Annotated in this window: 38 protein-coding genes and 1 riboswitch; of the genes, 24 read left to right on the forward strand and 14 right to left on the reverse strand. The window is 68.8% G+C overall.

The features are described from left to right. The coding region (locus CXY81_RS02120) for a hypothetical protein (RefSeq protein WP_146067587.1) at window positions 1–224 on the reverse strand (224 nt) is incomplete at its 3' end. A gap of 224 nt (window positions 225–448) precedes the next feature. Continuing rightward, on the reverse strand, window positions 449–4345 hold the full coding sequence (gene hrpA, locus CXY81_RS02125) for an ATP-dependent RNA helicase HrpA (RefSeq protein WP_104193822.1): 3897 nt from the start codon (window positions 4343–4345) through the stop codon (window positions 449–451). A 121-nt stretch (window positions 4346–4466) separates the two neighbouring features. Between hrpA and CXY81_RS02130 the strand changes: the two genes are divergently transcribed. From CXY81_RS02130 to CXY81_RS02155, 6 genes are all read left to right on the forward strand, one after another. Further along, the gene (locus CXY81_RS02130) at window positions 4467–5222 is read left to right on the forward strand and encodes a metalloregulator ArsR/SmtB family transcription factor (RefSeq protein WP_104193823.1); all 756 of its coding nucleotides are present in this window, start codon (window positions 4467–4469) and stop codon (window positions 5220–5222) included. Between the two features lie 136 nt (window positions 5223–5358). Further along, window positions 5359–6042: a nicotinamide riboside transporter PnuC gene (pnuC, locus tag CXY81_RS02135; RefSeq protein ID WP_104171524.1), complete on the forward strand. Its 684-nt coding sequence runs from the start codon at window positions 5359–5361 to the stop codon at window positions 6040–6042. 81 nt (window positions 6043–6123) lie between these two features. Next, window positions 6124–8127, forward strand: a complete 2004-nt coding sequence (locus tag CXY81_RS02140; protein ID WP_104171523.1) for a thioredoxin domain-containing protein — start codon at window positions 6124–6126, stop codon at window positions 8125–8127. Window positions 8128–8179: 52 nt separating this feature from the next. After that, the gene (locus tag CXY81_RS02145; protein WP_104193824.1) at window positions 8180–8554 is read left to right on the forward strand and encodes a DUF488 domain-containing protein; all 375 of its coding nucleotides are present in this window, start codon (window positions 8180–8182) and stop codon (window positions 8552–8554) included. 143 nt (window positions 8555–8697) lie between these two features. Then, entirely contained in the window at window positions 8698–8904 is a 207-nt protein-coding gene (locus tag CXY81_RS17350) for a DUF1761 domain-containing protein (protein WP_369828328.1), read from the forward strand. A 144-nt stretch (window positions 8905–9048) separates the two neighbouring features. Next, complete coding sequence (locus CXY81_RS02155; protein ID WP_104193825.1) at window positions 9049–10779, forward strand: stealth family protein; 1731 nt, start codon at window positions 9049–9051, stop codon at window positions 10777–10779. Here the strand turns inward: CXY81_RS02155 and CXY81_RS02160 are convergent. Then, window positions 10709–11647: a phosphodiesterase gene (locus tag CXY81_RS02160; protein WP_199182916.1), complete on the reverse strand. Its 939-nt coding sequence runs from the start codon at window positions 11645–11647 to the stop codon at window positions 10709–10711. The two genes, CXY81_RS02155 and CXY81_RS02160, sit on opposite strands and share 71 nt — an antisense overlap. Before the next feature lie 283 nt (window positions 11648–11930). On the opposite strand from CXY81_RS02160, the gene CXY81_RS02165 reads away from it, so the two are divergent. Genes CXY81_RS02165 through CXY81_RS16800 form a run of 3 tightly spaced genes read left to right on the forward strand, consistent with a single transcriptional unit; the run spans window position 11931 to window position 16355 of the window. Further along, window positions 11931–12782, forward strand: a complete 852-nt coding sequence (locus tag CXY81_RS02165; RefSeq protein ID WP_104171520.1) for a phosphatase PAP2 family protein — start codon at window positions 11931–11933, stop codon at window positions 12780–12782. Window positions 12783–12837: 55 nt separating this feature from the next. Continuing rightward, the gene (locus tag CXY81_RS02170) at window positions 12838–14091 is read left to right on the forward strand and encodes a type III polyketide synthase (RefSeq protein ID WP_233193928.1); all 1254 of its coding nucleotides are present in this window, start codon (window positions 12838–12840) and stop codon (window positions 14089–14091) included. 20 nt (window positions 14092–14111) lie between these two features. Then, window positions 14112–16355, forward strand: coding sequence for an FAD-dependent monooxygenase (locus CXY81_RS16800; RefSeq protein ID WP_233193929.1), 2244 nt, complete (start codon window positions 14112–14114; stop codon window positions 16353–16355). A gap of 559 nt (window positions 16356–16914) precedes the next feature. Here the strand turns inward: CXY81_RS16800 and CXY81_RS02190 are convergent. The 4 genes from CXY81_RS02190 to CXY81_RS02205 all read right to left on the reverse strand — a co-directional run bounded on the left by CXY81_RS02190 (window position 16915) and on the right by CXY81_RS02205 (window position 22343). After that, window positions 16915–18966, reverse strand: coding sequence for a glycogen debranching N-terminal domain-containing protein (locus CXY81_RS02190; protein ID WP_104193826.1), 2052 nt, complete (start codon window positions 18964–18966; stop codon window positions 16915–16917). A 111-nt stretch (window positions 18967–19077) separates the two neighbouring features. Next, window positions 19078–19986: a carbohydrate ABC transporter permease gene (locus tag CXY81_RS02195; protein WP_104193827.1), complete on the reverse strand. Its 909-nt coding sequence runs from the start codon at window positions 19984–19986 to the stop codon at window positions 19078–19080. Continuing rightward, complete coding sequence (locus CXY81_RS02200; protein WP_104193828.1) at window positions 19983–21077, reverse strand: carbohydrate ABC transporter permease; 1095 nt, start codon at window positions 21075–21077, stop codon at window positions 19983–19985. Before CXY81_RS02200 ends, CXY81_RS02195 begins: the two co-directional genes overlap by 4 nt. Before the next feature lie 6 nt (window positions 21078–21083). Beyond that, window positions 21084–22343, reverse strand: a complete 1260-nt coding sequence (locus CXY81_RS02205; RefSeq protein WP_104193829.1) for an extracellular solute-binding protein — start codon at window positions 22341–22343, stop codon at window positions 21084–21086. A 212-nt stretch (window positions 22344–22555) separates the two neighbouring features. Between CXY81_RS02205 and CXY81_RS02210 the strand changes: the two genes are divergently transcribed. The 4 genes from CXY81_RS02210 to CXY81_RS02230 all read left to right on the forward strand — a co-directional run bounded on the left by CXY81_RS02210 (window position 22556) and on the right by CXY81_RS02230 (window position 28269). Next, window positions 22556–23605: a LacI family DNA-binding transcriptional regulator gene (locus CXY81_RS02210; RefSeq protein WP_104171515.1), complete on the forward strand. Its 1050-nt coding sequence runs from the start codon at window positions 22556–22558 to the stop codon at window positions 23603–23605. Window positions 23606–23621: 16 nt separating this feature from the next. Beyond that, entirely contained in the window at window positions 23622–24470 is an 849-nt protein-coding gene (locus CXY81_RS02215; protein WP_104171514.1) for an SDR family NAD(P)-dependent oxidoreductase, read from the forward strand. A 140-nt stretch (window positions 24471–24610) separates the two neighbouring features. Next, complete coding sequence (locus tag CXY81_RS16805; protein ID WP_233193930.1) at window positions 24611–26500, forward strand: methyltransferase; 1890 nt, start codon at window positions 24611–24613, stop codon at window positions 26498–26500. Between the two features lie 317 nt (window positions 26501–26817). Continuing rightward, window positions 26818–28269, forward strand: coding sequence for an NAD(P)/FAD-dependent oxidoreductase (locus CXY81_RS02230; RefSeq protein ID WP_158251978.1), 1452 nt, complete (start codon window positions 26818–26820; stop codon window positions 28267–28269). A gap of 600 nt (window positions 28270–28869) precedes the next feature. Here the strand turns inward: CXY81_RS02230 and CXY81_RS02235 are convergent. From CXY81_RS02235 to CXY81_RS02245, 3 genes are all read right to left on the reverse strand, one after another. After that, window positions 28870–29586, reverse strand: a complete 717-nt coding sequence (locus tag CXY81_RS02235) for a Pr6Pr family membrane protein (RefSeq protein ID WP_134542476.1) — start codon at window positions 29584–29586, stop codon at window positions 28870–28872. 155 nt (window positions 29587–29741) lie between these two features. Beyond that, the gene (locus CXY81_RS02240) at window positions 29742–30011 is read right to left on the reverse strand and encodes an acylphosphatase (protein WP_104171511.1); all 270 of its coding nucleotides are present in this window, start codon (window positions 30009–30011) and stop codon (window positions 29742–29744) included. A 284-nt stretch (window positions 30012–30295) separates the two neighbouring features. Then, window positions 30296–31318 carry a LacI family DNA-binding transcriptional regulator gene (locus tag CXY81_RS02245; protein WP_104193831.1) on the reverse strand — a complete coding sequence of 341 codons (1023 nt, stop codon included), beginning with the start codon at window positions 31316–31318 and terminating at the stop codon, window positions 30296–30298. Window positions 31319–31510: 192 nt separating this feature from the next. Between CXY81_RS02245 and CXY81_RS02250 the strand changes: the two genes are divergently transcribed. The 7 genes from CXY81_RS02250 to rraA all read left to right on the forward strand — a co-directional run bounded on the left by CXY81_RS02250 (window position 31511) and on the right by rraA (window position 41042). After that, window positions 31511–33547: a beta-galactosidase gene (locus CXY81_RS02250; protein ID WP_104193832.1), complete on the forward strand. Its 2037-nt coding sequence runs from the start codon at window positions 31511–31513 to the stop codon at window positions 33545–33547. Further along, window positions 33544–34506, forward strand: coding sequence for a carbohydrate ABC transporter permease (locus CXY81_RS02255; RefSeq protein ID WP_104171508.1), 963 nt, complete (start codon window positions 33544–33546; stop codon window positions 34504–34506). The genes CXY81_RS02250 and CXY81_RS02255 overlap by 4 nt, the downstream gene beginning before the upstream one ends. Beyond that, on the forward strand, window positions 34503–35420 hold the full coding sequence (locus CXY81_RS02260) for a carbohydrate ABC transporter permease (protein WP_369827914.1): 918 nt from the start codon (window positions 34503–34505) through the stop codon (window positions 35418–35420). Before CXY81_RS02255 ends, CXY81_RS02260 begins: the two co-directional genes overlap by 4 nt. A 56-nt stretch (window positions 35421–35476) precedes the next feature. Beyond that, on the forward strand, window positions 35477–36808 hold the full coding sequence (locus tag CXY81_RS02265) for an extracellular solute-binding protein (protein WP_104099344.1): 1332 nt from the start codon (window positions 35477–35479) through the stop codon (window positions 36806–36808). Between the two features lie 13 nt (window positions 36809–36821). Continuing rightward, a complete protein-coding gene (locus CXY81_RS02270) occupies window positions 36822–39092 on the forward strand; it encodes an alpha-galactosidase (RefSeq protein ID WP_104193833.1) in 2271 nt (756 codons plus the stop codon). A gap of 264 nt (window positions 39093–39356) precedes the next feature. Then, window positions 39357–40472 carry an o-succinylbenzoate synthase gene (gene menC, locus CXY81_RS02275; protein WP_104193834.1) on the forward strand — a complete coding sequence of 372 codons (1116 nt, stop codon included), beginning with the start codon at window positions 39357–39359 and terminating at the stop codon, window positions 40470–40472. Between the two features lie 105 nt (window positions 40473–40577). Further along, the gene (gene rraA / locus CXY81_RS02280; protein ID WP_104171505.1) at window positions 40578–41042 is read left to right on the forward strand and encodes a ribonuclease E activity regulator RraA; all 465 of its coding nucleotides are present in this window, start codon (window positions 40578–40580) and stop codon (window positions 41040–41042) included. A gap of 246 nt (window positions 41043–41288) precedes the next feature. On the opposite strand, the gene CXY81_RS02285 is transcribed toward rraA, so the two are convergent. Beyond that, on the reverse strand, window positions 41289–41888 hold the full coding sequence (locus CXY81_RS02285; protein WP_134542471.1) for a hypothetical protein: 600 nt from the start codon (window positions 41886–41888) through the stop codon (window positions 41289–41291). A 168-nt stretch (window positions 41889–42056) separates the two neighbouring features. On the opposite strand from CXY81_RS02285, the gene CXY81_RS02290 reads away from it, so the two are divergent. Then, complete coding sequence (locus CXY81_RS02290; RefSeq protein WP_104193836.1) at window positions 42057–42914, forward strand: SDR family oxidoreductase; 858 nt, start codon at window positions 42057–42059, stop codon at window positions 42912–42914. Between the two features lie 138 nt (window positions 42915–43052). Beyond that, entirely contained in the window at window positions 43053–43853 is an 801-nt protein-coding gene (locus CXY81_RS02295; protein ID WP_104193837.1) for a nuclease-related domain-containing protein, read from the forward strand. Between the two features lie 28 nt (window positions 43854–43881). On the opposite strand, the gene CXY81_RS16260 is transcribed toward CXY81_RS02295, so the two are convergent. Further along, window positions 43882–44052 (reverse strand): hypothetical protein, encoded by a 171-nt coding sequence (locus CXY81_RS16260; RefSeq protein ID WP_158251979.1) that lies wholly within the window; start codon window positions 44050–44052, stop codon window positions 43882–43884. 116 nt (window positions 44053–44168) lie between these two features. Here CXY81_RS16260 and CXY81_RS02300 point away from each other — a divergent pair, with 116 nt between their 5' ends. Together CXY81_RS02300 and CXY81_RS02305 are read left to right on the forward strand one after the other, a co-directional pair. Continuing rightward, the gene (locus tag CXY81_RS02300; protein WP_158251980.1) at window positions 44169–44960 is read left to right on the forward strand and encodes a nuclease-related domain-containing protein; all 792 of its coding nucleotides are present in this window, start codon (window positions 44169–44171) and stop codon (window positions 44958–44960) included. Between the two features lie 182 nt (window positions 44961–45142). Next, window positions 45143–47104, forward strand: a complete 1962-nt coding sequence (locus CXY81_RS02305; RefSeq protein WP_146067588.1) for a hypothetical protein — start codon at window positions 45143–45145, stop codon at window positions 47102–47104. Between the two features lie 207 nt (window positions 47105–47311). Here the strand turns inward: CXY81_RS02305 and CXY81_RS02310 are convergent, their stop codons facing one another. Together CXY81_RS02310 and CXY81_RS02315 are read right to left on the reverse strand one after the other, a co-directional pair. Beyond that, entirely contained in the window at window positions 47312–47749 is a 438-nt protein-coding gene (locus CXY81_RS02310; protein WP_104171498.1) for a phosphohydrolase, read from the reverse strand. A gap of 272 nt (window positions 47750–48021) precedes the next feature. After that, window positions 48022–48095, forward strand: a riboswitch (cyclic di-GMP riboswitch). Between the two features lie 906 nt (window positions 48096–49001). Further along, window positions 49002–49712 (reverse strand): ice-binding family protein, encoded by a 711-nt coding sequence (locus tag CXY81_RS02315; RefSeq protein ID WP_199182918.1) that lies wholly within the window; start codon window positions 49710–49712, stop codon window positions 49002–49004. Window positions 49713–49851: the final 139 nt, after the last annotated feature.

Genomic DNA, 49851 nt, shown 5'->3' on the forward strand with positions numbered 1-49851 from the left:
ACCTCCGCCGCGGCCGCCACCCGCAGCGCGTCGACCCGCCGGCCGAGGACCTCGACCGCCGTGGTCACCTGCAGGAGGCCGTCGTCGTCGAGACCGCGCACCGCCGAGCACCGCAGGGATTCCCCGAGCCCCGCCGCGAGAGCATGCAGCTCCGCGACCGCCCGAGCCGCCGCGGACAGGCCGTGCGCGGCATCCGCTTCGGGGTGTTCCAGGAGGTTGGTCACAAATCCGAGTTTACCTCATTGTGAACAAATAAACCATGCTAGCCTAGAAAAAGCTAAAGATTTATCGTAGTTATATACGCCTTCTAATGGAGCCCCGCCCGGAGCCCAGCCCGGACCCGTATCGATGAGGGATCGTTTGGAGGACCACCCCAACGCTGACTTCGGGCAGGTGGGCTACCGATGATCCAGCGCAGCGGTGCCGGATACCGAGAACGACGGAGACCTCAGCCGGTCAGGGCCTTGTGGATCCGCTGGAGGGACACGGGCTCCGCGGCCTTCAGTTCCTGGGCGAAGAGGCTGATCCGAAGTTCCTCGATCAGCCAGCGCGCACGCACCAGGTTGGCGGCCGCGTTTGCCTGCAGGGGGATCGTGCCGCCGGCATCCTCGAACCGGCCCGTGGCTGCCTGGCTCTCGTTCATCCAGACCCGGTCGCGGCTCGGATTGTCGCTGAGCTTCACGATGCGCGCGGTGATGCCGCCGAGGTATCGCGGCAAGTGCCGCAGCTGCACGAGTCCCGTGGCGCTCACGAAACCGGGGTAGACGAGCCCGGCCAGCTGCGCGCGGGCATCCGTCAGGGCCGGGAGCAGGGCCATGCTGGTGGACGCCTTGAGCGCCTTGTCGGCGGCGCGCGCGGCGGCGAGGATGCGGGCGACGAGGCCCACCGTATCGAACATGGAATCCATCACGACGCCGGACACCCGGTCGCGGATGGTGTCGAACTCGGCGTGCATGAACACCTGGCCGCCGGGCTTCACCCGGAACAGCACGTCGTCGACGCTCGCCGCGAGGCAGTCGTCGAACAGCGCCTGGGTGGTGCGATACGGGCTGGTGGCCAGGCTGAGCTTCTCTGCCCCGGTGAGGTGCTGCTGCACGTAGGCCACCGGGGAGGGCGTGGCGAGCAGCAGCAGGCGACGCACGCCATCGGGCAGGGTGCGGGCCTGCTCGGCCTCCGTGCTCATCATGCGGATCGCCACCGACGCACCCTCGTCGACGAGGGTCGGGTAGCCGCGGATGGTGTTGTCACCCTGCCTGGTGTCGAGGAACCGGGGCAGCTCCGGGAAATCCCAGGTGGTGAGTCCGGTGCGCTCGATCGCATTGGTGGGGGTGGCAGCGGATGCCGCGGCCACGCTCTCGCGGGCCTGGGTGCCGAGCCGGCGCTGCAGTTCCAGCAGGTCCTTGCCGGAGGCGCTCGGGCGACCGCGTTCGTCCACGACACGGAACGTCATGTGAAGGTGGGCCGGAACCCGGACCAGCTCGAAGTCGTTCGCCTTCACGGACACGTAGGTGAGCTTCTGGATCAGGGCGGCGAGCGTCTCGGTGAAGGGGACATCGTCGCGGTCGAACAAGGACCCGCGGGTGGCTTCGCCCAGGCCCGACACCCCGACCGAGACGTCGCCCGGCGCCGGCGGCAACTCGTTCAGCAGTCGCTTGGCCCAGTCTCCCGCCGGCACCACGTTGCGACGGATGCTCTTGGGCAGCGACTTGATCAGTGCGGTCACCAGGTCGGCGCGGAGGCCCGGTACCTGCCAGTCGAAGCCGGTGGGAGAGAGCCTCGCGAGCAGGGCCAGCGGGATCTGCACGGTCACGCCGTCGTCGTCCGCGCCGGGCTCGAACCGGTAGCTGAGCGCGAACTTCTGGTCGCCCTGGCGCCAGATCGGCGGGAACACGGCCTCGTCGATCTCCGGCGCGTCCTCGGGCACCAGTGCCTCGGCGGTCATCGTGAGCAGATCGGGCGTCTGGGTGCGCGCCTGGCGCCACCAGGTTTCGAACGTGCGCGATGAGCATACGTCGGCGGGAATGCGTTTCTGGTAGAACTCGAACACGACCTCGTCGTCGAACAGGATGTCACGGCGCCGCGTGCGCTCCTCGAGTTCGGCGAGTTCCTTGCGCAGACTCGTGTTCGCCCGGTCGAAGGCCGTGACGCGCTGGTCGATTCGGTCAAGGTCCCATTCACCCTCGACGAGCGCGTGCCGGATGAATAGGTCGCGAGCGTACGCCGGGTCGACCCGGGAAAACTGGATCCGGCGGCGCGGCACGATCGGCACCCCGTACAGGGTGACCCGCTCGTAGGCGACGACCGCGCCCTGCTTCTTCTCCCAGTGCGGCTCGGAGTAGCTGCGCTTGCAGAGGTCGCCGGCGAGCGGCTCGGCCCACGCGGGGTCGACGACCGCGTTCATCCGGGCGAACAGGCGGCTGGTCTCGACCAGTTCCGCGCTCATCACGGCGTTCGGCTGCTTCTTCGCGAGCGCCGAGCCCGGGAAGATCACGAAACGCTGCTGGCGCGCGCCGATGTAGTCCTTCTTGGCGGTGTCCTTGAGACCGATGTGGGAAAGCAGACCGGCGAGGAGCGAGCGGTGGATCCCATCGGGATTCACGCTGGGATCCCCGATGTGGAGACCGAGCGGCTTGGCCATCTGGCGCAACTGCTTGTACACGTCCTGCCATTCGCGCACGCGCAGATAGTTGAGGAACTCGTTCTTGCAGAGGCGTCGGAAGGCGCTGGAACCGAGCTCCTTCTGCTGCGTCTCGAGGTAGTTCCAGAGGTTCAGCAGGCTCAGGAAGTCGCTCGTCGGGTCGGTGAACCGGGCGTGCTGCTGGTCGGCCTGCGCGCGGCGCTCGAGGGGCCGTTCGCGCGGGTCCTGGATGGTGAGCCCGGAGACGATCACCATCACCTCGCGGCTCACCGCCTGCGTCTTCGACTCGATCACCATTCGCCCGAACCGAGGATCGATGGGCAGCTGCGCCAGCTGCCGGCCGATGCGGGTCAGTGTGGAGATGCCGGGCTTGGAGATGCCGGATTTGTGGCCGGCGGTGAGCGCAGCCACCGCGCCGAGCTCGGCGAGCAGGTCGAGGCCGTCCTTGATGCCGCGCGAGTCGGGCGGGGTGAGGAACGGGAATGCGGCGATGTCGCCGAGGCCCAGCGAGATCATCTGCAGGATGACCGCGGCGAGGTTCGTGCGCAGCACCTCCGGCTCGGTGTACTCGGGCCGGCGCGCGAAGTCCTCCTCCGAATAGAGGCGGATGGCGATACCGTCGCTGGTGCGGCCGCTTCGGCCCGAGCGCTGGTTCGCGGAGGCCTGCGAGATGGCCTCGATCGGCAGCCGCTGCACCTTCGAGCGCACGCTGTACCGGCTGATCCGGGCGGTCCCGGCGTCGATGACGTAGCGGATGCCCGGCACGGTCAGGCTGGTCTCCGCCACGTTCGTCGCCAGCACGATGCGGCGTCGCACGCCGGCGACCTTCGACGGCTGGAACACCTTGTGCTGGTCGGCGGAGGAGAGCCGCCCGTACAGCGGCAGGATCTCGGTGGGGCTGGTGCGCCCCGAGGAGGCGTACTTGCCCTGCAGGGCGTCCGCGGCGTCCCGAATCTCGGTCTCACCGCTGAGGAAGACCAGAACGTCGCCGCTGGACTCCCGTTCGAGCTCATCGAGCGCGGCGGAGATTCCCTCGATGTAGTCCCTGTCCACCGTGGGCGCGGCATCCGTCGTGTCGTCGTCGTCGCCGTCCATCACCTCGACGACCAGCGGCCGGTAGCGGATCTCCACCGGGTAGGTGCGCCCGGAGACCTCGATGATCGGGGCCGGCGTGCCGTCGGGCGTGGCGAAATGCTCGGCGAAGCTCTGCGGGTCGATCGTCGCGGAGGTGATGATGAGCTTGAGGTCGGGGCGCTGCGGCAGCAGCTGACGCAGGTAGCCGAGCAGGAAGTCGATGTTGAGGCTGCGCTCGTGCGCCTCGTCGATGATGATCGTGTCGTACTTCCGCAGCAGACGATCGCGGTGCATCTCGTTGAGCAGGATGCCGTCGGTCATCAGCTTGATGCGGGTGTCCGGGCCGACCTGGTCGGTGAACCGCACCTGGTAGCCGACCGTCTGGCCGACTTCCTGACCGAGTTCCTCGGCGATGCGTTCAGCGATCGTGCGCGCGGCGAGACGGCGGGGTTGCGTGTGGCCGATGTTCTCCCGGCCCAGCTCGAGGCAGATCTTCGGCAGCTGCGTGGTCTTGCCGGAACCCGTCGCGCCGGCGACGATGACCACCTGGTTGTCACGGATGGCGCGCGCGATGTCCTCCCGGCGCTGGCTGACCGGAAGCTCGGGCGGGAAGGTGACTTCGACGGGGATCATGAGCTTTCCATCGTATGACCTCGCGGTGAACGACGGATGCTGCCCGGGTTCGCCTGGTGATCGGCCCGACGGCTGTGGTTGTATCGGCGCGTTTTTAACCGCACGATGTTAGCATCAAAGAATGATCAACGACGAAGGGTCGGGGGACCGGCACGCCGCCCTGGCCTCCGACGCGCGCCGCCAGGTGCTCGACCTCCTGATGGGATCGGCTACCCCGCTCGACGCCGCCGCGGTCGCGGCGCGCATCGGGCTGCACGTGACGACCGCCCGGTTCCATCTCGATCAGCTCGAGAACGCCGACCTGATCCGGCGCGCCGTCGGGCGCGCGGGAACGCGTGGCCGCCCGCGAATTCTCTTCACCGCTGGACCCGCCGCCCGGGAAGGCGGCGCCCAGCACGATCTGAGCCGGGTGCTGGCCACCGCGCTCGCCGAGGACGCCGACAGCGGGCGGGCCCGGGCGATCCGCGCCGGTGAGACCTGGGCCGAGAGCTACGCCGACGAGCTGCGGGGGAGCGCCGCGGAGGGCATCGCGCCGCTGCTGAGTATCCTCGACCGGCTCGGCTTCGATCCGGAGCTGGTTTCGGCGGTGGAGCCGGCTTCGGCTGCGGAAGCCGAGTCCGCGGCGGGCGACGGGGCCTCCGACGGCGTCGCCGTCGTTGCCGCCCCGCTGATCACCCTGCTGGCCTGCCCGTTCCGCGCCGATGCGCGGGACGCCCCCGACGTCATCTGCTCGGTGCACCTGGGCCTCGTGCGCGGGATCGCCCGCGAGCTGGGCCACGACCCGGACCAGGTCGGGCTGCGCCCGTTCGTGGGCCCCGAGCTGTGCCATTTGCACCTCGGAAGCGAGTGGGTCGAGCCGAGCCCGACGGCCGGGTGAGCGCGCAGCCCGACGACGTGAACTGACGCGCTCCGCCTCGCGCGGTCTCGCTCCGCCCTGCCGCCACCGGGAATAACGGCCCGGGAGGAGGGTTAGGTTGGGGAGGGCGGGAACCGCCCGGCGAGGAAGATGACGGATGAACCCGATCGAGTGGCTTTTCGACGCACAGCTGCAGATCGGAACCCAGACCATTCTCTGGCGCGAGATCATCGGCAACGCCTTCGGCATCCTGAGCGCCGTCGGCGGGATGCGCCGTAAGGTGTGGGCCTGGCCGATCGGAATCGCGGGCAACGTGCTGCTGTTCACGGTTTTCCTCGGCGCCGTGTTCGGCACGCCCAACCCGGTCAATCTGCTCGGCCAGGCCGGGCGGCAGATCATGTTCATCGTCGTCTCGATCTTCGGCTGGGTCCAGTGGTCCACTTATCGCCGGGGGAGCGCGCAGGCTGCCGTGGCCCCGCACTGGGCCGGTGCTCGCGCGCGCATCCTGCTCGGATTCGGGCTCGTCGCGGGCACTCTGGTGCTCACGCCGGTCTTCCGTGCGCTCGGCTCGTTCGAGCCCGTCTGGGCCGATGCCTGGATCTTCACCGGCTCGTTGCTGGCCACGTACGGCATGGCGAAGGGCTGGACCGAGTTCTGGCTGATCTGGGTGGCGGTCGACATCGTCGGGGTGCCGTTGCTGCTCAGCGCCGGCTACTACGCCTCGGCCATCCTCTACATCTTCTACGGCGCGTTCACCCTCGCCGGCTTCTTCGTCTGGATGCGCGTGCAGCGCCGCGCCCGCAGGGCCCTCGCGGTCGACCTGGTGGCCGCCCGGCTCTGACCGGCCCTGACCTGCTCCGCTCAGGTTCGTTGAAGAAATACGCAGGGAGCGTCGGGCCGGGGACAGCGGCACAATGGAGGCATGTCCAACCACCTCGCCGACGCAATCAGCCCCTATCTGCGCTCGCACGCCGACAATCCCGTTGCCTGGTACGGCTGGGGTTCGGAGGCCTTCGTGGAGGCTCGGCTGCGCGATCTGCCCGTGCTCGTCTCGATCGGCTACTCGACCTGCCACTGGTGCCACGTCATGGCCCGGGAGAGCTTTAGCGACCCGGAGCTCGCCGATTACCTGAACCGGCACTTCGTGAGCATCAAGGTCGACCGGGAGGAGCATCCCGAGGTCGACGCCAGCTACCTCGCCGCGGCCAGCGCCTTCGTGGGCGGGCTCGGCTGGCCGCTCAACGTGTTCGTCACCCCCGACGGGCAGGCCTTCTACGCCGGCACCTACTTTCCGCCGTTGCCGTTGCCGGGGCATCCGTCGTTCCGGCAGGTGCTTGAAGCGGTGACGGATGCCTGGACGAACCGCCGCGCCGAGGTCACCGCAAGCGCGTCCCTCGTCGCCGAAGCGCTCGCGGCCGCCGCCGTGCAGCGGGGTGCCGGCGGAGCGCTGCCCGGCCCCGCCGCGCTCGACCGGGTCCAGGCCGAACTCGTGGGCCTGGAAGACCCCCGCTTCGGCGGATTCGGCGGCGCGCCCAAGTTTCCCGTAGCGCCGGTTCTGGGGTTTCTGCTCGGCCGGCCGGGTGCCGTGGGACAGGTTCCGGAAGCGCAGGCCCTCGCCCTGCGCACCCTGAAGCACATGGGTGCCTCGCCCCTGCGAGACCCGGTGGAGGGCGGTTTCTTCCGCTACGCCGTGAACCGGGACTGGAGCGACCCGCACTACGAGCGGATGCTCTACGACAACGCGCAGCTGCTCGACCTCTACACCCAGGCCTGGCAGCTCACCGGCGAGAAATGGGCGCAGACGGTCGCGGAGGGTGTCGCCGGGTTCCTCACGACCGTGCTGCGCCTGCCCGGCGGCGGGTTCGCCAGCGCCCAGGACTCCGAGAGCACCGTTGCCGGTCGCCGCGTCGAGGGCGTCTACTACACCCTGGACGAGGACGCCCGGCGGCAGGAGGAGCCGCCCGCGCTCGATGAAAAGGTGCTCACCGGCTGGAACGGCCTTGCCATCAGAGCCCTGGCCCGCGCCGGGTTCGCCCTCGCCGATCCCGACCTCACGACGGCGGCCGCGAGGGCCGCCGACCACCTGCTCACGCGTCACCTGCGCCGGGACGGCAGCCTCGTGCGGGCCTCCATCGCGGGGCGCACGTCTGCCGCTCAGGCCACCCTGGAGGACTTCGGGATGTGTGCACAGGGTCTCCTCGAGCTTGCTCTGGCCACGGGCGAGGTGCGCTATGCCACGGCCGCGCGCCGGCTCATCGACGGCACGCTGGGGGGAACGGATGCCAAAACGGTACCGTCCGCCGCCGACATCCCTGGCTCCGGCACTCCCGGTACCAGTGCCCCCACCGACGCCGCCGGCACTGCCGGCACTGTCGCCGGCGGGATGCCGTTTCGCGCTCCCGACGGGCCCGACCCGGTGCTTGCCGCGCAGGGACTCGCCCTGGACGTCGACCCGTCGGAGGGGGCCTACCCGTCCGGGATCACGGCGACCGCAGAGGCGGCGAACCTGCTCTACCTGCTGACCGCCGACGACCGCTACCGCGCGGCCGCCGTTGCCGCGATGGCGGCCCTCGCCGAGCGCGCACTCGAACGCCCGCTCGCCTTCGGGGCGGCCCTGCGACTGTCCGGCATTCTGACCGGCCCCGTGGAACAACTCGTGGTGGTCGGTGCGGACGTGGTCGGGCCGGGGGCAGGGCCGGACGCGGCCGCCCCCGAGCAACCCGCCGCACTGCTCGACGCGGTGCGCCGACGCGGGAGCGGGCTCGTCGCATCCGTCACCGAGGTTCAGGCGCAGGCCTTCGCCGACGCCGGCTTCGAACTGTTCCGCGGCCGGGTCGCACACCAGGGTCTGCCGACGGCCTACCTCTGCCGTGACTTCGTCTGCCGCCTGCCCGTCACCGATCCCGCCGACCTGCCGATGGCCTGACCCGGACGGAGGCTGGTCGGCCCAGTGGCCGCACCGGGAACAGAATGGACAGATGGGCATACAGATCAAGCGGGTCTACGACGAACTTTCCGCGAGCGACGGGACCCGGGTGCTGGTCGACCGTCTGTGGCCGCGCGGAGTCTCGAAGGAGGAAGCCCGGCTCGACGCCTGGCTCAAGCAGATCGCGCCCAGCCCGGAGCTGCGCCGGTGGTGGAACCACGACCGGGCCCTTCTGGATGAGTTCGCGGTGCGCTACCGGGCCGAACTCGACACCGCACCCGAGACGACGGCGGCCGTGCAGGAACTCCGCACGCTCATCGCCCGGGACGAGGAGAAGCAGACGACAACCACGCTGCTCTACGGCGCTCGGGACCCGATGGTGAACCACGCCAGGATCCTGGCCGAGTATGTGATTGACAGGGCCTGACCCGTTCGCCTGACCCGATACCTGAGCGGAAATCGCGCCGGCCGTCGGGCCTCCGAAGTAACTTCAAGCCGGTAACCTCAAGCCGGTAACCTCACGCCAGCCGACCCCATCGGTCGGCGCCGACGACCGAACGGACTCCGGCGATGGTTCCCGAAATCAACATCTGGGCCGTACTCCTGGCCACCGCGTCCAGCATGGTCGTCGGCGCGATCGGGTACTCGCGCCAGGCGTTCGGTACCTCCTGGATGAGCCGTCGGCCACGACGAGGAAAGCATGCGCACGGGCTCGACCGCGATCACCGGGCGGTCCCGTCACCGCGGCGAGCGGGGGACGCAGAAGACGTAGAATAAGAGCGGCGCCACCGCGTTCCGCCGGCTGCTCCGCTCCGGTTTCTGGACCGGTCGTTACTGTCCGGCATCAACGGACGCACTCTCCCCGGCACTGCGTGTGGTTGCCTCGTGAATGAGTGTTCCCAATTCTTCTCGAGGAGGACCATGGCCACGTTCGATCGCCCGGAAACCGAGCGTCGCTCCTCGAACGAACCGGCAGACAACCTGCCCGTGCTGACGCTGAGCCAGGAACCCGAGCTCGTGCTGCTCTCACCCGACCCGCGCACCCGCCGTTTCGACCGTGATGACGTGGTAGTGCGCAAGGGCGAGATCAACCTGATCAACGGCCACTTCACCCCCCACGAGTCGATGGTCAAGGACCTCCTCGCGGTCCGCGACGCGCTCGAACGGGCCGGCATCGACTTCCTGCTCGTGCGCGGCGACGGGGACCGCCCGGTGATCGCGGTCGACCGCAAACGCCGCAAGAACCTCACCCGCATCCTTGCGGAGGCTTTCGCGAACGAGCCCTTCTACGCCAAGCCCCTCGACGGGAATCTGACCCCGGCCCTGTTACTGGCGGACGGCGCCCTGACGACGCTGCGCAAGTCATCCGTCTTCCGGGTCTACCGCCCGCGCATCGAGCCGATCGGCCGCCTGCGCTACGGCGCCGAGACAGCCTTTCAGTTCGAGCTCTGGCACTTCGGCGATGATGAGATCGTCGCGCCCGTCGAGAACTCGCTGATGCGGGCACGTCTGCCGCGTGCGGAGGCCCGCGAGACCACAATCGATCTCTTCGGGCGCAGCTGGCGCACCCTGCAACACATGTTCGACGACCTGGCCAGCGACGTCAGTTTCGACATCGACATGGTCTTCTCCTGGGTCGACGGCTCGTCCAGTGATTTTCAGCGAGAACGGGCCAAGCGCATGCAGGCCTATGTCGTCGGCGACGGCGACGATTCGGATGCCCGTTTCCGCCAGATCGATGAGCTCAAGTACGCCCTCCGCAGCGTCTACATGTTCGCGCCCTGGGTGCGCCGCATCTTCATCGCCACGGATTCGCCGGCTCCGGTGTGGCTGGCGGAGCACCCGCGCGTCACCATCATGCGCAGCGAGGATTTCTTCCCTGACCTGAGTGTTCTGCCCACGCACAACTCGCACGCCGTTGAGAGCCAGCTGCACCGCATCCCCGGACTGGCCGAGCATTTCCTCTATTCCAACGACGACATGTTCTTCGGCCGCCCTGTCGGACCGGAACTGTTCTTCTCTCCGGGCGGCGTGACCAAGTTCATCGAGGCATCCACCCGGATCGGCCTCGGCGAGAACAACACCAGCCGCAGCGGCTTCGAGAACGGCGCCCGGGTCAACCGCGCCCTGCTGCGCGATCGGTTCGGCAAGGTCACCACGCGGCACCTCGAGCACACTGCGGCTCCGCTCCGCAGGAGTGTGATGCAGGAACTCGAAGCGGAGTTCCCCGGCGATTTCGCCCGCACCGCGGCCAGCCAGTTCCGCTCAGCGACTGATATCTCGGTCACGAACTCGCTGTACCACTACTACGCGCTGATGACCGGGCGGGCGGTCGAGCAGACCCAGGCGCGCTCGCTGTACATCGAAACCACGCTGAAGCTGGCACTGCGTCAGATGAACGCCCTGCGCAAGCGCCGCGACCAGGACATGTTCTGCCTGAACGACGGCAGCAACCCGGAGATCTCCGACGAGGTTCGCCGCGCGGCCGTGACCGACTTCCTCGAACGTTACTTCCCGATAGTCGCCCCGTGGGAACGCGAGAACCAGCTCGTTCCCGGCCAGGCCGGGCACACGCCGCCGTCTAGTGCAGAACCGGGATCGGTGTGGTCATCGGGGGTTCGCGGAACGTTGGCAGAGTACCCGCGGGCATGATCCGGATGTTGTCGCCGGCGAGCCGTCGCGCACTTTCCGTCGCGTCGACGTAGTCCAGCGCCGGGTAGTCACCCAGCGGAACGACCGAGTGCAGCACCGTGTCAGCGAACACATGCACGAGGTTGAAGGTGCGTGCCCCGTCGCGGCCGCGCGTGCCGCCGACCGGAACATTCAGGTCCTGGGTGTAGCAGGTGGCCGATGCCACCGACACTGGAACGCCCGCGAACGTCGCGGTCGAGGAGTAGTGCAGGTGCCCGGCGAGGATGCTGCGCACATCCGAGCCGCGCAACACCTGTGCAAGACGGGCCTGGCCGCGCAACTCGACCGACACGGCCAGGTCGAGCACGCTCGGCACGGGCGGGTGGTGCATGGCCAGAATGGTGCCGTCCGGCGCCGGAACGCTCAGCTGGCCGGCCAGCCAGCGCAGTTGGTCGTCGGTCACGGCGCCGTGGTGGTGGCCGGGAACGGAGGTGTCGAGCGTGATCAGGCGCAGGCCGCCGATGTAGTCGACGTGGTCGATCGGCTCGGTGGTCGCCGGCTCGTTCAGCAGCGTGCTGCGGAACGCCGCCCGATCGTCGTGGTTGCCCATCACCCAGAAGACGCGGGCACCGAGCCGCGCCGCGGCCGGCTCGACGATCCGTTGAGCGGCCCGGTAGGCATCCGGTTCGCCCTTGTCGGCCAGGTCGCCCGTGATGATGATGGCGTCGGGTCGGCCGGAGGAGGCTTCGACCTCCGCGAACAGCTGCGCGAGATGGGCGGTGCTGTCGACCTGGTCGTACAGGCGCCCGCCGTTCGCAAGCAGGTGGGTGTCGCTGAGGTGGAGTAGAAAATGATCCGGCTTGGGGTATTCGGCCGTTCGAATGTTCACGGAGCATCCATTCGTTGGGGCTAAGAGCTCTTCGAAGAGTTGGCTGACTCTACTCTGATTATTTGAGCAGCATGAGCTGAACCTTAGGTGAATGCCAGGCGAACACAGTGAAGAGCCCGGGTGTTTCGCCTCCGGGCCCGTCGTCACCGCGAGATCAGGACGTGGTCTCCTTCGTACCCTCTCGAGCCTGCAACGGCTGCTCGGCCGAGGTGGCTCACCGAGGGATGGGTCAGGCCCGAGGTCCGAACGGAGTCAACCGCGCCGCCGCGTGCGAAGCTAGAGCGTGCGCACCTCTTCGTCGATCAGCCCCGTTCGCTACCTGGTGGGGGCGTTCGTCGCAATCATCCTGTTCGCCGGGCTCTACCTCTACTTCGTGCGCACCCTCTCCGGCCAGACCATGGACCAGCTCGCCTTCGACGGCGCGGAGTTCGGACGCCGCAGCGTCACCCCGCTCGCGCAGGAGTTGCTGGATGCCGTTCCGCTGGTCTCCGTCATCGCCGGACTGCTGCTCACCGGGGTCGTGACCGTCGTTCGGCGCAACGGCAGGACCCTGATCGTGGCCTGTGGGGTAGCGCTGGCCGCCGTGTTGAGCACTCAGCTGCTGAAGATCATGCTCCTGACCCGGCCGGACCTCGGGGTGGAGGGCTACGACGGCAACTCGTTCCCCTCGGGACATACAACGGTGGCGGCGGCATCCGCTCTCGCCGTCTTCCTGGTCGCGAGTCCACGTGCCCGCGGCCTCGCCGCCCTCGGCGGTTCCGGCTTCGCCATCCTGGCCGGGGTCGCCACGCTGGCGAACGGCTGGCATCGGCCCAGCGATGTCATCGCGGCTCTGCTCGTCGTGGCGGTCTGGGGTTGCGTGGCCGGTCTGGTGCTGACCCGCGGCCCGTGGTCGATGGGCGGTGCACCGCGCGGCGGGACGAACGCCCGCCCGCCCAGAGTCGACCGCCTGCAGCTGCGCATCCTGATCCCGTTCGCCGCGGTCGCGGTCGCCGCGTTCCTGGTCACGTACTTCCGTGCGTTCGGCGATACCCCGGGAACCCTCATCGCGTACATCGGCGGCGTCACCGCGATCGTTGCCGCGGGGCTCGGGATCGGGCTCACGGGCATCCGTCTGTTCGCCCCGCTGCCCTGATCTGACGGCATTTACGGGGGTGTGCCGGGCCGTGCCCACGTGTAACACTGGGGCTATGCCCGTCACTCTTAGAGCGCTCCAGACCGTGGTCCCCCCGACAGTACTGATCCAGGATCAGGTGCGCGACATCTTCGCCGCCCAGCCGGGACTCAGCCGCCTGGCCCAGCGCCTGGTGACCGCGTCGTTCAACCTGTCCGGGATCGACACCCGGCACACCGTCATTGACGAGCTCACCCTCGACGGGGCGTCGTCCGATCCCCAGTTCTTCGACGCCGCCACGCAGGAGCTGCTCAAGCCGAGCACCCGGGTGCGCAACGAGCTCTACATTGTGGAGGCGACGAAGCTGTTCGTCGAGGCCGGGCGGCGGGCCCTCGAGGCGTGCCCCGGCATCGAGGCCTCGGACATCACGCATGTGGTTACCGTGTCGTGCACCGGGTTCTACGCTCCGGGACCCGACTACATGCTCGTGCGCGAGCTGGGCCTGAACCCCGCGACCCAGCGCTACCACCTCGGCTTCATGGGCTGCTACGCGTCGATGCCCGCCCTGCGCACGGCGAAGCAGTTCGTCGACGCCGACCCGAACGCCGTCGTGCTCGTCGTCAGCGCCGAGCTGTGTTCGCTGCACCTGCGCGCCTCGGACGACCCGGACACGATCGTCGCCTCCTCGCTGTTCTCGGATGGAGCTGCGGCTGGGATCGTCAGCTCCCGCGCCCCCGCGGCGGGCGAGAAGGCCCTCAACCTCGACCTGTTCGAGACCGTGATCACGCCTATCGGCGAGGGGGACATGGCCTGGAAGATCGGCGACGAAGGGTTCGAGATGATCCTCAGCACCTACGTGCCGCACATCATCGACCAGCACATCGAGGGGGCGCTGGCACCCCTCTTCGCGCGGGACGTCGCGCTCAGCGCAGTGTTGGCGCCGGCGCTTGTGCCTTCCAGGGTGCCGTCGCTCCTGCCTGCCGGGGTGCCGGAGGGTGTCTCGGCCGGGTCGGTCGCAACCCTGGTCGCACCGGTTGACGTCGCGCCGGTCACCACACCGGCCACCGCGATCGCGCACTGGGCGATCCACCCGGGCGGGCGCAGCATCCTGGACAAGACCGAGGCGAAGCTCGGGCTGAGCGAGGCGCAGCTCGTGCCCTCGCGGGAGACTCTCCGCACCTACGGCAACATGAGCAGCGCGACGATCCTGTTCGTGCTCAAGGCCATCCTCGACTCCCCGGCCACGGATGACGGCGAGCGGGTCTGCGCGATGGCGTTCGGCCCGGGGCTCACGGTCGAATCCGGGCTGATGACCGTCACCGCCGGGTAGCGGAAGTGGGCATCCCGTCGATGCATTTCCCTTCGGCGCGCCGATCGTCGCGGAGTCGTCCCTTCCTGGGCGTCTCGTCGCTGCGCGTTCCGTCGCTGCGCCGGCGCGCGAGTGACGCCGTCGAGCTCATGGACGACCCCGACTGCGACCCCGACAAACTCGCCAGCACCTACGCGAACTTCCGGTTTGTGAACGCCGTGGTGTCGGGGTGGCGCGGGATGTACCGCCGCGATATCCGGCCATTGCTGTCGAGCACTCGGGAGAGCACCCTGCTCGATGTCGGCTGCGGCGGCGGCGACGTGGCGCGGGCGCTGGCCCGCTGGGCCGCCCGGGACGGCCTGCGCCTGCGCATCACGGCCGTTGACCCGGATGCCCGCGCGCACGCCTACGCGACGAGCCTGCCCCCACTGCCCGGACTGACGTTTCGGCGGGCGCTCAGTTCCGATCTCGTCGCAGAAAGGTGCCGGTTCGACATCGTCGTCTCCAACCATGTGCTGCACCACCTCACCGGCGAACAGCTCGGCGGACTGCTCGCCGACTCGGAACGGCTCGCCGCGCACCGGGTGCTGCACGCCGACATCGAACGCAGCCGGTTCGCGTACCTCGGCTTCGGGCTCGGCACCTGGCCGCTCTTTCGCCGGTCGTTCATCCGCGACGACGGGCTCACCTCCATTCGCCGCAGTTTTACGGCGGCCGAGCTGCGCGAGGTGGTGCCGCCCGGGTGGCAGGTGACGCGGGAACATCCGTCGCGCCTTGTGCTGCGCCGGGTGGTGCCGGCCGGACCGGCGTCTGCCGGGCTCGCGTCGGCTGTGTCGGCGTCTGTGTCGGCTGGGTCGGCGTTGGCTGGGTCGGTTCTTGCTGACACGGTGCCTGCTGGGTCGGTTCTTGCTGACACGGTGCCTGCTGGGTCGGTTCTTGCTGAGTCGGTGCCTGCGAGCGTGTCCTTTCCGGTCAGGAGTGACCGGCGCAACGGGCACTCTCGACCGGAAAGGGAACCTGAACGCGTGCACGTGCACGAGCGGGGGCAGGCGAACGCCAGCGGGGCACGGGTTCGGGACGTGATCGTGGTCGGCGGGGGACCGGTGGGCATCCTGCTCGCCGGACTGCTGGCGGTGCGCGGTGTCGACGTGGAGGTGATCGAGCAGCGAGGCAAGCCGTCGCTGCGATCCCGGGCCATCGGCATCCACCCGCCGTCGTTGCGGGCACTGGAGCAGCTGGGTGTGGCGGAGGAGGTGCTCGCCCGGGCGGTGCGCATCCGCGGCGGTGTGGTGCGCTCGGACGGGCGCACGCTGGGCCGGCTGGCGTTCACCGAAACCGTCGACCGGATGCAGAGCGTGATCTCTCTGCCGCAGTTCGAGACCGAGGCCGTGCTGCGCGCGCGCTTCGCCGAACTCGCGCCCGGCCGGCTGCGCGGCGGCGTAACGGTGACCGGGGTGTCCGAGCGCGGTGATCGGGTCGCGGTCGAGACGGCTAAGACAGTCGAGACGGCGAAGCCAGGCGGGACGCACGGGACGGTCGAGGGGATCGGGACGAGCGGGACGGGCGAGGGGGGCGTGCCTGCCGGCGAGACTCTCGAGGCTCGCTACGTGGTCGCCGCCGACGGCGCCCGCAGTCTCGTGCGCGACCTACTCGGCATCCGCTGCACCGCGCGCACCGGCGGCGAGACGTATCTGATGAGCGACTACCCCGACACGGGGGAGCATCCCGGGGAGGCCGTGCTCTTCTTCGAGCGGGGTGGTGTGGTCGAGTCGTTCCCGTTGCCGGGAGGCCGACGCCGCTGGGTGGCCATGACCCCGACCCTGCAGACCGATGCGACGTCCGACGACCTGGCTGCGCTCATCCGTGCCCGCACCGGCACGCAGCTGCCTCCGACGACCGCGGCGGCCAGCGCCTTCTCGGTGCAGCAGCGCCTCGCCACGAGACTTGTAGCGGGACGGGTCGTGCTCATCGGCGACGCGGCGCACCAGATCAGCCCGATCGGCGGGCAGGGCATGAACCTCGGGTGGCTCGACGCGCTGCAACTGGCCCCGGCGCTGGAGCGGGCGCTGCGGGATCCGGAGGCCGCTTCAGGCGTGCTCGGGGATTACGACCGCCGCCGCCGGCGCAGCGCTCGGATGGCCGCCCGGCAGGCCGACTTCAACATGGCGATGGGCGGACCCGTGCAGGGGCTTCGCCTGCGCGCGCGGAACGGCCTCGTGCGCGCCCTCGCGGCGCCGCCCGCCAGCGCCGTGCTCGCCCGCGCCTTCACCATGCGCTGGCTGTAGCTCGCCGCCGCCGCCGGCGCGCCCGCTCGACTCGATCGGCCCGGTGCGCTGGGGCTAACTCAGGAGAAACGTGCGGATGGTGTGGCCGACTCGCAGAACTCCGCGCAAACATGCGAAAATCTGCGGGGGCGCGGCCGCCGCTCGCCGGAATCTCCTGAGTTGGCCACGACGTGTGCGCGGCTGATGCTGCTGCTGCTGCCCGATTCGGGGTGCAGGTCGGTCCGTGCGCACAACTCCTCCAATTCGGCGGAGCTGCGGCACGGATGCCCGGGCCGCCTGGGCGGTTCCGGGCACGCACCGGAATTGGTGAGTTATGCACCGGGGCGACGGATGACCCGGGCCGGCCGGGTGATGCGGGCTGGGCGGGGCTGGCCCGGTCGGGCAGGTCGTTGGGGCTAACTCAGGAGAAACGAGCGCACGGTGCGGCTGGCCCGCAGAATCATGCGGAACTTCGCGGGGCTGGGACCGCTGCTCGTGGAATCTCCTGAGTTAGCCACGGAATGGACGGCTCAGCTGGGTGTGCACGGCGAGCCGGGCCGGCCGACGGGCCGGGCCGCGGCTAGCCGACGCGGGCCGGCGCCGGCGGGGTCCGGAGGCCGCGCACTGCAACGTCGCCGACGACCGCGGGGATGATCGGGGTGGAGGTGACCTGACCGGTGACCGGATCGGGTTCCAGGCCGAGCACGGTGCCCAGCACGGAAACCGCCGCCGCCGCCGACCAGGCCTGCGGGCGGCAGGCGGCCGGGTAGGGAACCGCGGCGGCAACCAGGGAGGACGCGTCGCCCGAGTGCAGTTCCGGCATGCGGTAGTCGAATGATTCGGCCGCCGCAAGCAGCCCCTCGATCAGGATGCCGGCCTCGGCACCGAAACCGGCGCGCCCCAGGCCGGCGATCGCGATCGCGGTGTCGTGGGTCCACACCGAACCGCCGTGGTAGCTCAGCGGCCAGTAGCCGACGGAGTCCGTCGACATCGTGCGGAGACCGTAGCCGGAGTTCAACTCCGGGGACACGAGCCGGGCGGCCACGAGGGCGGACTCCTCCGCGGAGAGCAGCCCGGTTCCGAGCAGGTGGCCGATGTTGCTGGTCACGGTGTCGACCGGGCGCTTGAAAGCGTCGAGGGCGACGGCCGGGTAGCGGCCGGCGGGCGCGTCGATCCAGAACGAGTCCCGGAACCGGGTCTGGAGCGCGGCCGCCCGGGCGCGCCAGGCGTCGCCGCCGGCCCTGCCGAAGGCGTCGAGCAGTTCGGCGCCGCCGATATAGGCCTCGTAGGCGTAGGCCTGCACCTCGCAGAGGGCAATCGGTCCATCGGCGAGGCTGCCGTCGCGCCACTGGATCGAGTCGCCGGAGTCCTTCCAGCCCTGGTTCGCGAGGCCGTGGCCGGTGATGTCGACGTATTCGAGGAACCCGTCGCCGTCGCTGTCGCCGAAGTCGCGCATCCAGCCGAGGGCCGCTTCGAGGGCAGGCAGCAGAGCCTCGACCTCTTCGGTGGCCAAACCCCAGCGGTAGGCGTCGCGCAGCAGGCAGATCCAGAGCGGGGTGGCGTCGACGGTGCCGTAGTACAGCGGCGGCAGCGACAGGCTCTCGCCGGGCATCGAGTACACATCGGGGCGCAGTTCGTGCATGATCTTGCCGGGCTGCTCCGCGGTCTCGGTGTCGCTCTTGGTGCCCTGCAGCTGCGCGAGCAGGCGCAGCGTGGAGCCCGCGATCTCGGTGCCGAGCGGCAGCAGGAAGCGCGCCGCCCACAGGGAATCCCGGCCGAACAGGGTGAAGAACCAGGGGGCGCCGGCGGCCAGGAACGGCTCGGCCGAACTCGTCGTGGTGGCCATCCGCAGACCGGTCAGGTCGTCGAGCGCACGTGCCACCCAGCGTCCGAGGCGCGCATCGCCGGAGCGCACCGACACCCCGGACCACTCCGGCAGCCCCGATGCGGCCTGCACCACGGTGGCCGCGTGCGCGATCTCGACGGTCCACTCCACGGTGACGCTGCTTTTCGCGGGCACGGTGACCGACCAGGTGCCGGTGACCTCGGTGTCAGCCTCGGCGGTCGAGCCGGCCAGCACCCCGTCGTCGCTCACCCCGACCAGCGCCGCCACGGTGTCGGTCGACAGACGGATGCCCCCGCTCGCCTCCGTCACAACGACATCCGGTGCCGCGGGCAGGTCCACGCCCCCGAAAGCGTCGCGCTCGGCGGCCCCCGCGAGGCCGGCCTTCACGGTCTGCATATCGGCGAAATCGGGCGTCAGGCGCACGGACACGGTCGTGTCGACAGCCTGCTCGAGTCCCGAGATGATCTCGATCCGTTCGGTCAGGCGCCCCGCGGTGACCGTGCGGGTGACTTCGAGCCGCAGCCGGGGGTCGGCGGTGCGGTCGTCGAGGTGGCGGAGCAGCGACGTGAAGGTGACCTCTCCCGCGCCGCGCTGGGCGTGTCCGATCGCTTCGCCGGTCCGGCCGCCGATCAGCAGGGACCAGCCGGAGAGGATCCGGGTGTCCGCGTGATACAAGCCGTGGATGGGTTTGTCGGTCTGGCCGTCGGACCGCGACCACGCCTGGGTCGGGGCCGCCAGAACGATGGCGGAGTCATGGAGCAGAGGCTGGACGGGGTGAGAGAACATGAGCGAGGTACGACTCCAGAGGGGGTTGTGGTGCGGATCTGCAGAAGGAACAGAAGGAACAGAGGGAACAGAAGTAGAGAAGGAACGGAAGGAAGAGGGTGGAGAGAAGGACTACTCCTTCACCGCCCCATCGGTGGTGTTCATGATGCGTTTCTGGAAGATGAAGAACATCACCGCGACCGGGATGGTCATGATCGCCGCCGCGGCCAGCTTGAGTGGGTATTGCGTGCCCTGGCTGAGCTGCCCGGAGGCCAGTGACGCCACGCCCTTGGTCAGCGTCGTCAGCTCGGGGGACTGCGTGGCCACGATGAAGTGGGACAGCTCGTTCCAGGACCCTTGGAACGACAGGATGATGATGGTCACCAGTGCCGGCCGGGCCATCGGAAGAACGATCGACCAGAAAACCCGGAAGGTGCCGGCACCGTCGATGCGGGCCTGCTCCTCCACACTCGCCGGAATCGACTCGAAGAAGTTCTTCATGATGAAGACGCCCGCGGCATCCGTGAGCAGCGGCACGATCATTGCAACGTAGGTGTCGTAGATGCCGAGCTGGTTGATCACCAGGAACTTCGGGATCAGGAGCACGACCCCGGGCACGCTCATCACGGCGATGAGCAGCGCGAAGATCACGGTGCGGCCCCGGAAGTGCAACCGCGCGAGGGCGTAACCGGCCAGGGAATTGAAGAAGACGCGGCCGAGGGTGACGAAGACGGTGACGATGGCGGAGTTCTGGAACCAGACCGGGAAGTCCGAGTTGAGGAACAACCTCTCGTACGCGGCCGTGGACCAGGTCTGCGGCAGCAGCGACATGGGATTGCTGGCGGCATCGCCATCCGTTTTGAAGGAGGTGGCGACCTGAATCAGAAACGGGGCGATGTAGATCATCGCGAGCACGATCAGGATCGCGTAAAGCAGCGATCGGCCGGCGATCGCGCGGGTCGGCAACTGTTCCCGGCCCAGGGCGCGCAGGCGTCGGGAGGGAGAGACGGTGCGCTCGCGGGTTCTCACCGTGGTGCTCATTTCGAACCTCCGGATGTCGGGGTCTGCAGATACGGACGCATCCGCCGGGCGGAGACCTGGCGTTCGGCCAGCAGAGCGCGCTGGAACAGGGTGAAGGCCACGATGATCACGAACAGGATGAAAGCGATCGCGGCGCCCTGGCCCCAGGCCTGATTGGTGAAGGCGGCCTGATAGGAGAGATAGGCCGGAGTGAGCGTGGTCTTGCCTGGTCCACCCTGCGTGCCGGTATAGATCTGGTCGAAGACCTGCCAGGCACCGATCAGGCCGAGGGTGAGTACGGTGAAGAGGGTCGGTCGCAGCTGGGGCAGGGTGACCCGCCAGAACCGCTGCCAGCCGTTGGCGCCGTCCATCATGGCGGCCTCGACGACGTCGCCGCTGAGGTTCTGCAACGCGGCGATGAACAGCAACATGAACGTGCCGCTGGTGGTGAACACGGCCATCAAGATGAAGGCGCTCATGGCCACGGATGGCCCGGCGAGCCACTCCCAGAAAGAGATTCCGAGGAACGTGTTGCCGGTGAGCGCGGCCGGGCCGGTCTCGACGCCGAACGCTCCGAGGATGTTGTGCAGCACGCCGCTGGGGTCGTTGAACCAGTTCGGTCCGTTGACGCCGATGAACGCCAGCAGTTTGTTGACGGCGCCGCTGGCGCTGAACAGGAACAGCCAGAGCACCGTGATGGCCACCGAGCTGGTCACCGACGGGAAGTAGAACGCGGTGCGGAAGAAGCCGCGGCCGCGCAGGATCTGCCGGTTGACCAGCACGGCCAGCAGCAGCGACAGCATGGTCTGGGTCGGCACGACCAGGAGGACGTACCAGGCGTTGTTACGCAGCGCCGTGCCGAAGTCCTGTTCGGCCAGGCCGCCGCCGCCGACCAGGGCGGAGTAGTTGTCGAGGCCCACGAACGACACTGTGCCGCTGAAGGGGCTGCCGCGGCCGTTCCAGTCGGAGAAGCTGACCCAGAGGGCCATCAGCACCGGGATGACCAGGAACAAGCCGAGCAGGATGATCATCGGGGCGGTGAAGAGCCACCCCGAGGCGGTCTCGCCGCCCCGGATATTCGAGCGGCGAGCCGTGCGTGCAGGCGTCGACATGGTGGACTACTTCAGCAGTGCTTCGAGGTTCTTCTGCACGGAATCGAGAATCGCTTGCGCGTCCCCGGTCTTCAGCGACTCGAGCTGGGCGTTCAGGTCGCTCGTGACATCCGCGGCGCCCTGCACGTTGGGCACGCCCTTGGCGTAGTCGGCGCCGTCGAGGAAGGCCACCAGGGTGGGGTTGGCGCTCTTCCAGTCTTCGGCGGCCGACTTGATCGAGGGCATCGGGCCGAATTCTTCCGAGAAGGTGAGCTGGGCATTCTTGCTGGTGAGCTGTTCGACGAGCTCGAGCGCGCCGGCCTGGTTGGGGCTGTCGGCGGCGATGCCCCAGCAGTTGGTGAACTGCAGGGTGCCCTGGCCCTCCGGGCCTGCAGGCAGCTCGGCGACCGTGTAGTTGACGTCGGGGAAGTCGCTCTTCATCGCGCCTGTGATCCAGTTGCCCTCGATGGTCATGGCCGAGAGCTGCTTGCCGAACGCCTCGCCACCCCAGCCGGCACCGATTTCGCTGGCGTAGCTCATCACCCCGTCGTTCAGGAGGGTCTGCGCGTATTCGAGGCCCGCGACGTTCTCCGCGCTATTCGCGGTGACCTCGGTGTTGTCTTCGCTCATCAGGCTGCCGCCGGCCTGGGCCATGAACGCGCCCAGACGGGCGTATTCGCCGCCGAGGGCGAGTCCGACCTGGCTGTCGGTCGTGAGCGTCTTGCTGACGGCCGCGAGCTCGTCCCAAGTGGTGGGGATGTCGGCATCCGTCAGCCCGGCCTGAGCCCAGAGGTCGTCGTTGATGATCAGACCCAGGGTCGAGAAGTCCTTCGGCGCGCAGTAGAAGTCGCCCTCGTACGTGAAGGAACTGACCAGGCTCGGGTAGAAGTCGTCCTTGTTGGCCAGATCGTCGCCGTAGGCCAGGAGCGAGCCGTTCGAGGCATAGCCGGCGAGCGCATCCGTCGACAGGTAGAAGACGTCGGCGGGCTTCTGTGCCGCGAAGCCCTGGGCGAGCTGCTGGTTGAGGTCGCTGGCGACGCTGACCTTGGCGTCGGTGCCAGAGGTCTCGGACCAGGCGGCCACGGCGGCGTTGACGGAGGCGGTCTCGGCGTCGCCGCTGGAACCGATCAGAATGTTGAGCCCCTGGGTGGAATCGCTCGTGAGCTCTCCGCCCGAATCGGCAGTGTCGCCGCCGAAGCCGGATCCGGAACCGCACGCGCTGAGGGTGAGGGCGCCGGCCACGGCGAGCCCGGTTCCGATCAGCCAGCGGGAGTTGCGTCGTTGCATCTTGTTTCTCCTTGAGTCGCGCATCGATGCGCGTTTGCTTGTGTAAAGGTCACGATAGCTGAATTCATTTGATCGATCAAACTTTTTTTTGATCGATCTAATCACCGTGTTTCCGCGATCCGTCGAGACGCGGTATTCTGTGCAGAACAATATTTGATCGTTCAATTCACGGGGGCAGGCGCGTCCGGCAAGGGCGTGGGGCAGGAGCGGCGATGGGTGGGTTCCCCACGGTGACGGATGTCGCGCTCGCGGCCGGCGTCTCCCGGCAGACCGTCTCGAATGTGATGAATTCGCCCGGCATCGTGCGCACCGACACCCGCCAGCGGGTCGAGGCTGCCATCGCCGAACTCGGGTACCGGCCGCACGCCTCCGCCCGCCGGCTGCGCACGCGGCGCAGCTCGACCATCGGCATCCGGCTGGACCCGATGATCGACGGCATCTCCGGTTCGGTGCTCGACCGGTTTCTGCACGCCGTGACCGAGCAGGCCGACGCCCAGGGGCTGCGGGTGCTGCTGTTCACGGCCACGAGCCCCGAAGACGAGATCATCCAGTTCCGGCGCCTGAACGACGGCGCGGATGTCGATGGTTTCGTGCTCACGTCGACGTTCGCCGGCGACCCACGCACCCGATGGCTGATCGAGAACGGCATCTCCTTCGTCACCTTCGGGCGGCCGTGGGGAGTCGACGATATGAACGACCCGCAGCACCTGTGGGTGGATGTGGATGGCTGGTCCGGCCTGCACGCCACCACGCGGACACAGCAGGAGACCGGAGCCCGGCGCATCGCCTACATCGGCTGGCCCAGCCCGTCGGGCACCGGCGACGACCGCCGACGAGGCTGGTACGACGCGATGATCGAACGCGGCGACGTTTCGGAGCGGGACTTGGCCGTGCTGGAGATCGTCACCACTGACGGCGTCAGCCAGGGCACCGCGGCCATGCAGCAGTTGCGGCAGAACGCCGGCCAGATCGATGCCGTGCTCTGCGCGAGCGACTCGCTCGCCCTCGGGGCGATGATCGCGAACCCCGAGCGTGTGCCGGTCACCGGCTACGACAACACCCCCATCGCCGCCGCGATCGGGCTTTCCAGCGTCGACCAAGCAGTGGACGAGGTGGCCGCCGGAGTGCTCGAACTACTCACCGGCGAGTTCGGCGGCAAGGTGCACGGAGCCCCCGAGTCGGCCGAACCCCGGCACCGGATGGTCACGCCCCGGCTGGTCGTGCGCGAGTTCGCCGCTATCCCGATGGACGTGCCGCGGTAGCCGCTAGCATGGCGCCATGACTCTCCCCGAGGTTGTCGGACTCCCTGTTTCTATCGGTGTCCCCGTCCCTCTCGCTTTCGCCCTGCCCGACGCGTGGAACCTCGCCGGTCGTACGGCCCTGGTCACCGGGGCCGGCAGCGCCTCCGGGATCGGATTCGCCGCGGCACGGATGCTGGGTGAGCTCGGTGCACACGTCGTGCTCACCGCCACGACCGAACGCGTGCATGAGCGAGCGGCCGAGCTGACGGAACGGGGCATCGCGGCATCCGGCATCGTCTGCACCCTCCACGCCGAGGTCGGCGCGCTGGTGCTCGCCGACTCCCTCGCGACCGCCGGGCTGGCGCCCACGATTCTGGTGAACAACGCGGGCATGGTCGCGGTCGGCGACGCCGAGATGCTGCACGGCGACGTGAGCACCACGTTGCCGGACGAGTGGGACCGCGGCCTCGCGATCAACCTATCGACCGCCTTCCACGCCACGCGCACCGTGATCGGCTTCATGCACGCGGCGGCCTGGGGGCGCATCGTCACAGTGTCCAGCGTGTCAGGGCCGGTGATGGCGTCGCGCGGGGACCTGACGTATGCGGCCGCGAAGGCTGGTCTGGCCGGGCTCACCCGGGCGCTCGCCGTGGATGAGGCCTGGCTCGGCATCACCGCCAACGCGGTCGCACCGGGCTGGATCGAGACCGGGTCGCAGCTGGAGAGCGAGGCAGTCGAGGGCGCGCTCGTGCCCGTCGGGCGCAGCGGCACGGCTGCCGAGGTGGCCTCCGTGATCGCCTGGCTGGCCTCGCCCGGCGCGTCATACGTCACCGGCCAGACGATCGTCGTCGACGGCGGTAACAGCGTGGCGGAGGAGCGCCGGTAGCGGCGGCCGGTCCGGTAGACGGTGCGGCAGCCGGTCCGGCAGCCGGTGCAGTTGAATAGACGGGTGACTTCTGCACTGATCGACCGGCTTCGCGCCGACCTCGCCGCCGCCAACTTCTCGGTCTCGGCCCTCACCGGCCTGTGGGGATCGAAGCGGATGCCGCGTTGCGCCGCAACCAGCGGGTCCCGGCGCTGCGGCGGCTGGACGGTCTCCGGGAGAGGCTCGGGCACGCCGAACCCTGTGCCACACTGGCTCGCCTGTTCGTGCTCGGCCTGCCCGTCGACCGTGCGGATCTCGATGCCGCCCTCCCCGCGCTGGGTGCCGCCGGGGCCGAGAAGCTCGGCCTCGCGGTATCCGTCGACGCCGGTGTCGACGCCGATGTCCTTCCGAGTGTCGGCCCTGTTGCATCCGGTGCATCCGTTGCGGCCGGCACCCTCCGCCCGCTCCTCGAACTGCGGCCCTACAGCTTTGTCGACGCGCATGGCGCCGGAAGCTGGTGGATCGTGTCCGACCCGGGAGAGCTCGCACTCGGCCACCCGCTCGGCGAAAGCCATGTGCTCGGGGTGGGTGGGGCATCCCTCACGTTGACCGGGCTACTGATCCCGACCCCGGTGGCCAGCGCCCTCGACCTGGGCACCGGATGCGGAATCCAGGCCATGCACGCGTCCCGGCACGCCGACCGGGTGGTAGCCACCGACATCTCGGTGCGAGCCCTGGAGCTTGCCGCGCTCAACGCGGAGCTGAACGAGATCGGGAATATCGAGTTTCGCCTCGGGAGCCTGTTCGAACCGGTCGCGGGGGAGCGCTTCGACCACATCATCTCCAACCCTCCGTTCGTGATCACCCCGCGTGTGCCGGGTGTGCCGGCCTACGAATACCGCGACGGCGGCCTGGTCGGCGACGCGCTCGTCGAGGCGGTCGTGCGCGGCGCTGCCGAACATCTCACCCCCGGCGGCGTCGCCCAGCTGCTCGGGAACTGGGAGTACCACGCCGGCCAGGATGCCTTCGAGCGTCTGGCCGCCTGGCTCGCCGCCCCTGTCACTCCTGTCACTCCTGTCACTCCTGTCACTCCTGTCACTCCTGTCACTCCTGTCACTCCTGTCACTCCTGTCACTCCTGTCACTCCCGTCGCCCCCGTCGCATCCCCTGCATCGCCAGCTTCCGCCGCGCTGCGCCCTGACGAATTCGACGGAGATTTTGCCCCAAACAGCCCGAATTCGGCGCGTTTGGCCCCTCTGGGAGCAGAATCTCCGTCGAATTCGCACACGCCCGGGGCGGAGGGTGCCGCCGGGGCCGAGGGTGCCGCCGGGGCCGAGGGTGCCGCCGGGGCCGAGGGTGCCGCGGGGGCCGGTGCCGAGGGTGCGCACGGGGGCCAGCAGGAGACCGCGCAGGCCACGGATGCCGCAGCACTCGACGCCTGGATCATCGAACGCGAGGTGCAGGCCCCCACGCTCTACGCCGAGACGTGGATCCGCGACGGCGGCACCCGCTCCGACACCGCCGACTTCGACCGCCTCTACGGGGCCTGGCTCGACGACTTCGCGGCGCGCGGCGTGAGTCAGGTCGGCTTCGGCTACATGCTGCTGCGCCGCCCGGCCGCCGGCACCCCCACCTTCCGTCGGCTCGAACGCCTCCCCGGCACCCTCGGCCACAATCCGGGAGGCATGGGCAGCCATCTTGCCGCTTGCCTCGCCGCCCACGACTGGCACGCGGCAACGGATGACGCCCGCCTCGCCCGCGCGCCGCTCGCCGTCGCATCCGATGTCACCGAGGTAGAGCACTACTGGCCCGGCCAGGAGGACCCCACCCTGATGACGCTGCACCAGGGCACCGGCTTCGGCCGGTTGATCGCGCTGGACACCGGCCTCGCCGCCCTGGTCGGCGCCTCTGACGGCGAGCTCGACGTCGGCTCGATCGTCGCTGCGCTGGCCCAACTGCTCGACGTCGATGAGCGCGAGCTCGCCGCGGACCTGCTCCCGCGCGTGCGGGAGCTGCTCGAGGACGGCTTCCTGCAGCATCCGCTCGCCTGACGTGCTGTGTGCTGCCATCGTCTGCTGCCAGCCACGTGCTGTGAGCTGACGCGCTGACGAGGACCCCGCCCGCCACCAACGCACGCTAGACCGCCACCGCGTCACCGGCGAACGCAAACTCGGAGATTTTCGCGAAACGCCGTATTTCAGGGCGCCGGATGCCGCGTGTCGCGACAATCTCCGAAGTAACGTGCGCACACCCCACACCCCACCCCCCCCCGACCGGCCACTTCACCCGGCTCTGCGGTAGCTTGGTCGTACTGCCCGGCCCGCTCGGAGAGGAGGACGTCGGCGCCATACCTGGCGCCGACACAGCGATGAAACGACGAACCTTTCTGCTCGGCTCAGTCTCCGGCCTGAGCCTGGTCGCGCTCACCGCGTGCGTGACGCCGACTCCGCGGCCCTCGGCATCCGTCACGCCCAAGTCGACGTCGACACCCTCACTCGTCCCAAAGCCGGCGGCCATGCGCCGCACATCCTGGTCGGCCGACCCGTTCGCCCGCGGCTCCTTCAGTTACCCCGCGGTGGGCGCCACGCCCGAGCAGCGCGCCGCGCTCGGCCAGCCCGTCGACGACCGCCTGTTCTTCGCCGGTGAGGCCACCTCCACCGACGCGCCGGGCACGGTGCAGGGCGCCCGCGATTCAGGGAAGCGCGCCGCCCGCGACGTGCTCGCAGCGGCGAGCCCGGGGGAGCGCATCGCCGTGATCGGCGCCGGAATCGCCGGACTCACCGCGGCCCGAGACCTGCAGGACGCCGGCTTCGACGTGTTCCTGGTCGAGGCCCGCGACCGCATCGGCGGCCGCATCGACACCGTCACCGACAAGGACTGGCCATTCCCGATCGAGCTCGGCGCGGCTTTCGTCCGGCGCACCGGCCAGACCACCCTCGACGAGGACCTCACCGACCGCGGCGTCGCCACGGCCCCCTTCACCGATCCGCCGGAGGCCCGCACCGCGGCCGGCACGGTCGTGGAGGTGCCCGACACCGGCGCGCAGGCGGTCGCCACGGCGCTGGCCTGGGCCGCCGAGCAGCCCACCGACGTGTCCATCGCGCAGTCCCTCGCCGATTCGGGGGCCTCCAAGCTCTCGACGACGGATGCCGACACCGGCGTTTCCGACGCCGACTGGCTCGACTACCAGATCACGGTGGTGCTCGACCCACTGGCAGGGGGCCCCGTTCCGGAGCAGTCCTCCTGGTACTCGGACGCCAACGCTCAGGCCGACCCTGACACCGACCCCGGCGAGGACCGTATCGTGCTGGGCGGCTTCGCCACCCTGCTTACCGACCTGAGCGACGGCATCGACGTGCTCGGGTCGAGCGTGGTCACCAAGATCGCCTACAGCGACGCCGGCACCAGCCTCCGGCTCGGCACCGGCGAGTCGCTCTCCGCCGACCGGGTCGTCGTCACCGTGCCGCTGGGGGTGCTGAAGACCACGGTGATGGAGTTCGACCCGCCGCTGCCCTTCACGCACCGCGGCGCCATCTCGGCCCTGGGCATGGGCACGCTCGACAAGATCTGGCTGCAATTCGACGAGCCGTTCTGGGACACGGATGCCCCGCTCTGGTCCACGGTCGGCGGCGACGACGACTTCCGCGTCTGGATCAACATGGTTCCGCTCACCGGCGAACCGGTGCTGGTGGGCCTGGTTGCGGCGGAGACCGCTCTGCGCCTCGAGGAGGTCGACGACGACGAGTTCCTCGCCGCCGCCCTGAGCAGCCTCGAGCCGTTCTACTCGGCCGTGCCGACCGACAACCCGACCCCGGAGTAGGTCCGCACCACGCCGCTCCCCGAATCCCGGGCCGGCGCCTCGCGATTGTCAACCCGTCTTAATTCTGAGATTCGTGGTGTACTCACCGGCCAACGTCCAGTTGATGAATTCTGGCTCCCATTCGGGGCACGTTCTCATGCAGTCGCAGCCCGTCGTGGTGCAGCGCCCAGAGGTCCAGTCGTTACCCTGACTGGCCTTGCCGACGGATTCCTGACGGTGGATGCCCCCGTTCCAGGCCGGGCTCGTTCCGCCGGCCATCCCAGTGCGGTCGTCACCGGGATGCACCACCCCCGCTGGCGACTGCTCCACTTTTCTGCTTGACCGTGCGATTGCTGTGCTCCCCATGGATATCCTCCTCGACATCGACCGCGAATCCGTCGTCCTTCTGGACGTCGACCCTGACCTGCCCTGTGAAGGCACTCACCACATTCGTGGCCTGAGCGGGCACCAACCCACCCCCCCCGGCGCCTACCTGGCGGTCTCGCAGTGCTGCGGCCCCAAGGTCGTGCAGTGCACACACTCGGGTCCTCGCGATGCGGGCATCCGGGGTGCTCTACTGCGGCGCCTGCCGGGGCGAGCACCTGACCAGCGAATACACCTTCACGCCGCTGTAGGTTCGCGCCCCTGCGCCCGCGGGGGCAGCCGCGACGTGGCCGTGAGTACGGCGGCGATCGCGGTGAAGAGCAGCAGCGCGACCAGGCAGTAGATCACGGTCTCGAGCGGGCCGCGCACCTGCACCGGGTCGAGGAAGAAATACGGGTACCACCCCACGATCGACCCGCGGATGAGCGTGAACACTCCCCAGATCGAGGGCACCACGAGAACCCAGACCAGGATTTTCCAGGGCAGGCGGGCCTTGCCGGCATCCGTCAGCCAGTCAAGGAGTGCGATCGTGGGAATCCAGAAGTGCAGCAACTGGCTCGACCAGGGCACCTCGATCGTGTAGTCCAGCGAGGAGGACTGGATGACGATGGACAGGAATACGATCCCGGAGACGGTGATGTAGGTCGTCACAAGCAACCGGAACCAGCTCAGCCAGGGTGGGTCGCTCGTGTGCCGAAATGCGACGAATGCGGCGGCGGCAAAGGCGACGATCGCGGCCATGCCGCTCTGCACGGTGAAATAGCTGAAGTAGTTGTAGATCTGAAACGTGGCGAAACCGAGCACGTAATCGAAGTAGCCGGCGAGGGCCACCACGCCCAGGCCGGCGAGGAGCAGGCGGCCGATGCCGAACCCGCGGCGCACGGTGTGCACGGGGGGCGTCCGAGAGGTTCGGGCGAGGGCCCGGCGTACGGGTGCCGCAGTGAGTGCGCGCACGCCCGATTTCGTCGCCGCCGAGTGAACGCGCTTCGGGGGGTCCGTCCGAGCGGGATCGGCAGCTCGCGCGCACATGCTCCCACGCTACGCCAGCCGGTCGGGTGCCCGCTGACCTCGGTATCAACCGGATGCCGCCGCTCAGCCGGCCGTTCCGCTCAGAAGCCGATCCGGAACCCGGTCTCGCCAAGCGGCGGAATCGTGGTGACCTCGACCGTCTCGACCCGGGCCGACGGCGGGCCGTGCTGCAGCCACGAGAGCATCACCCAGACGGTTGCCGCGTCGCCCTCCAGCTCGACCTCCACCGCGCCGTCCCCGCGGTTGCGCACATGCCCCGCGAGCCCGAGTCGGCGCGCCTCGGTCTGGGTGTGGTAGCGGAACCCGACTCCCTGCACCACCCCGCGCACGACAACCTGTTTGCGAACCATGCTTCCATTGTGCCCCGCCGCAGGCGAGCCCGCATCCATCGCCCACCCGGCCCGTTCACCAACCCGCGCTGTGGCTGACTCAGGAGATCCAGCGCGGGCATCCGTCGTGCACCGAAAATCCCACGGAAACACGCGGATGCCCCTAACCGGCCCGAGCATTCTCCTGAGTTAGCCACGCGGGGTGGGGGTTAGCCACGCGCGGTGGGGGAGACGCGCAGCCGGAGTGCTCCGGCCAGCCCGAAGCCAGATGCTGCCGCCATGGCCCTGCGCCGCCAACCCCCGATTCAGGCGGAGTCACGCCAGACGATCGGAGTCTCGAGCAGGATGCCCTCGGCCGGCTGCTCCTCGCCGCGCAACTGGCCCAGCACGCACTCGGCCGCCCGCTCACCGAGGCCGAAGGCGGGCTGGTGCACGGTGGACAGGTGCGGCTGTGTGCGCAGCGCCCAGGAGCTGTCGTCGAAGCCGACGATGCCGACGTCTCCGGGAATGGTGCGCCCGGCATGGCGCAGAGCCTCCATGGCTCCGGCCGCGACCGCGTCGGAGGCGGCGAACACGCCGTCGATCAGCGGGTCACGCTCGAGCAGCGCACGCATGCCGAGGGCCCCGTCGGTGAAGGTGTACAGCGGAACGCGGGCCACGAGAGCCGGGTCGAAGCGGTCGCCGAGGGCATCCGTGAAGCCGGCCAGACGGTCGGCGCCGGAGTCGCGGTCGAGCGCGGCGGCAATCATGCCGATGCGCGTGCGGCCGGTCTGCATGAGGCGTTCGGTGATGGCGCGCGCCGACGCCCGGTTGTCGATGCCTACGAAGGGAAGCTGGCGCAGGTCGGGCGGATGTCCCACGAAGGCGGCCGGAAGGCGCAGCTTCTCGATCACCCGGGTGATCGGGTCTTCCTGGCGAGCGGAGACGATGACGACCCCGTCGACGAAACCGCCGCTGAGGTAGCGGGCGACGCGCTCGGTGTCGCGCTGGGAGTCGATGACCAGGCTGACCATCTGGTAGTCGGCGCGGGAGAGCACGGTGTTGGCGCCGAGTAGGATTCCGCCGATGTTGGGGTCGTCCAGGAACAGGGAGTGCGGCTCGTGCACGATGAAACCGACGGCCTCCGAGCGCTGCATGACCAGGCTTCGGGCGGCGTTGTTCGGCACATAGCCGACCTTCTCGATGGCCGCCTCGATGGCGATGCGGGCCGACGCCGAGACGTAGGGCTCGTCGTTCACGACCCGGCTGACCGTGCCGCGGGAGACTCCGGCTTCCACGGCGACGTCGTGGATCGTCGCGCGTTTGCGTCGAGACGGGATTGTCACCATTTGATAACTGTAACGCTCCCGCACACACTCCGCGCTTGACACGACCGCCGGGAGATACATACTCTGTGTACGTTCACAGAAAACCCAACGGCGAGTTGTGCTCCCGACTCTGTGCACGTTCACAGAACAGTTAGCACAGAGTCGTCACCACGGTGTCGTCACCACGAAGTGCACGCCACAGTCAGGGAGCACATGAACTCGCGAGCAGCCACTTCGAACGGTGCGGCCCCGGCCCACCCGTTCGTGCACGAGGGCATCGCCTACGGCTGTGACTACAACCCGGAGCAGTGGGGTCCCGAGACCTGGGCCGAGGACGTGCGCCTCATGCGCGAGGCCGGCGTCGACCTGGTGGCCATCAACATTTTCGGCTGGTCCCACCTCGAGCCGCGTGCGGGCGAGTACGACTTCGATACCCTCGACACGATCATCGAGCTGCTCCACGCCAACGGGATCCGGGTCAACCTCGGCACCGGCACCTCGTCGCCGCCGCCGTGGCTGACCACACTTCACCCCGAGATCCTTCCGGTCGCCGACGACGGCACGACCCGTTTCCCCGGCGGTCGCCAGGCCTGGTGCCCGAGCTCGGCCGTGTTCCGTGAGCACGCGCTGGCCCTGGTCGAAAAGGTCGCCGAGCGGTACGGCCACCACCCGGCCATCGCCCTCTGGCACGTGTCCAACGAACTGGGCTGCCACAACGCGCTCTGTTACTGCGACGACACCGCCGCCGCGTTCCGTCTCTGGCTTCAGGCGCGTTACGGCACCATCGATGCTCTCAACGCAGCCTGGGGTACCTCCTTCTGGAGCCAGCGGTACGGCCAGTGGGCCGAGATCCTCACCCCGCGGCTCACGCTGTCCAGCCACAACCCCGGCCAGGTGCTCGACTTCCACCGGTTCAGCTCCGCCGAACTGCTCGACTACTATCGCCGCGAGAGCGCGGTGCTGCGCCGCCACTCGAACGTGGCCGTGACCACCAACTTCATGGTCACCGCGCACATCCGCAACCTCGACTACTGGTCCTGGGCCGGCGACATGGACATCGTCGCCAACGACCACTACCTCGACCACCGCCTCGCCGACCCGGCCACCGAGCTCGCCTTCGCCGCGGACCTCACCCGCGGGCTCGCCCAGGGTGAGCCCTGGCTCCTGATGGAACAGGCCGCCGGTGCCGTCAACTGGCAGCCGCACAACCTGGCCAAGGCGCCCGGCGAAATGACCCGCAACTCCCTCGCCCACGTCGCCCGCGGTGCGGACGGCGTCTGCTTCTTCCAGTGGCGCGCCTCCCCGCAGGGGTCGGAGAAATTCCACTCCGCCCTGGTGCCCCACGCCGGCACCGACACCGTGCTCTGGCGCGAGGTCGTGGCCCTGGGCGCAACCCTGGATCGTCTTGCCGAGGTCACCGGCAGCCGGGTCGTCGCGGATGCCGCGATCATCTTCAGCTGGGAATCCTGGTGGGCAGGCGACGGCGAATCCCGTCCGTCCCACGCGGTGCGCTACCTCGACCAGGTGCACGCCGCCTACGCGGCCCTGCACGAACTCGGCGTCACGGTCGACATCGTCTCCCCGGATGCCGACCTCTCGGGCTACCGCCTCATCGTCGTCCCGTGCCTCTACCTGGTCTCGGACGCGCAGGCCGAGAATCTCAACGCCTACGTCGCCGCCGGCGGCCACGCCCTGATCACCTTCTTCAGCGGCATCGTCGACGAAGACGACCGGGTGCGCACCGGCGGTTACCCCGGCGCGTTCCGCGAGATCCTCGGCATCACGGTGGAGGAGTTCTCTCCGCTGCTGCCCGGCCACGTTCTCGCTCTCGACACCGGCGCCGCCGCGAGCCTGTGGAGCGAACGCCTGCGCGTCGACACCGCCGAGGTGGTCGCGAGCTACATCGACGGGCCGCTGCCCGGCATCCCCGCCATCACCCGCAACCGGCACGGAGGCGGCACCGCCTGGTACGTCGCCACCGCGCTGGAGGCCGGCGCCCTGCGGGACGTCCTGCGCAGGATCGCCCAGGAGGCCCGGGTCACCGCGGTCGGCCCGGAGCGCACCGGAGCCATCGAGGTCGTGCGCCGTGTGAGCTCCACCCACAGCTATCTGTTCATCATCAACCACGGTTCGGGCGACGTCGAGCTTCCGGCCGCCGGCCACGAGCTCGTCACCGACGAACCCGTCGGTCGAATCGTGCGCGTGCCGGCCGGAGCCGTTCGCGTGATTAGAGAGGACCCCTCATCATGAGCGCACCTGCCGTTCCCCTGACGGATGCCCCGGGCAGCGCTGCCCGAAAGAGGCCCCGCGCCGCCAAGCCAGCCAAGGCCCCCGGAGCGAAGCCCCGCGTGCAGCACACGGGCGCGATCCTCGCGTTCGTGCTGCCGTTCGGCACCCTGTTCGCCCTGTTCTACCTCGTCCCGATCGGCTACGCGATCTACCAGTCACTGCTCGTGATCGAGCGCGAGGGCACCTTCGGCCAGGCCACCGAGGTCTTCGGCGGACTGACCCAGTACATCCTGGTGTTCCAGAATGGGCCGTTCTGGGAGTCGATCACCCGGGTGCTCGCCTTCGGCGCCGTGCAGGTGCCGATCATGCTCGGTCTCGCGCTGCTGTTCGCCCTGTTGCTGGACTCGCCGCTCGTGCGCGGCAAGAAATTCTTCCGGCTGGCGTTCTTCGTCCCCTACGCGGTCCCCGGCGTCATCGCCGCTATCATGTGGGGCTACCTCTACTCACCCAATCTGTCGCCGTTTCGCGCCGTCACCGAGAACATCAACTTCCTCTCGGCCGACCTCGTGCTCTGGGCCATCGCCAACGTCGTCACCTGGGTGTTCGTGGGGTATAACATGCTCATCATCTACTCCGCGCTGCTGGCGATCCCGACCGAACTCTACGAGGCCGCCCGCCTCGACGGCGCCGGCCAGCTGCGCATCGCCTGGTCGGTCAAGATTCCGCTGATCATGCCGGCGATCATCCTGACCGCCATTTTCTCGATCATCGGCACCCTGCAGCTGCTCGCCGAACCGCAGGTCTTCCGCAGCTTCAGCTCGGCCGTGACCAGCACGTTCACCCCGAACCTGACGGTGTACTCCACCTCGTCGATCCCGAACTTCAACCTGGCCGCCGCGTTCTCCGTTGTGCTGGCCCTGGCCACGTTCATCCTCTCCTTCACGTTCCTGAAGTTCACGCAGCGTAAGGAAGCCAAGTGAGCACCCTGACCCCCACCACCCCCGCCAAGCCGGCTCGCGGCATCCGTTCAACCGAGGCGAAGGCACCGCGCGCCCAGCGCGAGAGCCCGTTCGCCCGGGTCAGCGCAATGGTCGTCATGGGCGTCTTCACGATCTACTTCCTGGTGCCGATCTGGTGGCTGCTGGTCGCGGCCTCGAAGAACCGATCCCAGTTCAACAGCACGAACCCGCTCTGGTTCGCCGACTTCTCCCTGTTCGAGAACATCGGAAACCTGGTGGCCTACCGCGACGGCGTCTACCTCAAGTGGATGCTCAACAGCGCGCTGTACGCCGGTGGCGGTGCCCTCGTGGGCACGATCATCGCCGGAATGTGCGGGTACGCACTGGCCAAGTACAACTTCCCCGGACGCGAACTGATCTTCAACGTCGTGCTCGGCGGGGTGCTCGTACCCGCCACGGCGCTGGCGCTGCCGCTGTTCCTGATCTTCAGCCAGATCAGCCTGACCAACACGTTCTGGTCGGTGTTCCTGCCCAGCCTGGTCAGCCCGTTCGGGGTCTACCTCTCCCGCATCTACGCGTCGGCCAGCGTTCCCGACGAACTGATCGAGGCCGCCCGCCTCGACGGCGCCGGCGAACTGCGCACCTTCTTCACGGTCTCGGTGCGGATGATGGTGCCGGCCCTGGTCACCGTCTTCCTCTTCCAGTTCGTCGCCATCTGGAACAACTTCTTCCTGCCGCTGATCATGCTGCGCGACGAGACCCTGTTCCCGGTCACGCTCGGCCTCTACGCCTGGAACTCGCAGGTCAACCAGATCCCCGTGCTGCGCGATTACGTTCTGATCGGCGCCCTGCTGTCGATCATCCCGCTGATCATTATCTTCCTGCTGCTCCAGCGCTTCTGGCGAAACGGCCTCAGCGCCGGTTCGGTGAAGTAGCCGGCCTCACCCCCCCCTAGCTGCACCACCCCCACCCCCAAGAGAAAAGAAGAACAATGCAGATCAAGAAGAGAGCAGCCGCCGTCGCCTTGCTCACCGCAGCCACGGTCGTTCTGACCGGCTGCGCGTCGGGCTCGAGCACGTCCGGCGGTGGCGACGCCGCCGCCTGCGAACCCTCCGAGGGCAAGGTCGACCTCACGTTCACCACCTGGATCCCCGGGATGGAAGACGTCGCCGCAGTCTGGAATGAGGAGAACCCCGACGTTCAGGTAAAGGTGCAGACCGGCCCGAACGGCAACGGCGGCACGTACCAGAACTTCTTCAACCAGCTCAAGGCCGGCAACGCGCCCGACCTCGGCCAGATCGAATACGACGCCCTCCCGAACTTCCGCGTTCAGGACGGCCTGATGGACCTCGCCGCCTGTGAGGGTGTTCTCGACGCCAAGGACGACTTCGTGGACTGGACCTGGGGACAGGTCAACTTCGGTGAAGAAGACGCAGCCTACGCGGTGCCGCAGGACGCCGGGCCCATGGCGATGTTCTACCGTGCCGACCTCTTCGCCGCCAACAACATCGCGATCCCGACCACCTGGGAAGAATTCGCGGTTGCCGCCGAAGCCGTGCGCGCCACCGGCGGCTACATCACCAACTTCTCGCAGAGTGACATCAACCAGTTCGCCGGATTCGTCTGGCAGGCCGGGGGAAGCTGGTTCGAGAACGACGGCGAGAACTGGACCATCGACCTGACCAGCCCCGAGTCGGTCAAGGTCGCCGACTACTGGCAGGACCTGATCGACCGCGACCTCGTCTCGACCAACCCGCCGTGGACCGACGAGTGGAACAACGCCTACAACACCGGATCCAACTGGACCTGGAACTCCGCAGCCTGGGGTGCGAACTCCATCGCCAGCGGCGCTCCGGACACCGCCGGCAACTGGTCCGTCGCCCTCTCCCCGCAGTGGGCTGCCGGCGAGAACGCCGCCGGCAACTGGGGTGGCTCGTCCACCGCAGTCTTCAAGGGCTCCGAGCACCCCTACGAGGCGGCCCAGTTCGCGCTGTGGCTGAACACCTCTGACGAGGCGCTCACGATGCTGAACAAGTCGGCCAACCTGTACCCGGCCGCCAAGAGCGGCCTCGAACTGCCGGCCCTCAAGGAAGGCGTCGAGTTCTACGGCGGCCAGGCCATCTACGACGTGTTCGCCGAGGCATCCGATCACGTCTCGCCCGACTTCATCTGGGGCCCGACCATGACGCAGGTCTACAACGACACCTCCGACGGCTTCAAGGGCGCGGTCACCGGTAGCGGAACTCTGACGGATGCTCTCACGAGCGCCCAGCAGAGCACCATCGACGCTCTCGAGGCTCAGTCGATCCCGGTCACCAAGTAGCATCAGCTCCACTGTGTCGATTCCCTACCTCCGTGCCGCGGGCACCAGCCTTGTGCTGGATGCCCGCGACACGGGCGTACCCGTCATCGTGCACTGGGGTGCCGACCTGGGTGACCTGAACGGTGAACTGCTGGAAACGCTGGCCGACGCATCCGTGCCGGCCATCTCGCCGAGTTCGATCGACGTGCCCCTGCGGCTCTCTCTACTGCCCACCCTCGCGGCGGGCTGGAGCGGGCGTCCGGGCGTGAGCGGGTTCCGGCCCGGTGGGCGCGGCGGCGTGGCCCTCGATCTGCGCCTCACCGAGATTCAGTCGGGCGGTGTGCGGGCGGGCGTGCCGTCTGCCTCCGGCCGCACGCTGCCCGGCACACAGGCCCTGACGATCTTTCTGACGGATGCCGCGGCCCGGGTGGCCGTGCGCACCGACCTCGAACTCTCGGTCGAGGGTGTGCTGCGACTGCGCCACACCCTCACCAACACCGGTGACGACCCTGCCTCCGCACCCTTCGAGCTCGGCTCGCTCGACGTCATCCTGCCGGTGCCCGACCGCGCCGGGGAACTGCTTGACTTCACCGGGCTGTGGACCCACGAGCGTCGGCCGCAGCGCAGTACGCTCGGCCACGGCGTGTGGAGCCGGGAGTCCCGTCACGGCCGCCCCGGCCACGACGACTCCTATCTGATGGCGGCCGGAACGCCCGGGTTCGGCTTCCGCACCGGCGAGATATGGGCCACCCACTTGGCCTGGAGCGGCGACAAACACGTCTGGGCCGAGAACAGCGCGCTGGGCTACTCGGCGCTCGGCAGCGGCGAGCTGCTGGCTCCCGGCGAGCTGAGAGTGGCCCCCGGTGCGAGCCACACCACCCCGTGGACGGTGGCTGTGTACTCGGCTGCCGGGCTGGACGGGCTCTCGGCGCGGCTGCATCCGTGGGTCCGTTCCTGGTCGACCATCACCGGGCACCGCCCGGTCGTGCTGAACACCTGGGAGGCCGTGTACTTTGACCACGACCTGCCGACCCTGGCCCGCCTGGCCGACGCGGCGGCCGTGGTCGGGGTGGAGCGCTTCGTGCTCGACGACGGCTGGTTCACCGGCCGCTCGGACGACCGGCGGGCCCTCGGAGACTGGTTCGTCGACCCGGTCACCTGGCCCGGCGGATTGCACCCGCTGATCGAGCATGTGCACGCGGCCGGCATGGACTTCGGTCTCTGGGTCGAACCCGAAATGGTCAGCGCCGACTCGGACGTCGCCCGCGCGCACCCGGAGTGGGTGCTCGGCGGGGTGGACGCGGCTGGTGTCGGTGGTTCTGGGGCCGGTACTGGTTCGGCATCCGTCGGTGTTTCGTCGCCGGCGCTGACCTGGCGGTTCCAGCGCGTGCTCGACCTCGGCAACCCGGATGCCTTCGGCTGGGTGTTCGCCCGCCTCACCGCCCTGCTCAACGAGTATCCCATCGCCTACCTGAAGTGGGACCACAATCGCGACCTGCTGGCCGGCTCCTCCCACCGGCAGACGGTGGCGCTGTACCGGCTCATCGATGCCGTGCGTGCCGAGCACCCGGGCGTCGAGATCGAGTCCTGCGCGTCGGGGGGAGCCCGGGTCGATCTCGGAATTCTCGAGCGCGTCGATCGGGTCTGGACCAGCGACACCAACGACCCGCTCGAGCGGCAGCAGATCCAGCGGTACTCGAGCGTGCTCCTACCACCGGAGTACCTCGGCGGGCATCTCGGCGCGGCCACCGCACACACCACCGGGCGCACCTCCGAGCTCAGTTTCCGGCTGGCGACCGCCCTGTTCGGCAGCGCCGGCATCGAGTGGGACCTGACCCGCGCGAACGAGGCCGAGCGGGTGCAGATCGCCACCTGGATCGCCCGCTACAAGCAACTGCGGCCGCTGCTGCACTCCGGTGTCGTCGTTCGGGCCGACCCCAGCGACCCGGCCATCGAGCTGCACGGCGTCGTCTCGCCCGACCAGAACTCGGCCCTGTTCGCCCAGGTGGCGCTCGCCGCCCCGCGCGCGGCGCTGCCGGAGCGGATGCGGTTCCCCGGTCTCGCGCCCGAGCGGCGCTACCGGGTGGCACCGCTTTCGCTCGGCGCGCCCCCGCGCACGATCCAGGATGCCCCGCCGGCTTGGCTGGCGGAGCCGGGCTCGTCCGGTGCCGCCGGTGCTTTTGGTACCGATGGTTCAGTGACGCTCACCGGGGCTGTGCTCGCTCTCGTCGGGCTGCCCGCGCCGCTGCTCGCCCCGGAGCAGGCCGCGCTCTTCACGGTCGACGCGGTCGACGGCCTCCGCTGAGTAGTCACCGACCAGGCATCCGTCACCCGGGCCGTCAGCGCACCGAGACTCGCCGATTCTGCCGAGAGTCGCCTCTAGAGTGGGTCAACTCGGCACAACCGGCGACTCTCGGCGCACATGGTGGGCGGTGCAGGTCGTGGCAGGTTTCGCCCGGTTGCGGTCGGGTTGCGGCACCGAAAAACCAGCCCCGGGCAGTACCCTCATCGAAGCACTCGCCTCGGGGAGACCGCCTCCGCGGGTCACCCTCGCACCGAAGGAACTGTCATGAAAATCGAGAACATCGAACTGCGGCGCGTGCACATTCCCCTCGTGCGGCCCTTCCGCACCTCGTTCGGCACGTCGTCCGAGCGGGCGGTCACGATCGTGCGGGTGACCACCGCGGATGCCGAGGGCTGGGCCGAGTGCGCCGCCGATACGAGTCCGCTCTACAGCTCGGAGTTCCTCGACGGCAGCGACCTCGTCATTCGCGACCACCTGATTCCGAGGCTGCAGGCGCTCGGCGACCGGCTCACCGCCGAACGCGTCGCCGGGGCCGTGGAGCCGGTGAAGGGGCACGCGATGTCCAAGGCCGCGCTGGAAACGGCCATCCTCGACGCGCAGCTGAAGGAGGCCGACATCTCGTTCGGCGGCTACCTCGGCGCCGTGCGCGACACGGTGCCGGCCGGTGTGTCGGTGGGCATCATGGACTCGATCGACGAGCTGCTCGAGGCCGTGGCCGGCTACCTGGAGGAGGGCTACCTTCGGATCAAGCTCAAGATCGAGCCCGGCTGGGACCTCGAGCCGGTGCGTGCCGTGCGCGAGCGCTTCGGCGAGGAGCTGCTGCTGCAGGTCGACGCGAACACCGCTTATACCCTCGCGGATGCCCGTCACCTCGCCGGGCTCGACCCCTTCGACCTGCTCCTGATGGAGCAGCCGCTGAAGGAGGACGACCTGCTCGGCCACGCCAACCTGGCGAAACGGATCAGAACCCCCATCTGCCTCGACGAGTCGATCGAATCGGCCCGGGATGCGGCCACGGCCATCACCCTCGGTGCCTGCAGCGTCATCAACGTCAAGCCGGCGCGGGTGGGCGGCTACCTGGAGGCCCGTCGCATCCACGATGTGGCGGCCGCGCACGGTGTGCCCGTCTGGTGCGGCGGAATGCTTGAAACCGGCATCGGCCGGGCGGCGAATGTGGCCCTGGCCGGGCTGCCGAACTTCGTGCTGCCGGGGGACACCTCGGCCTCCAGCCGATACTACGAACAGGACCTGACCGCGCCGTTCGTGCTCGAGAACGGGCACCTGCGCGTTCCCACGGGACCGGGCATCGGCGCGGAGGTGCTGCCCGATGTGCTGGCCGGCGTCACGGCATCCGTCACCGACATCGGATTCTCGACCTGACGGCCGACGGATGTCCCGCAGCGCCACCCGCAGCGCAGCGAGCCTGAGCGAGCAGCTAGCCTGAGGGAGAAAGCCTGCACCGCACCGGACCCCTGGAGGACACCAATGCTGTTGACCGCCGACCTGTACGACCAGCGCGGGGAAGACCTGCAATCCGTTTCGCTCCAGTTCCTGAACCTGGGTGGCTTCGCCCGGTTCAGCGGCCCGATCCGCACCGTGACCTGCTTCGAGGACAACGCCCTGCTCAAGTCGGTGCTGTCGACGCCCGCCGCCGGCGAGGTGCTCGTCATCGACGGCGGCGGCTCGCTGAACACGGCGCTGATGGGCGACATGATCGCCGACCTCGCGGTGCAGAACGGCTGGGCCGGCGTGGTGATCAACGGTGCGATCCGCGACCGAGTGGCCATCGGGGGGATGCCGCTGGGCGTGAAGGCCCTCGGCAGCAACCCGCGCAAGAGCTCGAAGGCCGGCGCTGGAGTCACGGATGCCGTCGCCCGGTTCGCCGGCGTGACGTTCACCCCCGGCCGCACGATCTACTGCGACGAAGACGGGATCCTCGTCGAGCGGTGACGCCCAGCGGACGCGACACAGCACGCGCCCGGGCAAGACGCGCGGCGCCACCCGAGGAACCTCACTCAGGTGGAGCCGCTGGTGCGGGGGCCGACGTCATTGTTGTTCGTTCTGCGTACGCCGTTTCGAACCTACTCCACAACGGTACTTCGTCACCGGTCGCCCTGTCACCATCTGCGAGCTAACGATTCGTACCGACCCGGCGGCGCAGCGCCGTCCGGGCCGGCGACCTCGGCTCAGCTCGGCTCAGCGCGGCGTCGGGCGGTTGGAGCTCACGACCTGGCTGCGCTCGGTGAGCTCGACGACGCGCTTCGTGCCGTCGTCGAGGGTGACCTCCACCTCGAAGGCGTGGTCGAGCGCTCTGCTGCGGCGGAAGTCCGTCACGGTGCCACTGCCGACCTCGGCCAGGGCCGCCTGTCCGGCAGTCGTGCGGTCGACGCTTGCGAGTTCCGCAGCGGTCAGCACGCGGGGTTCGGCCACGGATGCCGCGTCGCCGCTCCAGCTGGGTGCACTCACCCACACGACGGTGAAGGTCTCATCGAGCTGAACCGCGACCTCGACGCCGTTCGGAAGTCGGGTGTCGACCGTGTAGGACTCGGAGGACTCGGAAAGCGCGTGAGACTCGGCGGGGCCGCGCTGGGCATCCGTCACCGTGGCTGGCCCGACCTCGGTCAGGGCCGCGCGACTCGCACGCGCCAGCTCGGTGTCGGTCAGGGTGGTCTCGTCGTCGCCGAGACCCGTGGCGGCCGCGATCCCGGCGGCACCGGCACCCACGGCGACCGTGGCGGCCACCGCAGCCGCGATCCAGGTTGACTGTCGGATTCCGGGCACCCTGATTGCATTCACACCCCCAGTCTGGGGGACTGCGGGCGGCTTGGATGCCACCGTGCCTGCCGCCGCGCCCTCGACCGTGTCAATTTGCCTTAGTGGCTAAACTAAATGCATTCGATGAAAGGCGTGACTCATGTTCGGCTCCTCTCCCACCCCGGCTCACGATGACTCCACGGGCATCTGATGGGCCGCATCCTCGTCACCGGTGCCTCCGGAACCGTCGGACGGGCCGTGGCCGCGGCGCTCGCGTCCACCGGCGAGAGCGTCATCTCCGCGGTGCGGAACCCGGCCGGCTCCGAATTGGCCCTGAACCCGCCGGCCGGCACGCCCCGTGCCTTCGATTTCTCCGACCCGACCGGCTGGGCCGGCGCCTTCTCCGGAGTCGACCGGCTGTTCCTGCTGCGCCCGCCCGCGATCGCGAACGTGGCGGACACCCTGATCCCGGTGATCGACACGGCGCTGGCGCACGGCATCCGCCAGATCGTCTTTCTCTCCCTGCAGGGTGTTCAGTTCAACCCGGCCACTCCCCACCACGCCGTGGAGAAGCACCTCCGGCGTCGGCGGGCTCCGTACACGTTTTTGAGACCGAACTTCTTCATGCAGAATTTGTCGACCGTGTACCGTGACGGCATCCGGGAGCGCGGCGAGATCTATCTTCCGGCGGCCAGGGCGCGCACCGCATTCGTCGACGCCCGTGACATCGGGCGCGTCGCCGCGCGGGTGTTCACCGAGCCGGGGCACCTCGGCAGGGCCTACACGCTGTCGGGCGAGCAGTCGCTGGATTACTACCAGGTGGCGGACATCCTCTCGGAGGTGCTCGGGCGGCGCATCGTTTATGCGCGGCCGAGCGTCGACGACTACCTCGCCCGGTTGGCCGAGCAGGGCGCAGAGGCCGACTTCATCGCCGTGCAGAAGATGATCTACCGGGTGGTGCGCCTGGGGGTTTCCGTGCGCCCGAACCGGGTGATCCGGCGGCTCTCGGGCGATCCGGCAACCACCTTCCGGCAGTTCGCCACAGACCACCGCGACGTCTGGTCGTAGGCCGCACCGGTACCCGCATCGGCACCGGCATCGCGGGCGAACCCGGTGCGCCAGTCGCCACGCCGTCGACACCCCCCTTCGGGGACTGCGTACTCCCCCTCCTCAGTCGCTAGATTCGAGTCAGCAAAGGGGATTGCGATGACGCTGGACAGTGCCACGATGCAGGAGAGCCTCGCGGCGCTGTCAGTCACCGAGCAGCTGCTGCGGGTTCAGGGGAGCGTGCCCCGACGGTCGCGGTTCGCGGGGTTCTTCGGTCTATCCCCGCACGGCGCTGACAGCATGTCCTGGTATCTCGGGGCCAAAGGAGAGATCGTGGTGGGCTCCATCCTGGCGACGCTGCCACCCGAGTGGACGGCGTTGCGCGCCGTGCCCGTCGGCTCCTCGACCACCGAGATCGACCACCTCGTGATCGGACCCGGCGGAATCTTCACGATCACCACGAAGCACCACCCGAGCAATGACATCCGTGTCGCTCGGGACACGCTGCGGGTCGACGGCGAGTCCGTGCCGTATTTGCACAACGCGGCATCCGAGGCCGAGCGCGTCACGAGCCTGGTGCGAGAACGGATGCCGCTGGTCGCGCCCGTGCAGCCGGTGATCGTGTTCGTAGACCCTCGGCTGCTCACCATCGAGCAGAAGCCCGAGCAGGTCAAAGTGCTCGACGCGGACGAACTGCGCCGGTGGCTGGTCAGGCTCCACCCCGTGCTGTCGGCCGGTGAGGTGCAGGAGGTGGCGGACCTTCTCGACAGCCCGCACGTGTGGCACGTGCTGCCGGACACCACCCCCGATGATGCGCGCGAGCGGTTCACGGCGCTCGATACGCGGGTGCGATCGGCCGGCATCCGACGGATGCTGTGGGTCCTGTTCGCCGCGGCGGGCGCCATCGCGGCCGGTTACGTCGTGTTCCGGCTCATCGAAGCCGCGCTCGGGACGGCCTGAGCCGGAACGACGCTCCCGAAGCGGGGGCCTACTCGGGCAGGCGGCGGCGGAACTCGTCCGTCAGCGCGTCGAGCGCGGTGCAGATGGCCACCAGAGACTCCTCCACCCCGCGGGGTGCCGCGGCATCCTCTTTGATCGTGTTGATGTGGGTTTCGAGCAGCCCGAGCTGGGTTTGCACGACCTTCATGTTGTTTACCATCCGACCATCGTAGGTGGCCGGTTCGGGCCCGTCCCCCGTGGGAGTGCCACCCGTTGGGGTCAGCCGTTACAATCGTCGGTGGGGGACCAGAAAAGATGACGTTGGAAAGTACCAGAATGCGCCAGCGCTTCGCGGCCCAGTTCATGATCGAAAAGCTGCTGCGCGAGCAGAGCGGCACTCCTCCACGAACCCTGTGGGCCCGGTTTCTGGGGCGTTCCCCGCTCGGCGTGAACTGTGAGGGCTGGTACCTGGGCGCCCAGGGCGAGATCGTGGTCGGCGAAAAGTTGGCGACGCTGTCGCCGGAGTGGGCGGTCTTCCACGCGCTGCCGATCGGCGGACACGGCTGGGACATCGACCACGTGCTGGTGGGCCCCGGCGGCGTCATCACCATCAATACCAAACAGCACCGCCGCCAGCGCGTGCTCGTGGAGGAACGCAGCGTTCTGGTGGACAGCCGGCCGGTGCCCTACCTGCGTCACGCGAAATTCGAGGCGGAACGGGTCACGACGCTGCTGGAAGACCGCCGTCCGCTCCCGACTCCCGTGATTCCCCTGGTCGTCCTCGTCGGTGCGCGCAGCATCGACGTGCGGTCATCGCCGGTGCCGGTGACGGTTCTCGATGCCGTAGAGCTCGTTCCGTGGCTGACGTCCCTGCCGATCGTGCTGGGCCCGGCGGATCGTCTGCGCGTCATTGAACTGCTCGACGACCCCGACATGTGGATCGATGTGCCGCTGGGTTCTGGCGAGGGCCTGATCGAAAGCTTCTCTCGGCTCGACTCCGAGGTGCGCGCCGCGGCTCTGCAGCGCACGGTGCTGTTGCCGCTCGAGCTGGCGGTGGCAGCGGTGGCCGCCTTCATCGTGCTGAACTCGGCGACGACGTTGGTCGTGGGGATACTCGCGTCCCCGTGATCCCCCGCGACAACCCCCGCGACAACCCCCGCGACAGACCCCGCGACAGACCCCGTGAGACCATCGGAAAACACATGATATCGGGCTCCCTACACCCTGAACCTTAACGCTCGGGATCATTCTCACAGGCGACAGGCGTACCCTCGTCACACAGCCTCTCACGAAGGCTGGAAGGGGAGTCAGTGGTGTATATCCGCGTGCAGACCAGCGTCGCGGTGCAACAACTCGCTAACGGTCTGCACGATGCGGGCCGTGATCGTCCCTGGGTTGTGGTGTCGTCGCCGTTCGGCACCTCCCTGCCCGAAATCGGAATCGACCAACTCGCCGGCCAGATCGGCGACGTCGCGCGCGTCTTCCTGATCGAGACGGGCGAGCTCACCCGCCAGCTCGGCGATCTGCTCCCGGCCCAGTTCCAGGTTTACGGCAGCGCCGGGCGTTCCTTCCCCGTCGGCGACGCGTTCGCCGACCTGGCCCGTTCCCGGCTTCGGTTCACGCACGGCGACCCGCAACACGCCACCGATCAGCTGGTGACGGATGCCCTCGCCCACGCGCATCAGGCCGGCCTCTTCGCGCTCGCCCCGGCATCCGTCATCACCGTGGACGGCACCGTCAAGGGGTTCATGCTGGGCGGTTCCCGGGCCTTGGTCGAACTCGACGGCGGCGGCATGGCCACCGTCTGGCAGGAGCTGACCTACCCGCCGGTACCCCTCGACTGGACTTTGCAGACCGGTCAGCGCATCCAGGGCGCGCTCGACGCACCCACTCATCGTCTCAATGTCGAGATCAAGCCGCCCTCCGTGACCACGATCGCGAAGCGCTACCCGCACGGCAGCATCACGCTCGCTCTGGTGCAGAAGGTCAGTGCGCAGCGGGCGGTTCTGGCCCTGCACCCGCACCTGGCGCTCACGATCACCCGGGCCGATATCTCGGCCAACCCGCTTGACAAGGTCGATGCCCTGCTCTCCGAGGGTGACGTCGTGGCGGCCCGGGTCATCCACCTGCCGAGCGGTGCCCTGCACCTGTGCCTGAGCGACGTCGACGACGACGAAAGCGTTCTGCCGTCGCTGTGTGCCGTGCGGAATGGACCTCCCTGGCTGCAGGAAAATCGTCCGCTGCTGCCTCAGGTCGAGGAAGACGCAGGCGCCGCCGCAGTGGTCGAACTCGACAGCCAGCCCGCGCTCGTGGGTGCCTCCGCATCGGCCCGCCGCGCCGCGGGGGTCGCCCGTATCGGCATTTCCGGTGGTTCCGGCGTTTCCGGTGCTGCCGGGGTCTTCGATGCGGCCGGCGTCTCCGGGGTCACGGTCCTGATCACAGCAGGCCCGACATCGGACCGCCTTCACCCGCGCCCGTCGCCGGGGCCGGGCCGCGTGCACGCCCTGCGTCCGGTTACGACGGGGGCCACCCCGTTCCGGGTCACGCCCACGCCCATTCCCGCGCCACACTCCGCGCTGCAATCGACCCAGCTGTCCCTCGCCGAGGCGAAGTCCCGCATCGTGCGGCTCGAGAACCAGCTTTCCGAGGCCGGCGCCACCGATTCCGACCTCGCCAAACTGCGCGAGCAGGCCCGCTCCGCACAGTTGCAACTGCGCGATGCCCTCGTCGAACTCGCCACCCTGCGCCACACGGTCGCGGAGCTGCGCGACGACCAGCGGGCCCAACGCCGGATGCTGCGCGAATCCCGCCGCACCGTCCCCACCCACTCCACGGTCAGCGAATACGAGTCGCGGCGAGCCGCCTGGGAGGAACCCTCCGGCTGGGTGCGGCATGAGATCCTCCTCGCCTGGGTCGACCGGGTTCCGGAGTCGGACCGCGAGGAATGGAAGCTGCCGCACAGTTACGTGCTGGGGGAGCGGTTCACCGAATCTCTCGCCGGGCTCGACGACGGCCAGCTGGCCAAGGCGTTCAAGGCATCCGTCGACGTGCTCACCGGCCGGGTGAAGACCCTCAAGGGGCGGCACCTGCACGCGCTGCGCCAGGGCGCAGGGCCGGCCGACCCGCACCTGCTGCGCTGGGACGGCGCCCGCTGCATGCGAGTCTCGATCGAGCAGAACACCCCCGCCGCGCGCCGAATGCACTTCTGGCAGCTCCCGGATGGCGGCATCGAGCTGGGCCGCATCGTCACCCACGACGACATGGAAGCCTAGGCCTCGACCCGGACGGACTGCATCAAGCCCCTCGTCCGGACCGATTCCTACCCGCTGGTGCACGGGGGGCACTGCGTCACCGGCACTCTGCCGACGGTGTTGGATGACGGCACTGAGGCCGACGCGGGTCAACCCGCAGCAGGGGTCAACCCGCAGCAGGAGTCGACCGCAGCGTGGTTCGACCGCAGCAGGGAGCCTCGAGCCGGCCTAACCCAGCGCCGCCAGCGCCGACCCGTATTTCGCCGCGAGCCTCTTCTGGGCGCTCGCGTCCAACTGTTCCACCCGCCAGGGCTCCAGGTTGTCGGCGATGTCGGCGCGCTTCACGGCGAGAGCGATCGGGTTGGCGCGAATGCCGGCGTAGTAGTCGGCGTCGCTGACGGCATCCGTTCTGGTGAGCACCGTGACGGCCTCGACCACACCGCCCGGGATGCCCGCTTTGAGCAGGTCGTGGCGGGTGATGTTCGAGTCTTCGAGCACATCGTGCAGCCAGGCGGTGGCCTGCTCGAGGGGATCGTTGAGGCGCTCGGAAACGCGACGGGGATGGTCGATGTAGGCGGCGCCGAGCTTGTCGACCTGGCCCAGATGTGCGGTTGTGGCGATTGTTTTTGCCGCGGCGACGTAGGCATCGGCTGTGGTGACCGTCATGGAGATCCCCCTCTTAGCATTACGACAGAGCAGTGTGAGCGGCTCCGCCCACGACTGCAACGTTAGCCCGGGCCTTCGCCCGTTGCTAGGAGTTCGGCGCCGGGAAAGCGCGCCTCGGCATCCGTCACCCCGAGTCTGTGCCGGACGCACCCCTCGATTTGGGGGGCCCTCGAGCGGCGAAAGTTTTAGCCTCGCCGGTTGCGCGCCGAACCTGGCTGATAGGTTTCTCTCAGGTGACCGACTGGTCGCTGGAGAGACGGTCACCTTCACGTCAATCGCAAGGGCACACCCGTCGTGAGGCGGGGTCGCAAAGGCACGGAACCCTCGGGTCAGCCGGCCTACCGAATGAAAAGGAACCGCCCCAGATGAACCTCACCTCCCTCGAGGCCGACACCAGATGCGGCCGTTCAGCCTCGTCTCTGTCGTCTCGTGGCGCGGTGGACACACCTCCGTTTTGTCGTCCCCTTGGGTAGGCGCACGACTGCAACGGTGGAAGCCGGGCGAGATTAGGGATCTCGTCCTGATCTGGCAGTGCGATCGGGAATCGATTCGGGTTCGGTTCCCGATCGCATGCTTGTTTCACACCTTGGCACTGCCCGCGCTGAGAAGCCCGGCTCGCCGATCCGAGAACGACTGACTCACCCGGGAACACCACTCTCAATGACTGCACCGACGCAGGCACTGAACCGCACATATGCAGAATCAAGGACCGGTAACGGAACCCGCCGCCGAGGACCTCCGTGCACGCCGGGCCCCTCCCGGTCAACCGGGCCTCTTCGCCGCTCCGATCGCCGAGGCTGGACGGTTGTGGCGGCCCCGCCGCTGACCCGGCGGGTCACCGCGCCCAGGCTCGTGTTCGGACTGTTCAACCTGCGCTGCTGCGCGGGTGCTGCGCCACTGCCGCGCCGCTGAGCCGCTGCTGCGCGGGTGCTGCGCGGGTGCTGCGCCGCTGTTGCGCCACTGCGCCCGTGGCGCGCCTCCAGCGCAGCGGCGTAAACCCCGCGCGGGGTTCCGCCGCCGCCCGTGAGCCGCCCATCGGCATCCGTCGTGAGCGGAGCCGGTGCGTTCGTGGCTAACTCAGGAGATGCGGGCGGATGCTGCCCGGCAGCCCCGGAAACGCGGGAAAGTTTCGGCCGCGGTGGCGGTTTCTCCTGAGTTGGCCACACTCGCACGGGCGGCTGTGGACTGGTGTCCGAGAACCGGGCGACGACGGATGCCGCCGAATTGGTTCCCGAATACGGCCGACCGGTGGTTACAGGGCCGGCTTCGTCACAGAGTTGCTCTGCAACGTGACGGCGGTCTGGGCCAGCAACCGGCCGGTGATCGACGCGCCGGTCTTCATCGCGATCATGGTCTTGCTCAGGATCGTGCCCTCGAAGTGCGCGGTGGTGCCGACCGAGACTGCACCGGCGGTCTGCCAGTACACGTTCTTGGCCTGCACTCCGCCGAGCAGGGTCACGTTCTTGGCCGAGGCCTGGTCGATGTTGCCGGCGATCTGGAACACGAAGACGTCGTCCGGGCCGCCGGTGAGGCGCACATCACTGGAGACGGTCACGTCGGTGTTCCACTTGTAGAGGCCGGGCTTGAGCGTGAGACCGCCGATTTCGCCGGCACCCAGGTCGATGAAGTCAGGGTTCGTGCGCCCCGCCGCGTCGGAATAGGCGATTTCCATGTCACCGACGGATGTCCTCAGGAAGCTCGGGTCCGTCACCGCGCACGGCGGACCGGCGGCGTCGACAGTGAAAATGGTGCCGGTCATGACCTCAGGGCAGGTCAGCAGCACCGCGGCGCCGGTGATCGGGCTGGCCCCGACGTTGCCGTTGACTGCGGACGCGTAGACGTTCGTCACGCCGGTCTTCGACAGGATCGCGAAGGAGTCCGCCGTGCCGAGCTCGACCGGACTCTGGGGGAGTGAGCCGGCGACGGCCGCTCCGCCCAGTCCGGCGCTGCCGACGCCGACCACGGCGACGACGACAAGCAGAGCCAGAACCCGCTTCCGGGCCGTGGATGCGCGGGCTAGGTGTTGTTCCCACTGACGTTGTGAGCACGGTTGATGGGTGATTTGCCGCCGATGCCGGTATGGGGTCTGTGGTGATTGTAGC

Source organism: Cryobacterium sp. M25, from assembly GCF_002929635.1.
GTDB lineage: Bacteria > Actinomycetota > Actinomycetes > Actinomycetales > Microbacteriaceae > Cryobacterium > Cryobacterium sandaracinum.

Bases quoted from the DNA above. Each gene is read 5' to 3' on its own strand.
- hrpA (WP_104193822.1), bottom strand. From the start codon at position 4,345: ATGATCCCCGTCGAAGTCACCTTCCCGCCCGAGCTTCCGGTCAGCCAG.
- CXY81_RS02130 (WP_104193823.1), top strand. From the start codon at position 4,467: ATGATCAACGACGAAGGGTCGGGGGACCGGCACGCCGCCCTGGCCTCC.
- pnuC (WP_104171524.1), top strand. From the start codon at position 5,359: ATGAACCCGATCGAGTGGCTTTTCGACGCACAGCTGCAGATCGGAACC.
- CXY81_RS02140 (WP_104171523.1), top strand. From the start codon at position 6,124: ATGTCCAACCACCTCGCCGACGCAATCAGCCCCTATCTGCGCTCGCAC.
- CXY81_RS02145 (WP_104193824.1), top strand. From the start codon at position 8,180: ATGGGCATACAGATCAAGCGGGTCTACGACGAACTTTCCGCGAGCGAC.
- CXY81_RS17350 (WP_369828328.1), top strand. From the start codon at position 8,698: ATGGTTCCCGAAATCAACATCTGGGCCGTACTCCTGGCCACCGCGTCC.
- CXY81_RS02155 (WP_104193825.1), top strand. From the start codon at position 9,049: ATGGCCACGTTCGATCGCCCGGAAACCGAGCGTCGCTCCTCGAACGAA.
- CXY81_RS02170 (WP_233193928.1), top strand. From the start codon at position 12,838: ATGCCCGTCACTCTTAGAGCGCTCCAGACCGTGGTCCCCCCGACAGTA.
- CXY81_RS16800 (WP_233193929.1), top strand. From the start codon at position 14,112: ATGCATTTCCCTTCGGCGCGCCGATCGTCGCGGAGTCGTCCCTTCCTG.
- CXY81_RS02190 (WP_104193826.1), bottom strand. From the start codon at position 18,966: ATGTTCTCTCACCCCGTCCAGCCTCTGCTCCATGACTCCGCCATCGTT.
- CXY81_RS02195 (WP_104193827.1), bottom strand. From the start codon at position 19,986: ATGAGCACCACGGTGAGAACCCGCGAGCGCACCGTCTCTCCCTCCCGA.
- CXY81_RS02200 (WP_104193828.1), bottom strand. From the start codon at position 21,077: ATGTCGACGCCTGCACGCACGGCTCGCCGCTCGAATATCCGGGGCGGC.
- CXY81_RS02205 (WP_104193829.1), bottom strand. From the start codon at position 22,343: ATGCAACGACGCAACTCCCGCTGGCTGATCGGAACCGGGCTCGCCGTG.
- CXY81_RS02210 (WP_104171515.1), top strand. From the start codon at position 22,556: ATGGGTGGGTTCCCCACGGTGACGGATGTCGCGCTCGCGGCCGGCGTC.
- CXY81_RS02215 (WP_104171514.1), top strand. From the start codon at position 23,622: ATGACTCTCCCCGAGGTTGTCGGACTCCCTGTTTCTATCGGTGTCCCC.
- CXY81_RS02230 (WP_158251978.1), top strand. From the start codon at position 26,818: ATGAAACGACGAACCTTTCTGCTCGGCTCAGTCTCCGGCCTGAGCCTG.
- CXY81_RS02240 (WP_104171511.1), bottom strand. From the start codon at position 30,011: ATGGTTCGCAAACAGGTTGTCGTGCGCGGGGTGGTGCAGGGAGTCGGG.
- CXY81_RS02245 (WP_104193831.1), bottom strand. From the start codon at position 31,318: ATGGTGACAATCCCGTCTCGACGCAAACGCGCGACGATCCACGACGTC.
- CXY81_RS02250 (WP_104193832.1), top strand. From the start codon at position 31,511: ATGAACTCGCGAGCAGCCACTTCGAACGGTGCGGCCCCGGCCCACCCG.
- CXY81_RS02255 (WP_104171508.1), top strand. From the start codon at position 33,544: ATGAGCGCACCTGCCGTTCCCCTGACGGATGCCCCGGGCAGCGCTGCC.
- CXY81_RS02265 (WP_104099344.1), top strand. From the start codon at position 35,477: ATGCAGATCAAGAAGAGAGCAGCCGCCGTCGCCTTGCTCACCGCAGCC.
- menC (WP_104193834.1), top strand. From the start codon at position 39,357: ATGAAAATCGAGAACATCGAACTGCGGCGCGTGCACATTCCCCTCGTG.
- rraA (WP_104171505.1), top strand. From the start codon at position 40,578: ATGCTGTTGACCGCCGACCTGTACGACCAGCGCGGGGAAGACCTGCAA.
- CXY81_RS02290 (WP_104193836.1), top strand. From the start codon at position 42,057: ATGGGCCGCATCCTCGTCACCGGTGCCTCCGGAACCGTCGGACGGGCC.
- CXY81_RS02295 (WP_104193837.1), top strand. From the start codon at position 43,053: ATGACGCTGGACAGTGCCACGATGCAGGAGAGCCTCGCGGCGCTGTCA.
- CXY81_RS16260 (WP_158251979.1), bottom strand. From the start codon at position 44,052: ATGGTAAACAACATGAAGGTCGTGCAAACCCAGCTCGGGCTGCTCGAA.
- CXY81_RS02300 (WP_158251980.1), top strand. From the start codon at position 44,169: ATGCGCCAGCGCTTCGCGGCCCAGTTCATGATCGAAAAGCTGCTGCGC.
- CXY81_RS02310 (WP_104171498.1), bottom strand. From the start codon at position 47,749: ATGACGGTCACCACAGCCGATGCCTACGTCGCCGCGGCAAAAACAATC.